Annotated in this window: 54 protein-coding genes and 1 pseudogene (2 of these 55 cut by a window edge); 25 read left to right on the top strand and 30 right to left on the bottom strand. The window is 73.5% G+C overall.

Annotated elements, in window-relative coordinates; translation table 11 throughout:
- Positions 1-601 carry the 5' portion of a M23 family metallopeptidase gene (locus H291_RS0127835; RefSeq protein ID WP_020018318.1) on the bottom strand. It extends 332 nt beyond the left edge of the window, so the window shows 601 of its 933 coding nt (coding positions 1-601); its start codon is at positions 599-601; the stop codon falls past the left edge of the window.
- A 122-nt stretch (positions 602-723) separates the two neighbouring features.
- On the bottom strand, positions 724-1,056 hold the full coding sequence (locus H291_RS34355) for a PEP-utilizing enzyme (protein WP_020018317.1): 333 nt from the start codon (positions 1,054-1,056) through the stop codon (positions 724-726).
- A 63-nt stretch (positions 1,057-1,119) separates the two neighbouring features.
- On the opposite strand from H291_RS34355, the gene H291_RS34350 reads away from it, so the two are divergent.
- From H291_RS34350 to H291_RS32080, 3 genes are read left to right on the top strand one after another with little or no spacing between them, the layout of a single operon-like run.
- Entirely contained in the window at positions 1,120-1,791 is a 672-nt protein-coding gene (locus tag H291_RS34350; RefSeq protein WP_020018316.1) for a hypothetical protein, read from the top strand.
- 44 nt (positions 1,792-1,835) lie between these two features.
- Positions 1,836-2,006, top strand: coding sequence for a hypothetical protein (locus H291_RS34730; RefSeq protein ID WP_232216189.1), 171 nt, complete (start codon positions 1,836-1,838; stop codon positions 2,004-2,006).
- On the top strand, positions 1,922-2,428 hold the full coding sequence (locus tag H291_RS32080) for a histidine phosphatase family protein (protein ID WP_232216195.1): 507 nt from the start codon (positions 1,922-1,924) through the stop codon (positions 2,426-2,428). The genes H291_RS34730 and H291_RS32080 overlap by 85 nt, the downstream gene beginning before the upstream one ends.
- 46 nt (positions 2,429-2,474) lie before the next feature.
- Here the strand turns inward: H291_RS32080 and H291_RS0127815 are convergent, their stop codons facing one another.
- Positions 2,475-2,924 (bottom strand): NUDIX hydrolase, encoded by a 450-nt coding sequence (locus H291_RS0127815; RefSeq protein WP_420038581.1) that lies wholly within the window; start codon positions 2,922-2,924, stop codon positions 2,475-2,477.
- Between H291_RS0127815 and H291_RS32075 the strand changes: the two are divergent.
- A pseudogene (locus tag H291_RS32075) lies at positions 2,899-3,689 on the top strand (dienelactone hydrolase family protein). The gene H291_RS0127815 and the pseudogene H291_RS32075 overlap by 26 nt on opposite strands.
- 12 nt (positions 3,690-3,701) lie before the next feature.
- Here H291_RS32075 and H291_RS0127805 read toward each other — a convergent pair.
- The 4 genes from H291_RS0127805 to H291_RS0127790 form a co-directional block, all read right to left on the bottom strand.
- Entirely contained in the window at positions 3,702-4,565 is an 864-nt protein-coding gene (locus H291_RS0127805; RefSeq protein WP_033328230.1) for a patatin-like phospholipase family protein, read from the bottom strand.
- Between the two features lie 10 nt (positions 4,566-4,575).
- Positions 4,576-4,854, bottom strand: coding sequence for a hypothetical protein (locus H291_RS0127800; protein ID WP_020018310.1), 279 nt, complete (start codon positions 4,852-4,854; stop codon positions 4,576-4,578).
- 100 nt (positions 4,855-4,954) lie between these two features.
- A complete protein-coding gene (locus tag H291_RS0127795; RefSeq protein WP_020018309.1) occupies positions 4,955-5,770 on the bottom strand; it encodes an ABC transporter permease in 816 nt (271 codons plus the stop codon).
- Positions 5,767-6,816, bottom strand: coding sequence for an ATP-binding cassette domain-containing protein (locus tag H291_RS0127790; RefSeq protein ID WP_020018308.1), 1,050 nt, complete (start codon positions 6,814-6,816; stop codon positions 5,767-5,769). Before H291_RS0127790 ends, H291_RS0127795 begins: the two co-directional genes overlap by 4 nt.
- 103 nt (positions 6,817-6,919) lie before the next feature.
- On the opposite strand from H291_RS0127790, the gene H291_RS0127785 reads away from it, so the two are divergent.
- Together H291_RS0127785 and H291_RS0127780 are read left to right on the top strand one after the other, a co-directional pair.
- Positions 6,920-7,909 carry a helix-turn-helix transcriptional regulator gene (locus H291_RS0127785; protein WP_020018307.1) on the top strand — a complete coding sequence of 330 codons (990 nt, stop codon included), beginning with the start codon at positions 6,920-6,922 and terminating at the stop codon, positions 7,907-7,909.
- A gap of 98 nt (positions 7,910-8,007) precedes the next feature.
- Positions 8,008-8,583 carry a hypothetical protein gene (locus H291_RS0127780; protein ID WP_020018306.1) on the top strand — a complete coding sequence of 192 codons (576 nt, stop codon included), beginning with the start codon at positions 8,008-8,010 and terminating at the stop codon, positions 8,581-8,583.
- Between the two features lie 138 nt (positions 8,584-8,721).
- Here H291_RS0127780 and H291_RS0127775 read toward each other — a convergent pair whose 3' ends face one another.
- The gene (locus H291_RS0127775; protein ID WP_020018305.1) at positions 8,722-9,423 is read right to left on the bottom strand and encodes a response regulator; all 702 of its coding nucleotides are present in this window, start codon (positions 9,421-9,423) and stop codon (positions 8,722-8,724) included.
- A complete protein-coding gene (locus H291_RS31930; RefSeq protein ID WP_020018304.1) occupies positions 9,420-11,078 on the bottom strand; it encodes a sensor histidine kinase in 1,659 nt (552 codons plus the stop codon). The genes H291_RS0127775 and H291_RS31930 overlap by 4 nt, the downstream gene beginning before the upstream one ends.
- Before the next feature lie 176 nt (positions 11,079-11,254).
- Here H291_RS31930 and H291_RS0127765 point away from each other — a divergent pair, with 176 nt between their 5' ends.
- The 4 genes from H291_RS0127765 to H291_RS0127750 all read left to right on the top strand — a co-directional run bounded on the left by H291_RS0127765 (position 11,255) and on the right by H291_RS0127750 (position 15,403).
- Positions 11,255-12,658, top strand: a complete 1,404-nt coding sequence (locus H291_RS0127765; RefSeq protein WP_020018303.1) for a C4-dicarboxylate transporter DctA — start codon at positions 11,255-11,257, stop codon at positions 12,656-12,658.
- 308 nt (positions 12,659-12,966) lie between these two features.
- Positions 12,967-13,725: an SDR family oxidoreductase gene (locus tag H291_RS0127760; protein WP_020018302.1), complete on the top strand. Its 759-nt coding sequence runs from the start codon at positions 12,967-12,969 to the stop codon at positions 13,723-13,725.
- A complete protein-coding gene (locus tag H291_RS0127755) occupies positions 13,722-14,660 on the top strand; it encodes an SDR family oxidoreductase (protein ID WP_020018301.1) in 939 nt (312 codons plus the stop codon). Before H291_RS0127760 ends, H291_RS0127755 begins: the two co-directional genes overlap by 4 nt.
- A gap of 110 nt (positions 14,661-14,770) precedes the next feature.
- Positions 14,771-15,403, top strand: coding sequence for a TetR/AcrR family transcriptional regulator (locus tag H291_RS0127750; RefSeq protein ID WP_020018300.1), 633 nt, complete (start codon positions 14,771-14,773; stop codon positions 15,401-15,403).
- Between the two features lie 72 nt (positions 15,404-15,475).
- Here H291_RS0127750 and H291_RS0127745 read toward each other — a convergent pair whose 3' ends face one another.
- The 5 genes from H291_RS0127745 to H291_RS0127725 all read right to left on the bottom strand — a co-directional run bounded on the left by H291_RS0127745 (position 15,476) and on the right by H291_RS0127725 (position 21,462).
- Positions 15,476-16,456, bottom strand: coding sequence for an AEC family transporter (locus H291_RS0127745; RefSeq protein WP_020018299.1), 981 nt, complete (start codon positions 16,454-16,456; stop codon positions 15,476-15,478).
- Between the two features lie 22 nt (positions 16,457-16,478).
- Entirely contained in the window at positions 16,479-17,747 is a 1,269-nt protein-coding gene (locus H291_RS0127740; protein ID WP_051109657.1) for an enolase C-terminal domain-like protein, read from the bottom strand.
- Between the two features lie 53 nt (positions 17,748-17,800).
- Positions 17,801-19,429 carry an aldehyde dehydrogenase (NADP(+)) gene (locus H291_RS31925; protein ID WP_020018297.1) on the bottom strand — a complete coding sequence of 543 codons (1,629 nt, stop codon included), beginning with the start codon at positions 19,427-19,429 and terminating at the stop codon, positions 17,801-17,803.
- Positions 19,430-19,471: 42 nt separating this feature from the next.
- Positions 19,472-20,434, bottom strand: coding sequence for a 5-dehydro-4-deoxyglucarate dehydratase (gene kdgD, locus H291_RS0127730; protein WP_020018296.1), 963 nt, complete (start codon positions 20,432-20,434; stop codon positions 19,472-19,474).
- Between the two features lie 149 nt (positions 20,435-20,583).
- Positions 20,584-21,462: a LysR family transcriptional regulator gene (locus H291_RS0127725; protein ID WP_020018295.1), complete on the bottom strand. Its 879-nt coding sequence runs from the start codon at positions 21,460-21,462 to the stop codon at positions 20,584-20,586.
- Between the two features lie 137 nt (positions 21,463-21,599).
- Between H291_RS0127725 and H291_RS0127720 the strand changes: the two genes are divergently transcribed.
- Genes H291_RS0127720 through H291_RS0127705 form a run of 4 tightly spaced genes read left to right on the top strand, consistent with a single transcriptional unit; the run spans position 21,600 to position 25,218 of the window.
- The gene (locus H291_RS0127720) at positions 21,600-22,619 is read left to right on the top strand and encodes a tripartite tricarboxylate transporter substrate binding protein (protein ID WP_020018294.1); all 1,020 of its coding nucleotides are present in this window, start codon (positions 21,600-21,602) and stop codon (positions 22,617-22,619) included.
- A gap of 33 nt (positions 22,620-22,652) precedes the next feature.
- Positions 22,653-23,225, top strand: a complete 573-nt coding sequence (locus tag H291_RS0127715; RefSeq protein WP_020018293.1) for a tripartite tricarboxylate transporter TctB family protein — start codon at positions 22,653-22,655, stop codon at positions 23,223-23,225.
- Positions 23,226-23,260: 35 nt separating this feature from the next.
- Positions 23,261-24,826, top strand: coding sequence for a tripartite tricarboxylate transporter permease (locus H291_RS0127710; protein WP_020018292.1), 1,566 nt, complete (start codon positions 23,261-23,263; stop codon positions 24,824-24,826).
- On the top strand, positions 24,823-25,218 hold the full coding sequence (locus H291_RS0127705) for a universal stress protein (protein ID WP_020018291.1): 396 nt from the start codon (positions 24,823-24,825) through the stop codon (positions 25,216-25,218). Before H291_RS0127710 ends, H291_RS0127705 begins: the two co-directional genes overlap by 4 nt.
- A 95-nt stretch (positions 25,219-25,313) precedes the next feature.
- On the opposite strand, the gene H291_RS0127700 is transcribed toward H291_RS0127705, so the two are convergent.
- Positions 25,314-26,030: a FadR/GntR family transcriptional regulator gene (locus H291_RS0127700; protein WP_020018290.1), complete on the bottom strand. Its 717-nt coding sequence runs from the start codon at positions 26,028-26,030 to the stop codon at positions 25,314-25,316.
- 87 nt (positions 26,031-26,117) lie between these two features.
- Entirely contained in the window at positions 26,118-27,251 is a 1,134-nt protein-coding gene (locus tag H291_RS0127695) for an L-talarate/galactarate dehydratase (RefSeq protein WP_020018289.1), read from the bottom strand.
- A 94-nt stretch (positions 27,252-27,345) separates the two neighbouring features.
- Here H291_RS0127695 and H291_RS0127690 point away from each other — a divergent pair, with 94 nt between their 5' ends.
- The 3 genes from H291_RS0127690 (at position 27,346) to H291_RS0127680 (ending at position 29,848) form a co-directional block, all read left to right on the top strand.
- On the top strand, positions 27,346-28,287 hold the full coding sequence (locus H291_RS0127690; RefSeq protein WP_020018288.1) for an NAD-dependent epimerase/dehydratase family protein: 942 nt from the start codon (positions 27,346-27,348) through the stop codon (positions 28,285-28,287).
- A gap of 179 nt (positions 28,288-28,466) precedes the next feature.
- Complete coding sequence (locus H291_RS0127685) at positions 28,467-28,913, top strand: ArsR/SmtB family transcription factor (protein ID WP_051109652.1); 447 nt, start codon at positions 28,467-28,469, stop codon at positions 28,911-28,913.
- A complete protein-coding gene (locus H291_RS0127680) occupies positions 28,910-29,848 on the top strand; it encodes a cation diffusion facilitator family transporter (RefSeq protein WP_020018286.1) in 939 nt (312 codons plus the stop codon). The genes H291_RS0127685 and H291_RS0127680 overlap by 4 nt, the downstream gene beginning before the upstream one ends.
- 118 nt (positions 29,849-29,966) lie before the next feature.
- Here the strand turns inward: H291_RS0127680 and H291_RS0127675 are convergent, their stop codons facing one another.
- Positions 29,967-30,578, bottom strand: coding sequence for a TetR/AcrR family transcriptional regulator (locus H291_RS0127675; protein ID WP_026366197.1), 612 nt, complete (start codon positions 30,576-30,578; stop codon positions 29,967-29,969).
- A gap of 85 nt (positions 30,579-30,663) precedes the next feature.
- On the opposite strand from H291_RS0127675, the gene H291_RS0127670 reads away from it, so the two are divergent.
- Positions 30,664-31,095: a nitroreductase/quinone reductase family protein gene (locus H291_RS0127670; RefSeq protein ID WP_026366196.1), complete on the top strand. Its 432-nt coding sequence runs from the start codon at positions 30,664-30,666 to the stop codon at positions 31,093-31,095.
- A gap of 5 nt (positions 31,096-31,100) precedes the next feature.
- On the opposite strand, the gene H291_RS0127665 is transcribed toward H291_RS0127670, so the two are convergent.
- The 12 genes from H291_RS0127665 to H291_RS0127610 form a co-directional block, all read right to left on the bottom strand.
- Positions 31,101-32,219: an epoxide hydrolase family protein gene (locus H291_RS0127665; protein WP_020018283.1), complete on the bottom strand. Its 1,119-nt coding sequence runs from the start codon at positions 32,217-32,219 to the stop codon at positions 31,101-31,103.
- Between the two features lie 81 nt (positions 32,220-32,300).
- Positions 32,301-32,942, bottom strand: coding sequence for a hypothetical protein (locus H291_RS0127660; protein WP_020018282.1), 642 nt, complete (start codon positions 32,940-32,942; stop codon positions 32,301-32,303).
- A gap of 12 nt (positions 32,943-32,954) precedes the next feature.
- Positions 32,955-33,770 (bottom strand): tyrosine-protein phosphatase, encoded by an 816-nt coding sequence (locus tag H291_RS0127655; protein WP_020018281.1) that lies wholly within the window; start codon positions 33,768-33,770, stop codon positions 32,955-32,957.
- Positions 33,771-33,943: 173 nt separating this feature from the next.
- Positions 33,944-35,152, bottom strand: a complete 1,209-nt coding sequence (locus H291_RS31920) for a M6 family metalloprotease domain-containing protein (RefSeq protein ID WP_020018280.1) — start codon at positions 35,150-35,152, stop codon at positions 33,944-33,946.
- Between the two features lie 142 nt (positions 35,153-35,294).
- On the bottom strand, positions 35,295-38,018 hold the full coding sequence (locus H291_RS31915) for a beta-L-arabinofuranosidase domain-containing protein (protein ID WP_020018279.1): 2,724 nt from the start codon (positions 38,016-38,018) through the stop codon (positions 35,295-35,297).
- Positions 38,011-39,453, bottom strand: coding sequence for an aminopeptidase P family protein (locus H291_RS0127640; RefSeq protein ID WP_020018278.1), 1,443 nt, complete (start codon positions 39,451-39,453; stop codon positions 38,011-38,013). Before H291_RS0127640 ends, H291_RS31915 begins: the two co-directional genes overlap by 8 nt.
- A complete protein-coding gene (locus H291_RS0127635; protein WP_020018277.1) occupies positions 39,450-40,742 on the bottom strand; it encodes an alpha/beta fold hydrolase in 1,293 nt (430 codons plus the stop codon). The genes H291_RS0127640 and H291_RS0127635 overlap by 4 nt, the downstream gene beginning before the upstream one ends.
- The gene (locus H291_RS0127630; protein ID WP_020018276.1) at positions 40,739-41,590 is read right to left on the bottom strand and encodes an ATP-binding cassette domain-containing protein; all 852 of its coding nucleotides are present in this window, start codon (positions 41,588-41,590) and stop codon (positions 40,739-40,741) included. The genes H291_RS0127635 and H291_RS0127630 overlap by 4 nt, the downstream gene beginning before the upstream one ends.
- The gene (locus tag H291_RS31910; RefSeq protein ID WP_020018275.1) at positions 41,587-42,456 is read right to left on the bottom strand and encodes an ABC transporter ATP-binding protein; all 870 of its coding nucleotides are present in this window, start codon (positions 42,454-42,456) and stop codon (positions 41,587-41,589) included. The genes H291_RS0127630 and H291_RS31910 overlap by 4 nt, the downstream gene beginning before the upstream one ends.
- Complete coding sequence (locus H291_RS0127620) at positions 42,453-43,445, bottom strand: ABC transporter permease (RefSeq protein WP_020018274.1); 993 nt, start codon at positions 43,443-43,445, stop codon at positions 42,453-42,455. The genes H291_RS31910 and H291_RS0127620 overlap by 4 nt, the downstream gene beginning before the upstream one ends.
- Positions 43,445-44,434: an ABC transporter permease gene (locus H291_RS0127615; RefSeq protein WP_020018273.1), complete on the bottom strand. Its 990-nt coding sequence runs from the start codon at positions 44,432-44,434 to the stop codon at positions 43,445-43,447. The genes H291_RS0127620 and H291_RS0127615 overlap by 1 nt, the downstream gene beginning before the upstream one ends.
- A 3-nt stretch (positions 44,435-44,437) precedes the next feature.
- Positions 44,438-46,150, bottom strand: a complete 1,713-nt coding sequence (locus tag H291_RS0127610) for an ABC transporter substrate-binding protein (protein ID WP_020018272.1) — start codon at positions 46,148-46,150, stop codon at positions 44,438-44,440.
- Positions 46,151-46,450: 300 nt separating this feature from the next.
- On the opposite strand from H291_RS0127610, the gene H291_RS0127605 reads away from it, so the two are divergent.
- The 7 genes from H291_RS0127605 (at position 46,451) to H291_RS0127575 (ending at position 53,812) form a co-directional block, all read left to right on the top strand.
- On the top strand, positions 46,451-47,131 hold the full coding sequence (locus H291_RS0127605; protein WP_026366195.1) for a GntR family transcriptional regulator: 681 nt from the start codon (positions 46,451-46,453) through the stop codon (positions 47,129-47,131).
- Between the two features lie 89 nt (positions 47,132-47,220).
- Positions 47,221-48,480 carry an NAD(P)/FAD-dependent oxidoreductase gene (locus tag H291_RS0127600; protein WP_020018270.1) on the top strand — a complete coding sequence of 420 codons (1,260 nt, stop codon included), beginning with the start codon at positions 47,221-47,223 and terminating at the stop codon, positions 48,478-48,480.
- Positions 48,477-48,797 carry a (2Fe-2S)-binding protein gene (locus H291_RS31905; protein WP_051109651.1) on the top strand — a complete coding sequence of 107 codons (321 nt, stop codon included), beginning with the start codon at positions 48,477-48,479 and terminating at the stop codon, positions 48,795-48,797. Before H291_RS0127600 ends, H291_RS31905 begins: the two co-directional genes overlap by 4 nt.
- On the top strand, positions 48,794-50,320 hold the full coding sequence (locus H291_RS0127590; protein ID WP_020018268.1) for an FAD/NAD(P)-dependent oxidoreductase: 1,527 nt from the start codon (positions 48,794-48,796) through the stop codon (positions 50,318-50,320). Before H291_RS31905 ends, H291_RS0127590 begins: the two co-directional genes overlap by 4 nt.
- 1 nt (position 50,321) lies before the next feature.
- On the top strand, positions 50,322-51,239 hold the full coding sequence (locus H291_RS0127585) for a dihydrodipicolinate synthase family protein (RefSeq protein ID WP_020018267.1): 918 nt from the start codon (positions 50,322-50,324) through the stop codon (positions 51,237-51,239).
- 36 nt (positions 51,240-51,275) lie between these two features.
- On the top strand, positions 51,276-52,277 hold the full coding sequence (locus tag H291_RS0127580) for a proline racemase family protein (protein WP_020018266.1): 1,002 nt from the start codon (positions 51,276-51,278) through the stop codon (positions 52,275-52,277).
- Between the two features lie 41 nt (positions 52,278-52,318).
- Positions 52,319-53,812: an aldehyde dehydrogenase family protein gene (locus H291_RS0127575; protein WP_020018265.1), complete on the top strand. Its 1,494-nt coding sequence runs from the start codon at positions 52,319-52,321 to the stop codon at positions 53,810-53,812.
- A gap of 847 nt (positions 53,813-54,659) precedes the next feature.
- Here the strand turns inward: H291_RS0127575 and H291_RS0127570 are convergent.
- On the bottom strand, positions 54,660-54,888 hold the 3' end of the coding sequence (locus H291_RS0127570; protein WP_020018264.1) for an epoxide hydrolase family protein. The gene runs 929 nt beyond the window's last position; only the last 229 of its 1,158 coding nucleotides appear in the window; its start codon lies off the right edge, out of view; its stop codon occupies positions 54,660-54,662.

Here is a 54,888-nt window from a genome sequence, read left to right as displayed (position 1 = left end):
CGCAGCCGTTGGTGCTGGTCACGGCCTTCTTCTGGCCGACCGAGACGGTCACGCCGTCGACCGTGGGCGAGGTGTCGACCACGCCGGAGGAGCTGCGCTGCTCGTAGTGCAGGTGCGGTGCGCTGGACCCGCCGGTGGAGCCGACGGTGCCGATCACGGTGCCCTGGCTGACCGACATGGTCTGGCCCGGGTTGCGGACCATCGTGGCGAGGTGGGCGTACCGGGTGCGGGTGCCGTCGCCGTGCACGATCTGCACCCACTTGCCGTAGCTGGTGCCGCCTTCGTCGTCGAAGGTGGCGGTGCCGCCGGCCGTGGCGCGGACGGTCTCGCCGTTGATCGCGTCGCTGCCGTAGGTCTGCCAGTCGATGGAGCCGTTGGGGCTGTGGCCGCCGCTCCAGTTGTTGGCGTAGAACGTCTTGCCGCAGCTGAACGGCGACTTGTGGGCGGTCGCCAGCACACCGGCGCCGTCCGAGGCGGACAGGGGGGACAGGGACGACGCCGTGGCCGCGGACGCCGGTGCGGCGACCAGGGCGAGCGCGGTGAGCGCGGCGAGCGCCCACTGCCTGGCGGATCTTCTGCGGAACGGGGAGTTGACTGTCATTGGTGCTCTCCATCCTGGGTCTGACTCTTGGTCTGACGCCGGAAGGCTGACACGCCCCACGCCGCGGTGCCCATGGGTAGGGCTGCCCCTGGACGGCTCCCCGGACGGGTGCTCCGGTGGGGTCAGGCGGCGACCCGCCCGGCCCCGCCGTCGACGGTGACCGGCTGGCCGTCGCGGAGCGTGGTCATGGCGCCGGGCACGGCCAGGACGGCGGGGATGCCGTGCTCGCGGGCCACGATCGCGGCGTGCGACAGGACGCCGCCGGTCTCGGTGACCACGCCGGCCACGACGCCGAACAGGGCGGTCCACGCCGGCTCGGTGAACCGGCACACGAGCACGTCGCCGGGGCGTACGCGGGTGAAATCGTCGGGGCCGTGCACGACGCGCGCCGGACCGGACGCGAGGCCCGGACTGCCGGGCGTACCAGCCAGTTCGGTGGCGGGGTGGTCGGTCATGACTTCCTCCCTGGGCGTATTCGCCCGCGTTGACACCGGCTGCCCCGCGATGCACGGTGCACTATGACCCACATCCCGGTGCTCGGCCGATCCTCTCAGCCGGAGCTCCTCGTGCTCCACTCCGTGCGGATCCAGGGCATGGCCGACGACGACGCCGTCGCCGTGCGGTTCGGGCTCGACCGCGCGGACACCCACGAGGTGCTGCTCGACGACGAGGCGTACGGCTGGGTGCGCCGCGCCGCGTTCGGCACGACGGCGGGCTGGTCGCTGACGGACCGCGGCCGCGCCGAGGACGACAGGCGTCTGGCCGAGGAGCTGGCTGACGCTGACGCGCGGGGTGTCGTCGAGCGGGCGCACGAGGTGTTCGGACCCCTGAACGCCCGCCTGCTGCAGGCGTGCACGGACTGGCAGCTCCTGCCGGAGAAGGACGACCGGCTCACCCCGAACCATCACACCGACCCCGAGTGGGACGCGCGCGTGCTGGACGAGCTCGGGACGCTGCGCGACGAGCTGACGCCCCTGGTCGCCTCGCTCTCCTCGGTGCTGGCGCGGTTCGAGGGGTACGACACGCGGTTCACCGCCGCGCTCGACCGGGCGCGTGCCGGCCAGGGGGAGTGGGTCGCCGGCACCGGCCTGAGCTCATGCCACACCGTGTGGATGGAGCTGCACGAGGACCTTCTCTCGACCCTCGGCATCCCGCGCGCCGAGCAGGGCGCCGAGCAGCGCGGCGAGTAGCGCGCCGCCCCGGGGGCGCGAGCCCCGGCCGGTAGGTTCGTCGCATGGCGACCCGACATCTCTACCTGGCCCGGCACGGCGCGGCGGACGCGTTCGGCGAGCTGACGACGTCGGCCGCACGCAGGCCGGCCTGCTCGGCGAACGGCTCGCGGGGCTCCCCGTCGCCGCCGTCTGGCACTCGCCCCTGCCGCGCGCCGCCGCGAGCGCGCGCGTGATCGGCACGCACCTGCCGGACGTCCCGGTCGCCGAGGCGGCCGAGCTCGTCGACCACGTGCCCTACGTCCCCACCGGCGCGGACCTCGCGCCCGCCTGGGCCGGTTTCTTCGACGGGTACGACGACGCCGAGCGCGTCCAGGGCGAGAGCCTCGCCGCGGCGCTCGTCGAGCGGTTCGCGCGGACCGCCGACGTCGAGACGCACGAGGTGCTGGTGACTCACGCGTTCCAGGTCGCGTGGCTGCTGCGGCACGCGCTCGACGCGCCCCCGGCCCGCTGGATCGGCCTGAACAGCGGCAACACGGGGCTGACCGTGATCCAGTACCGCGACGGCGTGCCGCCCACGGTGGTGCTGTTCAACGACATGGGGCACCTGCCCGCCGACCTGCGCTGGACGGGCTTCCCGCCGTCGCCCCGCCCCTGACGTGTCAGACCGACAGGCCCCTCGGGTGACCTGTCGGTCTGACGCGTCAGGGGAGCAGGCCCGCCCAGCGGCGCGAGAGGTCGACCAGGTCGACCCGGTCGAGCGCGTCGACCTCCGCCGGGGTGTGCCAGGCGACGCCGTCGGTGGAGCCGTCCTCCTCGACCCGCAGGTCGCCGCCGGTGACGCGGGCCCGGTAGACGATGCGCAGGGCCTGCCCCGGGCGGTCCGCCGGGTGCCCGCGGTCCGCGGCGGCGATCACGATGCTGTCGACGCCGAGCAGGCCGTCCAGCTCCACGTGGTAGCCGGTCTCCTCGTAGACCTCCCGGACCGCGGCGTCGGCCGGGTGCTCGCCCGGGTCGATGCCGCCGCCGGGCATCGTCCAGCCCTGGCGGCCGCCCTCGGACCAGTGGGGCAGGAGCAGCCTGCCCGCCTCGTCGGTGACGACCGCGTACGCGGAGACCCGCAGGTCGATGGACCCGTCTGCGCTGGTGAACATGCTGCCCATCATCCACGGGGCATCCACCACGGGGGTCTATGCATCATGCACACGATCCTGGTACGGTCCGACGGTGCACCCCGGACACACCGCCGTCCCCGACGGCGACGGACCGTTCCCCGGCGTCGTCGTCGTGCACGACGCCTACGGGATGACCGCCGAGCTGCGGCGCGTCTGCGACCACCTCGCCGCGAACGGCTTCCTCGTGCACGCCCCGTCCCTCTACCAGCGCGGACGCTGCCTGCGGCAGACCTTCCGCAGCCTGCTCGACGACGCCGGCCCCACCTACGAGCGGCTCGAGGCCGAGCGCGCGGCGCTCGCGGCCCGGCCCGACTGCACCGGCCGCGTGGGCGTCATGGGGTTCTGCCTGGGCGGCCGGTTCGCCCTGGTCGCCGCGGGGCGCGGCCTGTTCGACGCCGCCGCCGTGAACTACGGCCTGCTGCCGCCCGGCAGGCAGGAGCCGGCCGAGCTCGAGCGGATGCTGTCGGCGCCGTGCCCGGTCGTGGCGAGCTACGGCGCCCGCGACAAGGTGGTGGACCTCGGCGAGGTGGACAAGCTCCGCGCCGGGCTGGAGCGCACCGGGTGCCCGTGGACCTCAAGGTGTACCCCGAGGCGACGCACTCGTTCCTGGCCCGGTACACCGGTGCGCTCGGCATGCTGATCCTGATCCAGGGCATGTCGCACGACCCAGCGGCGTCGGCGGACGCGTGGGAGCGCACGTTCGCCTTTCTCACCGAGCACCTGGGCGGGCCCGGCCGGGGGTGACGCGACCCCGGCTCAGGCGAACAGCGCCGCCAGCTCCGCGGCCTGCGCCCGCCCCACCGCGCGGCCCGCGGCGGCCGACGGCGCCCGCGTGGCGGGGGAGAGCGGGTTGATGCCGAACGCCTCCATCGAGGCGTCGTCGGCGCAGATCATCAGCACCTTCGCGGGCGCCAGGGCCGCGACCTGCTCGGTCGCCGAGGGGCCGAACGGCGACGGCGACCCCGGCCGCTGCGGCGTGACGACCAGCACGTGGTCGGCACCGGCGGCCAGGTCGACGTTCGCGACGGACCGGATGCCGCCGTCCACGTAGCGCCGGCCGTCGATGGTCACGGGCGGCCACACCCCCGGCACCGCGCAGCTCGCGGCGATGGCGTCCAGGAGCCGCACGCCCGAGTCGCGGCGGAAGACCCGCAGCTCACCCGACTCGGCGTCGACCGCGGGGATGGCGAGGTCGGTAGCCGGCCACTCGCTGTTCAGCAGGAGCGCCTCGTGCTCCTTGAGCCGGGTTGCCTCGTCCGTGGTGGACGCGGCCAGCGCCATCGCGCCGATCCGGCGTCGGATCTCCAGCGGGTCCGGGGGTGTGCCGTCGGGGGCGGGCTCGAAGGCGGCGGTCCAGCCCGCGAACATCGCGGGCCCGTCGAACTCGACCACGAAGTCGAGGCCGTCGTCGACGAGCTGCGCCTCGTAGAGCGTCTCCAGCGGCGTGCCGCTGGTGATCTGCGCGGCCACGGCCGACCCGGCCGACGTGCCGACCACCAGGTCGGCGCCCAGCAGCCGGGACGCGAGCTCCCGGTCCTTGTCGGCGATGCCCTGCAGCACGCCCAGCTCCCAGGCGACGCCGGCCACGCCGCCACCTCCGAGTACGAGTGCGTCCGTCATGCCTCGCACACTACGACCGGGCACCGGGCCCGGCGAGGTCACGCGGGGTGGCCGCGGGGTGCTCCCGAGGCCGCGGGACGGCCGTCGTCGGGCGGTCCGGAGCGGCGTTCCCGACGAGCCGGTCGACCCCGTCCTCCAGCGCATCCAGCACCTTCGGCAGGGCGGCGGCGACGCCGGCGGGGCCGGCATCCGGCCGGTCGTGGGTGGACCGGACAAGCCGTTCGGCGGCGTCCAAGATCACCCCCTGGCGCTCCGGTTCGGCGAGGCCGGGCAGCACCGAACCGGACATTGCGGTCTGGTTTCCTTTGAGGCCTAGGTTTCTTCGCTTTGACCTCGGGTCAAAGCGAAGAAACCTAGGCCTCAAAGGGAACCGCGCCGCACGACGGCGGTCAGTCCGCCGAGCGGACCATCGCCCGGACCCCGACCGTGAGCCCGACGGCAGCCGTGACCACCGCAGCCACCCAGCCCCACGCGACGGCGGACGACGCCAGGTCGCCCGCGAACGCCGCCCGCCCCGAGTCGACGACGTAGCGCAGCGGGTTCACCGTCGAGACGGCGCGCATCCACGCGGGCCCGGTCTCCAGCGGCAGCAGCATGCCCGACAGCAGCATCACCGGGAACAGCACGGTCTGCTGCACCACCCAGAACATCCACTCCTGCTTGCGCACCGCCAGCGCCAGCGAGTACGACAGGGCGCCGACGCCGATGCCGAGCACGGCGAGCTGCAGCAGGGTGAGCACCGCGCCGAGCGGGTTCGGGCGCAGGCCGAACGGCAGCATGACCAGCAGCACCACCGCGGACTGGGCCAGGACCGGCACCATCTCCTTCAGGGCGCGGCCCACGAGCTGCGCCGACCGGGACAGCGGCGTCACCAGCATCCGCTCGTGCACGCCGGAGGAGATGTCGAGCTGCAGGTTGGAGCCGGTCACCGAGCTGCCGAACAGCGTGGTCATCGCCAGGACGGCGGGCACGAACCACAGCCAGACGTCGGAGCCCAGGGTCGCGCCGGCCGAGCCGACCAGCAGCGGGCCGAACAGCCCGAGGAACACGAGCGGCTGGATGAGGCCGAACAGCAGCGAGAACGGGTCGCGCGCCACGGGGCGCAGCTCGCGCAGCAGCACGATGCGGGTGTCGCGCACGAAGCTGCGGCGGACCTGAGGGCGTGCGGACGTCGGCGTGGCGGGGGTCAGGGTCGCGGCGCTCATGCCGGGACCTCCTTCTTGGTCGGTGCGGCGGTGGCGGTCGGGGTGTCGGCGGGCTCGTCCGGCCCGGCGCCGTCGACGCCGGTCTCGCGGAGGCTGCGGCCGGTCAGGCCGAGGAACACGTCGTCGAGCGTGGGGCGGGCGACGTCCACCCGGCTCACCAGGAGCCCGGCGGCGTCGGCCGCGCGGAGCAGGCCGGGCGTGGCGCCCGGGCCGTCGGCGGTGCGGATCTCGACGGTGCGGACGCCGAAGTCGTCGGCCACGTGCACCGACCGGGTGCCGGGCGCGCGCTCGGCGATCGCCGCGAGGTCCGCGACGTGCTCGGCCGGCACCCGCAGGGTCACGAGGTCGCCGGCCAGCTCGGCCTTCAGGGCGTCGGCGGTGTCGTCGGCGATGACCTGCCCGCCGTCCACCACGATCACCCGCTCGGCGAACGTGTCCGCCTCGTCGAGGTAGTGGGTGGTCAGCACGATGGTGCGCGGCTCGGCGGCCGCGGTGCGCATGCGCAGGATGTGCTCCCACAGGTTGGCCCGGTTGTGCGGGTCCAGGCCGGTCGACGGCTCGTCGAGGAACAGCAGCGACGGCTCGTGGACCAGGCCGACGGCCACGTCCAGGCGGCGCTTCTGCCCGCCGGACAGGCTCTCCACCTTGCGGTCGGCCTGCTCGGTCAGGTCCAGGGCCTCCAGCAGCTCGCCGGCCCGGGCCCGCGCGGTGCGCCGGTCCAGCCCGTAGATCTCGCCCTGCGTGACGAGCTCGTCGCGGACGTGCTGGGCGGCGCCGCCCGCGCCGCCCTGGCCCACGTAGCCGATGGCGGCGCGGACCCGGTCGGGGCGCTCGACGACGTCGTACCCGGCCACCTCGGCGGTGCCGGACGTCGGCTGGATGAGCGTGGTCAGCATGCGCAGCGTCGTGGTCTTGCCGGCGCCGTTGGGGCCGAGCACGGCCACCAGCTCGCCGGGCTCGACGTCGAGCGAGATGCCGCGCACGGCGTGGACGGTGCGGGTGCGGCTCACCACGAAGTCCTTGGTGAGCGCTCGGGTGCGGATCACGATGTCTCCTTCTTGCGGTCCGTGCTTGCTTCGTGCGGTACCCCCTCAGCCTGTCGTCGGTAGCGGTCAGTTCCTGTCCTCTTCCGCGTGCGATCCTGAATCCGTGCTCGAGACCTCCGGACGCCTCCTCGCCCTCCTGTCGCTGCTCCAGGCCCGCCGGGACTGGCCCGGCCCGCTCCTCGCCGAGCGGCTGGACGTCAGCCCCCGCACCGTGCGACGCGACGTCGACCGGCTGCGCGAGCTCGGCTACCCCGTCGCCGCCACCAAGGGGCCCGACGGCGGCTACCGCCTCGACGCCGGCGCCGAGCTGCCCCCGCTGCTGTTCGACGACGAGCAGGCGGTCGCCGTCGCCGTCGCGCTGCGCACCGGCGCCATCCCTGGGGCCGAGGAGGGCGCGCTGCGGGCCCTGGCGACCATCCGCCAGGTCATGCCGGCCCGGCTGCGGGCGCGTCTGGACGCGCTCGAGGTGACCACGGTGCGGCGTCGGACCGGGCCCGCGGAGCCGGAGGTGGACCCCGACCTGCTGCTGTCGCTCGGCTCCGCGTGCCAGGCGCGCGAGGTCGTCCGGTTCGACTACGAGGGCGGCACCATGGCCACGGTCGGCGAGGGCGACGCCGCGTTCCGGCCGCCGCGCCGGGTCGAGCCGCACCACCTGGTCACCTCCGAGGGGCGCTGGTACCTGGTCGCGTTCGACCTGGACCGCGACGACTGGCGGCTGTTCCGGGTGGACCGGCTCACGCTGCGCTCGGGCACCGGACCGCGGTTCGTCGCGCGGGAGGTGCCCGGCGGCGACGTCGCCGGCTTCGTGGGCTCCCGGATCAGCGGCTCGCGCTCGCCGGTGCACGGCGAGGCGGTGCTGCACGCGCGGGCCGCCGACATCGCGCCCTGGGTCGGCACCTACGGGCTGTGCGAGCCGCTGCCGGACGTCGACGGCGAGCCCCGGTGCCGCGTGGTGCTCGGCTCGTGGTCCTGGGCCGGGCTGGCCGGCCGGCTCGGCGTCTTCGGCGTGCCCTTCGAGGTGGTGGGGCCGCCCGAGCTGGTGACCGCCGTCCGCGACCTGGGCGCGCGCTACGCCGCGGCGGTGCCGGACTGAGCTGTTGCCTGGCCTGCGAGAAGGGGGCGCGCCGGCGGGGAACCGCACAGTATGTTGATGCGTTGCCGCAGGACACGACCCCAACAGAGAGCGTGCGCATGACGAACCTGTCCGACTTCAGTGATGACGAGCTCGACCAGATCCTGGACGCGCCGGGCGCCGTGCTGAAGGGCGCGACCCTCGCCGACGGCCAGCCCGGGGCGATCCAGTTCTTCAAGGAGATGGCGTCGGGGGCCAAGGTGTTCCGCGAGGCCCAGGAGCACGAGAACGACTTCGTCCGCGAGGTGGCGGTCGCCATGCGCGCCCGCCTGGGGGAGCAGAACGCGGCCGAGGCGGAGGCCGCCCGCAACCCGGCGTCGCAGGTCGGCGTCGCCTCCGCTGCCGCGGCCACCGACCGCGCGGCCACCGACCGCGCGGCCACCGAGGGTGCGCGGCCCGACCCCGAGGGCGAGACGGCCCGCGCGGTCGAGCTGACCGCCGCCTCGGTCAAGGTGCTCCGCGAGCGCGCGGACGCCGCCGACGTCGAGGCCTACGCCGACTGGATCCTGCGGATCGCCGAGGAGGTCGCCGAGGCCGCCGGCACCAAGGAGGGCGGGTTCTTCAGCAAGCGCGTCATGGTCTCCACGGGCGAGCGCGACTTCATCGACCGGCTCACGGCCGCCGTCGGGCGCTGATCCTTCTCTCTCCTTCGAGGCCTAAGTTTCTTCGCTTTGACCCCGGGTCAAAGCGAAGAAACTTAGGCCTCAAAGGGAATCGGCTCCGACGGGATCGGATTCACGGGAATCGGGCGCCCGGGGAGTCGGGCTCGGGTCTCAGAGCGAGTCCGCGCGTTGTCGCGCGTACTCCAGCTCCGGACGGCCGCGCGTGCCGTACCGGGGTGCGCGGGTCGCGACGCCGCGGTCGGCCAGGAACTCCAGGTACCGCCGGGCCGTGATCCGGGCCAGGTGCAGCTCGTCGGCCACCTCGCTCGCCGACAGCGGCCCAGCCGCCCGGGCCAGCAGGTCGGACACCGTGTCGAGCGTCTCCTGCGACAGGCCCTTCGGCAGCCCCGCGGCGTTGGAGGTGCGCAGCGCCGCGAACGCGGTGTCCACCTCGCGCTGGCTCATCGTCGAGACGGGCGAGCGCATCTGGTCGAAGTACTTGCGGTACGCGCCGAGCTTCTCGGCGAACAGCCCGAACGCGAACGGCTTGATCAGGTACTGCACGACGCCGACGGCGACCGCCTCGCGCACCACCTCCAGCTCGCGGGCCGCGGTCACGGCGATCACGTCGACCACGAGGCCCGCCGCGCGCAGCTGCCGGCACAGCACGAGGCCGTGCCGGTCGGGCAGGTTCATGTCCAGCAGGAGCAGGTGCACCTCCTCGCCGGCGGCCTGGGCGTCGCGCAGCGCGCGCACGGTCTCGCTCGCGGTGTGCACCACCCCGGCCAGCTCGAACCCGTCCACGCGGCGCACGTACTCGCCGTGCGCCTCGGCGGTGTGCGGGTCGTCCTCCACGACCAGCACCCGGATCACGCGGGCACCTCAGCGGGCGGCGCCGCCTGCCCGACGGCGTCGGGCCGGGGGAGCGTGACCGTGAAGACGGCGCCGGTGCCCGCGCCGCGGGAGACCTCGATGTCGCCGCCGAAGCTCTCCACCACCTGCCGCACGAGCGCGAGACCGTAGCCGCGCCCGCCCGCGACGGCGTCCTTGGTGCTCCAGCCCTGGTCGAAGATGCGGTCCAGGTCGGTGTCCGCGATGCCGGCGCCGCTGTCGGAGACCTGGAACACCAGGGAGCCGTCGTCGCCGTTGGCGAGGTAGATCTCCACCCACGCCTCCGGGACCTGCCCGGCCGCGTCCGGGCCGGTGTCCTGACGGGCGACGTCCAGGGCGTGCCCGGCGGCGGCGTCGATCCCGTTGTCGATCAGGTTGCCCAGGATCGTCACCACGTCCACCGGCTCCAGCCAGTGCGTCCCCGGCGTCAGGTGGGTCTCGAAGTGCATCTCGACGGCGCGCTCGCGGGCCTGGGCGGCCTTGCCCAGCACGAGCGCGGCGATCACCGGCTCCTCGATCGCCTGGACTACGCGGTCGGTGAGGCGCTGGCCCAGGTCGCGCTCGCCGGCCACGAACCGCAGCGCCTCGTCGCTGCGCCCCAGCTCGATGAGCGTGGCGATGGTGTGCAGGCGGTTGCTGAAGTCGTGGGTCTGCGCGCGCAGCGCCTCGGAGATGGTGCGCACCGACGACAGCTCGCCCGTGACGCGCTGCAGCTCGGTCCGGTCGCGCAGCGAGACCACCTCGCCGACGTTCCGCCCGGCCGCCGCCGCGGTGTCGCGGCCCACGAGCAGCACCCGGTCGCCCACCCGGACCGGCCCCTCCGGCGCGGCGCCGCCCAGCAGGTCGCGGACGGCGGGGGACAGGCGCGGGTCGGCCACGGCGAACGGGGCGGTCAGGTCCGGGACGTCGAGCAGCCGCAGCGCCTCGTCGTTGGCCAGCACCACCGTGCCGTCCTCGACCAGGAGCATGCCCTCCTCGACCGAGTGCAGCACCGCCTCGTGCGCGGTGAACAGGTGGGCCAGCTCGTCGGGGCCCTTGCTCTCCGTGATCCGGTCCAGCCGGCGGGCCAGCAGCGTCGCGGCGACGGCGCCCGTGCCGAACGCCAGGAGCGTGCCGACGCCGACGATCACCAGGCGCGGCACGATGCTGTCCCACAGCCGGTCGAGCGTGACCCCGGCGGAGACCATGCCGACCACCTCGCCGTCGTCGGTCACCACGGGCACGACGGCGCGCACCGACGGGCCGAGCGTGCCGTCGTAGACCTCCGTGAACGTCTCGCCCCGCAGCGCCGGCGCCGTGGTGCCCACGAACTCGCGGCCGATCTGCCAGGTGTTGCGGTGCGTGTACCGGGTGCGGTCGGTGTCCATCACGGTCAGGTAGTCGATCTCCGTGGTCGCCATGACGCGCTCGGCGTACGGCTGCAGCAGGGCCGAGACCTCGGCGACCGTGCCGTCCCGGTCCGTGCCGGCGGCGGCGTGCGCCTTCGCGACCGTGTCGATCACCAGCGACTCCGCCGCGACCGTGGCCGCCAGGTCGGTGCTCTCCTTCGCGGCGTGCGACTCCGCCGACGACCGGGCGTCCAGCGCCAGGAGCCCGAACACGATGACCGCGCCCGCGAACAGGAGTGCCGTGTGCACGGCGAGGAACCACCTCGCGATACTCGCACCCCGTCGCTGCGCCACGGGACCCATTGTGACCCGCCCGCGCCGTGCCAGGGACCACGTCGAGAACACTATGTACGCAATGGTGGGGTTCGCGGCCTCCACCAGCACTCTTGTCGCTGACCACACAGCGTTGTGAGAGGAACACACCCATGGCGGAAACACAGTCCGCCGGTGCCGGGACCACCCCGCGCCGCCGGCTCGACAAGAGTCACTACCTGTACATCGCGGTGATCGTCGCCGTCGTCGCCGGCGTCATCGTGGGCCTGGCCTCCCCGGAGACCGGAGTGGCACTGAAGCCGCTCGGTACCGGGTTCGTGGCCCTGATCAAGATGATGATCTCGCCGGTCATCTTCTGCACCATCGTGCTGGGCATCGGCTCCATCGCCAAGGCCGCCACCGTAGGCCGGGTCGGCGGGCTGGCGCTGCTCTACTTCATCGTGATGTCCACGTTCGCGCTGTTCATCGGCCTGGTCGTCGGCAACGTGCTGCACCCGGGCGAGGGCCTGAACATCGCGGGGGCCAGCTACGAGGCGGAGGGCGAGGCCGAGGGCCTGGTCGACTTCGTGCTCGGCATCATCCCCACCACGCTCGTCTCGCCGCTCACCGGCGAGTCCGTGCTGCAGACCCTGTTCGTGGCGCTGCTCGTCGGGTTCGCCATCCAGCAGCTCGGCGCGCGCGGCAAGCCCGCACTCGACGCCATCCGCATGATCCAGGCGATCGTGTTCCGCGTCCTCACGATGATCCTCTGGGTCGCCCCCGTGGGTGCGTTCGGCGCCATCGCGGGCGTCGTCGGCGAGACCGGCTGGGGCGCCGTCGTCGCGCTCGGCACCCTGATGGTCGGGTTCTACCTCACCTGCGTCGTGTTCATCGCGGTGGTGCTCGGCCTCGTGCTGAAGCTGGTGTCGGGCGTGAACATCTTCCTGCTCATGAAGTACCTGGCGCGCGAGTACCTGCTGATCGTCAGCACCTCGTCGTCCGAGGCGGCCCTGCCGCGCCTGATCGCCAAGATGGAGCACCTGGGCGTGTCCAAGCCGGTGGTGGGCATCACCGTGCCGACCGGCTACTCGTTCAACCTGGACGGCACCGCGATCTACCTGACCATGGCGTCGCTGTTCATCGCCTCCGCGATGGGCACGCCGCTGTCCGTGCCGGAGCAGATCGGCATGCTCGCCTTCATGATCATCGCGTCCAAGGGCGCCGCCGGCGTCACCGGCGCCGGCCTGGCCACCCTCGCGGGCGGCCTGCAGACCTACCGCCCCGACCTGGTCGACGGCGTGGGCATCGTGGTGGGCATCGACCGGTTCATGTCCGAGGCCCGCGCGCTGACCAACTTCACGGGCAACGCCGTGGCCACGGTGATCATCGGCACCTGGACCAAGGAGATCGACCGCGCCCGCGTCGACGAGGTGCTCTCGGGCCGCCTCCCGTTCGACGAGACCGCCGCGGACGACCTGCACGGCCCCGACGATGCCGCTGAGCCGGCCGACGAGGCCGACACCGTCGACGACACCGAGGACCGGCGCACCAGGACGGCCGAGCCCAGCTCGGTCTGACCCACGACCTGATCGAGGTCCGGCCGGCCGCCGTACGGCCGGACGGACGCCGCCCCGCCGCCGTCCGGCGGGGCGGCCCATGACCGACGACGGCCGGGCTGCTCTGGGGGCGCCCGGCCGTCGTCCGCGAAGGTCCGCCTCCAGCAGGTGATCCTGCACGTGCTCCGGCCCCGGAGCCCGCGCGATCACCTGCTGGAGGCGGACCACTTTCGTGTGGCGCGGGACCAGTTTCTCCGAAGATATGGACGTGGCGTACACATCCGTGGTTATATGAACGCACAGTCCACATCGAGACCAGGGAGCACCCCGTGAGCACCACAACCGAGACCAGCAGCACCGGCACCACCCGAGTCGCGCTCGTCACCGGCGGGTCCGGCGGCATCGGCCGCGCCGTCGTCACCCGCCTCGCCGCGGACGGCTACGCCGTCGCCGTCCACTACGCGGGCAACCAGGCCCGGGCCGACGAGGTCGTGGCCGAGGTCCAGGCCTCGGGCGGCCAGGCGATCACCGTCGGCGGCGACGTCGCGGACGAGACCGCGATGGCGGCCGCGTTCGACGCGACCGAGGCGGCGTTCGGCGGCGTCGACGTCGTCGTCAACACGGCCGGCATCATGATCCTGGGCCCGGTCGCGAGCTTCGACCTCGACGACCTCGACCGCATGCACCGCACCAACATCCGCGGCACGTTCGTCGTGGCGCAGCTCGCCGCGAACCGCCTGCGTGCCGGGGGCGCGCTGATCAACTTCTCGACGTCGGTGGCCCGGACCCAGTTCCCGAGCTATGCCCCGTACGTGGCCAGCAAGGCCGCCGTCGAGGGCATGACGCTGATCCTGGCCCGCGAGCTGCGCGGCAAGGACATCACCGTCAATGTGGTGGCGCCCGGCCCCACGGCCACCCCGCTGTTCCTGAACGGCAAGGACGAGCAGACCGTCCAGAACCTGGCGAACGCCGTGCCGCTCGAGCGCCTCGGCCAGCCCGAGGACATCGCCGAGTCCGTCGCCTTCCTGGCCGGCCCCGCGCGCTGGGTCAACGGCCAGGTCATCTACACCAACGGGGGCCTGGCATGAGCGCCGTCGTCGTCATCACCGGGGCGTCGAGCGGGTTCGGTGCGCTGACGGCGCGCGCCCTGGCCGCCGCGGGCAACACCGTGTACGCGGGCATGCGGCAGACCGAGGGGCGCAACGCGCCGCAGGTCGACGCCGCCGCGGCCTGGGCCGCCGAGCACCACGCGGACCTGCGCGCGATCGAGCTCGACGTGAGCTCGCAGGAGTCGGTCGACCGCGCCGTCGGGCGGATCGAGGCCGAGCACGGGAAAGTGGACGTGCTGATCCACAACGCCGGGCACATGGTGGTCGGCCCGGCCGAGGCGTTCACGCCGGAGCAGCTCGCACAGCTCTACGACGTCAACGTGCTGTCCACCCAGCGCGTGAACCGGGCGGTCCTGCCCGGTATGCGGCGGCGGGGTGCGGGGCTCGTGATCTGGGTGTCCAGCTCCAGCGTCAAGGGCGGCACCCCGCCGTACCTCGCGCCGTACTTCGCGGCCAAGGCGGGCATGGACTCCCTCGCGGTCTCGTACGCCGCTGAGCTGGCCCGCTGGGGCGTGGAGACGTCGATCGTGGTGCCCGGCTCGTTCACGAGCGGCACCAACCACTTCGCGCATGCGGGCCACCCGGCCGACGCCGCGGTGGAGGCCGAGTACGAGACCCGGTACGCCGGGCTGATGGGCCAGGTCGCGGAGAAGCTCGCGGCCCTGGCGCCCGACGCCGACGTGTCGCTCGTCTCCGACGAGATCGCCCGCATCGTCGCGCTGCCCGCCGGGCAGCGGCCCTACCGGGTGCACATCGACCCGGCCGACGACGGCTCCGAGGCGGTCTCCGACCTCGCCGACGAGACCCGGCGCGAGTTCCTGACCCGGGTGGGCCTCCCGGACCTGCTGCCGGGCGCGGCAGCGAGCGCGGCCCCGGCGGCCGCGACCCCGGACGGTCGGCAGGATGTCAGGTGATCGGCAACCCGGGCGACCGATCACCTGACATCCTGCCGACCGAGCGGATCGCCGACCGCCCCGCATCTACACTGGCGCGCAGCCCTGGCAGGGGAACTGGAGGAGGGCACATGACCGAGCAGGCGACGGCGTCCGGCGCCGAGCAGGCACCCGCCCGCAGTCGGGGCCGCGGTCGGCGGCCCGCCGACGAGGTGCGCGCCGACGTGCTGCGCACCGCCGGCGAGGTGCTGCTGGGCGAGGGCATCGCCGACCTGACGTTCGAGCGGATTGCGCGCCTGTCCGGCGTCAGCAAGACGACCCTGTACAAGTGGTGGCCCTCCAAGGGGGCGCTGGCCCTGGACGGCTACTTCCACGCGGTGCAGCACACCCTCGCGTTCCCCGACACCGGCGACATCCGGGCCGACCTGCGCGACCAGCTCCGCGCGTTCGTGCACCTGATGACCACGACGCCCGCGGGCCGCATCCTCGCGGAGCTCATCGGCCAGTCGCAGACCGACCCGGACCTCGCCGTCGCCTACCGCACGCTGTACTCGTCCGAGCGGCGCCGCCTCGCGGCCGAACGGCTGCGGGCGGCGCAGGAGGCGGGGCAGGTGCGCGACGACGTCGACGTGCAGGTGGTGGTCGACCAGCTCTGGGGCGCGGTCTACCACCGCCTCCTGGTCCCGGACGAGCCGGTCACGGAGCCGTTCGCCGATGCGCTGGTCGACAACGTGCTGACGGGTATCACCCACCCCCGGCGTTGACCACAGCAGTTCCTGCCACACGGCCGCCCTTCCTGGCAGCAACCGCTGTGCTCAACGCCGTGGGGTGGGTCGTCAGCCTAGGAGCAGGGTGAGCAGGAGGGAGGTCGGGAGCGCCAGGAGCATGCTCAGCAGCGTGATGTCGCGGACCGACGTCGTCGCCAGGCGGAAGTGGCCCGCGAACAGGAACACGTTCTGCGCTGTGGGCAGCGCCGCCATCAGCACCACACCGAGCAGGTCCAGGCCGTCCAGCCCGAACAGGAACCGGCCGACCACCCAGGCCAGCACCGGCATGACCAGCGACTTCAGGACCGTGCCCAGCACCACCTCGGCCCGGGCGTCGCGGCCGAGCGGCCGCTGACCGCGCAGCGACATGCCGAACAGCAGCAGGAGCAGCGGCACCGACGCCGCGCCCAGCATCTCGACGGGCTGCGCCAGCACCACCGGCAGGTCCAGGGAGAACGCCGCGGCCAGCAGGCCCAGCCCCGTCGCGACCGTCACCGGGTTGGCCAGCGACCGGCCCAGGGTCGCGCCCAGGGACCGGGAGGTCCCTTCGGGGACGACGCCGTCCGCGTCGGCCTCCGCGAACCGGGCCGCCCGCGCCGCCCGGTGCCGGCACCAGGCGAACACCGACAGGTACACCGGCGCGACCACCAGCAGCTGCGCGATCAGCACGGAGACCACCGGGGCCGCCGTCCCCACCGCGTAGAGCGCGATCGGCACGCCGATGTTGCCCGCGTTCACGTAGGAGCTCGCCATCGCCCCGGCCGCGACCGGGCCGGCGGGCCGCCGCAGCAGCCCGCCGGCGACCAGCGCGTACAGCAGCCCCGTGGCCGCCGCGGTGATCAGCGCGATCGGGGTGTAGGTGCGCAGCACGGCCCCCAGGTCGGCGTCCGACATGAGCTGGAACATCAGCGCCGGGTTGGTGATGTAGTACACCAGCGGTGCGATGCCGCGCTGCATGGCGTGGGCCTCGCCCGGCAGCAGCCACGCCGCGACGAGACCCACGCCCACCAGCACCAGCACGATCGCGAACCCGAGCAGCACCCCCGTCACGGGCAGGTTCCCAGCGGGCGCCTCATCGCACGAGGCACGGGCGCTTCGGGTCGAACTCCCACTCCGGCACCAGGTACTGCATCGCGATCGCGTCGTCGCGGGCGCCGAGCCCGTGCTCCAGGTACAGCTCGTGCGCGGCGGCCAGGCGCTCGCGGTCGAGCTCGACACCCAGCCCGGGCGTCGTCGGCACCTGGATCTCGCCGCCGGCGATCTGCGGCGGGGCCGTGGTCAGGCCCTGCCCGTCCTGCCAGATCCAGTGCGTGTCGAGCGCCGTGATCTCGCCCGGCGCGGCGGCGCCGACGTGCGTGAACATGGCCAGCGAGATGTCGAAGTGGTTGTTCGAGTGCGACCCCCACGTGAGACCGAACTCGTGGCAGAGCTGGGCCACGCGCACCGAGCCCGCCATGGTCCAGAAGTGCGGGTCGGCCAGCGGGATGTCGACCGCGCCCGCGCGCACTGCGTGCGCCATCTCCCGCCAGTCGGTGGCGATCATGTTGGTCGCCGTGGGCAGCCCGGTCGCCCGCTTGAACTCGGCCATGACCTCGCGGCCGGAGAACCGGCCCTCGGCCCCGCACGGGTCCTCCGCGTAGGCGACGACGCCGCGCATGCGCCGGCCCAGCCGGATCGCGTCCTCCAGCAGCCACCCGCCGTTGGGGTCGAGGGTGATCCGGGCGTCCGGGAACCGCTCCTTGAGCGCCACCACCGTGTCGACCTCGAGGTCGCCGGCCTGCACGCCGCCCTTGAGCTTGAAGTCGGTGAACCCGTAGCGCGCGGCGGCCGCCTCGGCGAGCCGTACCACGGCGTCGGGCGTCATGGCCTCCTCGCGGCGCAGCCGCCCCCACGCGTCGGACTCGTCGTCCCCGCGCAGGTACGGCAGGTCGGTCACGCCCGGGTCGCCCACGTAGAACAGGTACCCGAGCATCGGCACGGCGGTGCGCTGCACGCCGTCGCCGAGCAGCTCGGCGACGGGCACACCCAGGTCCTGGCCGTGCAGGTCGAGCAGCGCGGACTCCAGGGCCGTGACCGCGTGCACCGTGGTGCGCAGGTCGAAGGTCTGCAGCCCGCGCCCGCCCGCGTCGCGGTCGGCGAAGGTGCGGGCGACGTCGCGCAGCAGGGAGCGGTACCGCGCCACCGGCTGCCCGACGACGACCCGCCCGGCCTCCTCGATCGTGGCCCGGATCTTCTCCCCGCCGGGCACCTCGCCCAGCCCGGTGCGGCCGTCGGAGTCGGTGACGATCGCGACGTTCCGCGTGAAGAACGGGGCGTGCGCGCCGGACAGGTTCAGCAGCATCGAGTCGTGGCCCGCGACGGGCACGACCTCGACGGCGGCGATCGTGGGGTGGCTCACCGGGCGGCCTCGGTCTTGTCGGCCGCGGTCTCGGACGCGCCCAGCACCACGTCGAGCACGCCGTCCACCCGCCGCGTCAGGTGCCACGGGTTGTCCGACCGCAGCGGCTCCGGCAGCAGGTACTCCGGCAGGTTCTGGTAGGCCACCGGGCGCAGGAACCGCTCGATCGCGAGCGTGCCCACCGAGGTGGTGCGCCCGTCCGACGTCGCCGGGAACGGCCCGCCGTGCACCATCGCGTGCCCCACCTCGACCCCGGTGGGCCAGCCGTTGGCCAGGATGCGGCCCGCCTTGCGCTCCAGCACGGGCAGCAGGGTGGTCGCGGTCGCCGCGTCGTCCTCGGTGAGGTGCAGCGTCACGGTGAGCTGCCCCTCGAGCCGCTCGACGGCGGCCAGCAGCTCGGCGGGGCCGGAGTACCGGACCACGAGCGAGGCCGCGCCGAAGATCTCGGCCTGCAGCACGGGGTTGCTCAGCAGGGTCGGCACCGCGCTGGCGAACACCGCGGGGGCCGGGGCGTTCTTCGTCGCGCCGGGTGCCCCGGCGCCCACGAGCGTCACGCCGTCCTGCGCGGCCAGCGTGTCCACGCCGTCCTGCCAGGCGCGGGCGATGCCGTCGGTGAGCATGGTCTGCCCGGCGGCGGCGGCCGCGGCGCGCCCGGCGGCGGCCACGAACGCGTCGCCGCGCTCGCCGTCCGGCACGAAGACGAGGCCCGGGGCGGTGCAGAGCTGGCCCGACGAGCCGGTCACCGACGTGAGGTACGCGGTGGCGAGCGCGTCGACGTCGCCGGCCAGGGCGCCGTCGAGCAGGATCGTGGGGTTGATCGAGCTCATCTCGGCGTAGACGGGGATCGGCACGGGGCGGGCCGCGGCCGCCCCGACGAGCGCGAGGCCGCCGCCGCGGGAGCCGGTGAAGCCGACGGCCTGGATCACCGGGTCGGACACCAGGGCCTGGCCCACGACCTTGCCCGGCCCGTAGACCAGGGAGAACACGCCGGGGTGCAGGCCGCACGAGGCGACGGCGTCGGCCACCGCGCGGCCCACGAGCTCGGCCGTGCCGGGGTGCGCGTTGTGCGCCTTGACGACGACGGGGCAGCCCGCCGCCAGCGCGGAGGCGGTGTCGCCGCCCGCGGTGGAGAAGGCGAGCGGGAAGTTGCTGGCGCCGAACACGGCCACGGGGCCCACGGGCACCTTGCGCTGGCGGATGTCGGCGCGGGGCAGGGGAGCGCGGTCGGGCAGGGCGGGGTCGATCCGCACGCCGCGGTGGTCGCCCTGGCGCACGACCTGCGCGAACAGGCGGAGCTGGTTCGTGGTGCGGGCGACCTCGCCCGTGAGGCGGGCCGCTGGGAGGCCGGTCTCCCGCATGGCCCGCGCGACGACGTCGGGCGCGATCGCCTCGATGTTGGCCGCGACCTGCTCCAGGAAGCGGGCGTGGGGCTCGGGGGCGAGCGCGGAGAAGGAGGCGAAGGCCTCCTGCGCGGCGGCGGTGGCCTGGGCGACCTGCGCCTCGTCGAGCAGGGAGTAGGCGGGTTCGAGCCTCTGGGCGGTGGCCGGGTCCTGCCCGGCGAAGGTGCCGGCGGTGCCCTGCAGGGGCGCGCCGGCGACGATCGAGTGGCCGGTGAGCTGGGTCATGGAGTGTCTCCTAGGACGTTCGGGTCAGCCGAGGACGTTCGGTCAGCCGGCCAGCGTGTCGACGGCGGCGGTCGCGGCCGCGGCGGGGCGCACCCCGGCGGCGTCGATCAGGGCGCCGAGGTCCGCGAGGTCCTGGTCGGTGAGGTCCTGCAGGGGCGCGCGCACGCTGCCCATGTCGCGGCCGATCGCCTTCATGCCGCCCTTGACGATCGAGACGCCGTACCCCTTGGTGCGGTCGCGGATGTCGAGGTAGGGCAGCACGAACCGGCGCAGCTTCTCCGTGACCGCCGCGTGGTCCTGCGCCCGCACGTCGTGGTAGAACTCCAGGGCGAACTCGGGCACGAAGTTGTACATGGCCGACGAGTACGTGCTCATGCCGAGCTGCAGCAGCGGCAGGGCGTAGGTCTCGGCGGTGGGCAGCCCGCCCAGGTAGAACAGGCGGTCGCCGTTGGCGGCGTAGACGCGCGTGAGGTGCTCGATGTCGCCGATCGCGTCCTTGAACCCGATGAAGTTGGGGTGGCGCTCGGCCAGCCGCGCCACGGTCCGCGCGGAGTAGATCGCGTTGCCGCGGTTGTAGACGATGACGCCGAGGTCGGTCGCGGCGCAGACGGCGGAGGCGTGCTCCAGCAGGCCGTCCTGGTCGGCCTCGGTGAGGTACGGCGGCAGGAGCAGCAGCCCCTCGGCGCCGGCGTCCTGCGCGGCGCGCGCGTTCTGGATCGCCTGGGCGGTGTTGCCGCCCGCGCTGCCGAGCACCGGCGTGCGGCCGGCGGCGGTCTCGACGGCGAGCCGCACCACCTCGGCGGACTCCTGCGGCGTCAGGCTGAAGCCCTCGCCCGTGCCGCCGGCGGCGAACAGGCCGCCGATCCGGAAGCTCGACTGCCAGTCGATGTGGTCGCGGTAGCGCTCCTCGTCGATCCGCCCGTCCGCGGTGAACGGCGTGACGGGGAACGACAGCAGCCCGTCCTTGAGGGCGACGGCGAGCTCCTGGGGTGCATACGTGGCCAAGGGTGGCCCCCTCCTGTGACAGACGTCGGCGATGACATGCTGATCGGCTAGGTTCTCGCGGCCACGGTAAGAACCGTCCACGATGCCTGTCCAAGCCCAAAACGGCATCAACTCATGCCGCAACTGCATCGCTCAGCTATCGCATGGGGTCAGGACGAGGGGTGGAGGTAGCGCAGGAACTCGTGCAGGGCCGGGTTCTTCGAGCTCCGGTCCCAGATGGCGTGCAGCTCGACGACGCCGTGCGGCACGTCGAGCTCCACGAACGTCACGCCCGGCAGCCCCAGCAGGCGCGCCGACTCCGGGACGAACGCCACGCCGCGCCCGGCGGCGACCAGCGAGCACATCGTCAGGATCTGGCTGACGACGTGCACCACGTTGCCGTGCTCGACGGCGATGTACCGCACCACCATGTCGTAGAAGTACCGCGCCTTGGTGGGATGGTGGCCGACGACGGGCTGGTCGCGCAGGTCGGCGGCGGTCACGGGACGGTCCAGGCGGGTCAGCGCGTGGCCGGGCGGCACGGCGAGCACGAGGTCCTCGGACAGCAGGAGCCGGGAGTCGAAGCTCTCCTGGTCGAACGGTGGCCGGCCGAGCGCCAGGTCGAGCTCGCCGCGGCGGATCGCCTCGATCTGCTCGATCGTCACCAGCTCCTGGAGGTCCAGGTCGACGTCGGGCATGAAGTCGGTGATCTCCTGCACCAGCGTGCCCAGCAGGCTGAACCCCGAGGCGGCGGTGAACCCGAGGCGCAGCACGCCCGCGCGGCCCGCGGCGATCTTGCGGGCCAGGGCGGGGGCGGCGTCGGCGGCGGTCAGCAGGCGCCGGGCCTCCTCGAGGAACACGGTGCCGGCCGTCGTCAGCTCGACGTGCCGGTTGTCGCGCTCCAGCAGGGGGACGCCGACGGCGCGTTCCAGCTTCTGGACCTGGCGGCTCAGGGGCGGCTGGGTCATGTTGAGTCGTTCCGCCGCGCGGCCGAAGTGGAGCTCTTCCGCGACGGCGAGGAAGCAGCGGACCTGATCGAGGGTGTACACGATGGCCTTTCCGGGAACTGATGCATTCCGAGTATCAAGCAATGCAGTAAGAGGCTTAGACAGGCATCGTATGGGCTTCCTATGCTCAACGCCCGACCGGCAGATGCCCGTCGAAGATCTCAACGAGGAGAGCTGTGATGACAACTCCTGACCGCCGTAGCCCCCGCCTCCGCCGTGTCGCCCTGGGTGCCACCGCCGCGGCCGCGGCCCTGACGCTCGCCGCCTGCGGCGGCAACGTGGGCGCCGCCGGGGGCGGCGAGGGCGAGGACTTCCCGTCCGGCCCGGTGACCATCACCGTGGGGCAGGACGCCGGCGGTTCGACCGACCTCATCGCCCGCGCCGTGGCCGAGGGCATGGCCGAGGACCTCGGCGTCGCGGTCCCCGTCGTCAACCGGGCCGGGGCCAACGGCGCCGTCGCGACCGAGGAGGTCGCGGGCAAGCCGGCCGACGGGTACGAGCTGGTGCTGCTGAACGCCTCCCTCATCACGATCACGCCGCTCGCGGTGTCCGAGGACGAGGCCGTGGACCTGGCCGACCTCGACGTGATCAAGGGCCTCTCGCAGGACGACTACGTGCTGCTGGCCAGCGTGGACTCCGGGTTCGAGAACCTGGACGACCTCAAGGGCGCGTCCGGCGACATCAAGTACGGCACCACGGGCGTGGGCACCGGCTCGCAGCTCGCGCAGGCCGCGCTGTTCGCGCAGGCCGAGATCGACGGCACGCCCGTCCCGTTCGACTCGGGCTCGCCCGCGCTGACCGCCGTCGTCGGCGACCAGGTGCAGGTGGCCACGGTGCAGCTCGGCGAGGCCAAGCCGCAGATCGACGCCGGCAAGGTGGTGCCGCTGCTGGCCTTCTCGGCCGAGCGCAACCAGTTCCTGCCCGACGTGCCGACGGCCGTCGAGGAGGGCTACGACGTCCCGGTCTCGCAGTACCGCGCGCTGGCCGCGCCCAAGGGGCTGCCCGAGGACGTCAAGGCCCGGCTCGTCGAGTCGATCGACGCCGCCATCGCCTCGGACACCTACACCTCGTTCAACGAGAACAACCTGCTGACGCCGCACGAGATCTCGGGCGAAGAGGTCACCACCGAGTGGACCGAGCTCGCCGACAAGTACAAGGCGCTCACCGAGGAGTACGACATCAGCCTCGCAGAGGGCTGATCCCTCGTGGCAACGGCAACCAAGGAGGCACGCGTGGACGGCAGCTCGAACGGCAGGCCGGACGGCTCGGACGGCGCGGGTGCCGGCGGGGCGGACGGCGCCGCGGCCGTCGCGCCCGCCGACCCGGCCCAGGCGCTGGCCGAGGAGTGGGCCGAGGACGCCCCGCCGCCCGCCGGCCCGGTCGCGAACCTCGCGGCCGGCCTGGTGACGGCCGGCATCGGCGTCCTCGGGGCGGTGACGGCGCTCGGCCTGGGCCTCGGCACCCTGAACCAGCCGGGCGCGGGCCTGTGGCCGCTGGCGATCAGCGTCGCCGTGATCGTCCTGTCGCTGGCCCAGGTGTTCATCGGACGCCGGGGTGGCGACGGCGAGAAGTTCTCCCGGTACTCGTGGCTCTCCCTGGTGGGACTCGCGACCCTGCTGGGGCTCGTGGCGCTGCTGCCGGTGATCGGCTTCGAGATCCCCGCCCTGGTGCTGAGCCTCGTCTGGATGAAGTTCCTCGGCGGCGAGTCCTGGCGCTCCGCCGTCCTGTACTCGGTGCTCGTGGTCGGGGTGCTGTACGGGGTCTTCGTCGGGGCGCTCGGCACCAACGTCCCGCACCTCTTCTGACCGCACCGCAGGTCTGATCCGCAAGGGAAACGCACGTGGAATCACTGCAGAACGTAGCCGCCGGGTTCGCCGTCGTGCTCGAACCGACGAACCTGCTGTACTGCCTCGTCGGGGTGGTCATCGGCATGCTCATCGGGGTGCTGCCGGGTCTCGGCCCGGCGGCCACCATCGCCATCCTGCTCCCGCTCACCTACGGCGTGGAGCCGGTCACCGCCATCATCATGCTCGCCGGGATCTTCTACGGCGCCCAGTACGGCGGCACCATCACGTCCGTGCTGCTGCGCCTTCCGGGCGAGGCCAGCTCGGTGGTCACGGTCCTGGACGGGCATGCGCTCGCCAGGAAGGGCAAGGCCGGCACGGCGCTCGGCGTCGCCGCCGTCGGGTCGTTCATCGGTGGCACCGTCGCCATCGTCGGACTGACGTTCCTGGCCCCGGTCGTGGCGGGCTTCGCCCTCGACTTCGGGCCGCCCGAGTACGCCGCCCTGGCCCTGCTCGGCATCCTGCTGGTCTCGACCATCGCGTCCGGCGCCAAGGTCAAGGCGCTCATCGCCGCGGCGATCGGCCTGCTGCTGGCCACCGTCGGGCGCGACGCCTTCACGGGCGCCGAACGCTTCACGTTCGACAGCCTGAGCCTGGCCGACGGCATCGACTTCGTGCCCGTCGCGATGGGCCTGTTCGGCCTCGGCGAGATCCTCTACAACCTGGAGGAGCGGCACCGCGCCGTGCACGCGCCCGGCAAGGTCGCCAACGTCTGGCCGTCGCGCAAGGACCTCAAGGAGTCGTCGGGCGCCGTCACCCGCGGGTCGGTGCTCGGGTTCTTCCTCGGCATCCTGCCCGGCGGTGGCGCGACCATCGCCTCCATGGCCGCCTACGCGGCCGAGAAGAAGCGCGCCAAGGACCCGAGCCGGTTCGGCAAGGGCGCCATCGAGGGCGTGGCCGGGCCGGAGACGGCGAACAACGCCGCCGCCACCAGCTCGTTCATCCCGCTGCTCACGCTCGGCATCCCCGCCAACGCGACGATGGCGCTCATGTTCGGCGCGCTGCTCATCCAGGGCATCACGCCCGGCCCGCAGCTCGTGTCCGAGCACCCCGAGCTGTTCTGGGGCGTCGTCAACTCGATGTACATCGGCAACGTGCTGCTGCTGATCATGTCGATCCCGCTGGTCGGAGTGTTCGTCCGCATCCTGCGGGTGCGCGCGGCCATCCTGGCGCCGGTCACGGCCCTGATCACCATGATCGGCGCGTACACCATCAACAACTCCGTGTTCGACGTCCTGCTGGTCGTCGTCTTCGGGGCCGTCGGGTACCTGATGAAGAAGTTCGGCTTCGAGCCGGGGCCGCTCGTCCTGGCGTTCGTGCTGGGCTCGCTCCTGGAGTCCAGTCTGCGGCGCTCGCTGCTGATGTTCGACGGGTCGGCCGCCGGGTTCTTCACCCGGCCCATCTCCGCGACGCTGCTGGTGGTGTTCGTGGTGGTGGCCGTGCTGCCCCTGATCCGTGCCGTCCGTGAGCGGCGGGCGGCGGTGCCGGCCGGTGCCACGGCAGCGGCTGATGGGTCGTCCGACGGTGCGTCGGCGAAGAACCGAGAGGAAGAGTCCGTATGAGCATCGTCGTCGGCTACGTGCCCACGCCCGCGGGGGAGGCCGCCGTCCAGGCGGCGGTCGCCGAGGCCGGGCTGAGGGGCGAGGACCTCCTGGTCGTCAACTCGGCACGCGAGGGCGCGGTGGTCGAGACCACCGTGGCCGCCGAGGAGGACCTGGACCGGGTGGTCGAGCTGGCCGCCGCGGCGGGCGTGGCGGCCAAGGTGGTGCGCGGCACGCACCGGGACGACTTCACCGACGAGATCCTGGACCTCGCCGACCAGCACGACGCCTCGCTGATCGTGATCGGCCTGCGCCGCCGCAGCACGGTCGGCAAGTTCATCATGGGCTCGGTGGCGCAGCGCATCCTGCTCCAGGCCGACCGCCCGGTGCTGGCGGTCAAGCCGCCGCGCTGACGGCCGCCGTCGGCCGCCCTGCCGCCCGGCGGGCGCGGTGTTGACCACAGCAGCTGCTGCCAGGAGGCCGTCCCGCCTGGCAGCAGCTGCTGTGGTCAACGACTTCCCGACTCCGTCTCCAGGCGGCGGCGGGACGACGTCAGGTGGACCCGCATGGCCGCAGCCGCGGCCTGCGGGTCCTTCGCGTCGAGGGCGTCCAGGATGGCCTGGTGCTCCTGGACGACGGCGGTGAAGCGGCCGGCGTCGCGGTGCCCGTCGGTCGGCAGCGCCTCGTCGTCGGTGTGGCGGTCGAGGCGGCCGCGGGGCATCGCGATCATCTGCGGGCCCAGCCGGTCCAGCGCCTCCAGGAGGAACCTGTTGCCCGCGGCCTCCGCGACGAGGCGGTGGAACGCGAAGTCGTGCTGCATCGCGGTGGCAGGGTGCCCGTCGGACGACGCGAGCGCGCCCAGCCGGTCGGCGAGCGCCGCGAGCTGCGCGGGCGTGCGCCGGACGGCGGCCAGCGCCGCGGCCTCGGTCTCCAGCGCGATGCGGTACTCCACCAGCGCGAGCCGGTCGGCGAGGGACCGGGCGACGGGCGCGCCGTCGTCGTCCTCGGTGGGCGGGGTCAGGGCGTAGCTGCCGCTGCCGCGCCGGGTGTGGACCAGGCCCTCCAGGTTGAGGCGCGCGATGGCCTCCCGGACCACGGTGCGGCTGACCTGGTGCTCGACGGCGAGGCGCGGCTCGCTCGGCAGCTTCTCGCCGGGGGCGATGTCGCCGTTGACGATGCGCGCGCGCAGCGTCTCCACGAGGGTGCCGCTCAGGGTCTGGGCCATGGGCTCATGCTCCCATCTGACCCAACGTGTCAGACGTACAGATCCCTCGGGGGTCCTGTACGTCTGACACGTCGAGGGTGCGGTCGGTCAGGCCGGGCCGAAGGTGGCGCTGTCCGTGGTCCAGGCGCGGGCCTGCTCGCTGAACGTGACGCCCAGGCCGGGGCGGTCGGGGACGAGCATGCGGCCGTCCTTGGTCTCCAGCCGCTCGTTGAACAGCGGGTCGAGCCAGTCGAAGTGCTCCACCCAGGGCTCGCGCGGGTAGGTGGCCGCCAGGTGCAGGTGGATCTCCATCGCGAAGTGCGGCGCGAGGTCCAGGCCGGCCTGGTCGGCGAGCGTGAGCAGGCGCAGGAACTGCGTGATCCCGCCGACGCGCGGGGCGTCCGGCTGGATGATGTCGCACGCGCGGGTCGCGATGAGCCGCTCGTGCTCGGCCACGGAGGCCAGCATCTCGCCGGTGGCGATCGGCGTGTCCAGGGCGGCGGCGAGCGCGGCGTGGCCCTCGGCGTCGTACGCGTCCAGCGGCTCCTCGATCCAGACGAGGTCGAACTCCTCCAGGCGCCGGCCCATGCGCAGCGCGGTGGTGCGGTCCCACTGCTGGTTGGCGTCGACCATGAGCGGCACGTCGGCGCCGATGTGCTCGCGGACGGCGGCGACGCGCTCCAGGTCGCGCCGGTTGTCCGGCAGGCCGACCTTGATCTTGATGCCGCCGATGCCCTCGGCGATCGACCGGCTCGCGCGCTCCTTGACCTCCTCGATGCTCGCGTTGAGGAACCCGCCCGAGGTGTTGTACGTGCGCACCGAGTCGCGGTGCGCGCCGAGCAGCTTGGCGAGCGGCAGGCCCGCGCGCTTGGCCTTGAGGTCGTACAGGGCGATGTCGATGGCGGCCAGGGCCTGGGTCGCGACGCCGGAGCGGCCGACCGACGCGCCCGCCCACAGCAGCTTCGTGTACAGCTTGGCGATGTCGTTCGGGTCCTCGCCGATCGCGGCTTGCGCCACCTCCTTGGCGTGCGCGTACTGCGCGGGGCCGCCGGCGCGCTTGGAGTAGGAGAAGCCGAGGCCCTCGAACCCCTGCTCGGTGGTGATCTCCGCGAACAGGAAGACGACCTCGGTCATCGGCTTCTGCCGGCCGGTGAAGACCTTGGCGTCGGAGATCGCGGTGGCCAGCGGCAGCGTGACAGTCGAGAGCTGCACGGTCCGGATGGCGTCGGGCTGGTACGTCATGGCGCTCCTTTGCGGCGGGATGTTCGCTTGCAATCATACAAGTCCGAAACCTGTATGACTACATCGCGGCGCGTGCCGATGGCACGCTGGGCGCATGGCAACCCACCTCGTCGTCGGCGCCGGGCCCGTCGGCACCGCGCTCGCCCTCCGCCTCGCCCGCGCCGGGCGCACCGTGGCCGTGGTGACCCGCTCGGGCCGCGGCCCCGAGCACCCCCGCGTCGAGCGGGTAGCCCTGGACGCCACGGACGCGACGGCGCTCGCGGACGCCGCGCGGGGTGCCGGCGTGCTCTACAACTGCGCCAACCCCGGCTCCTACCAGGCGTGGAAGCGCGGCTGGCCCCCGCTGGCCGCGGCGGCGCTGCACGCCGCCGAGACCTCCGGCGCGGTGCTCGTGACGCTGAGCAACCTCTACGGCTACGGTCCGGTCGACGGCGTCATGACCCGGGACCTGCCGCCGGCGGCGTCCGACCACAAGGGCCGGCTCCGGGCGAGGCTCTGGCAGGAGGCGCTCGCCGCGCACCGCGCCGGGCGGGTGCGGGTCACCGAGGCGCGCGCGTCGGACTACATCGGGCCCACGGTGCCGGCGTCGCACGGCCTGCTGCCCATGTACGCGGCCGCGACGCTCGCCGGGAAGACCGCCTCGGTCATGGCCGATCCGGACCAGCCGCACACCTGGACCGCCGTCGACGACGTCGCCGCGACCCTCGTGGCGCTCGGCGCCGACGACCGCGCCTGGGGGTCGCCGTGGATCGTGCCCTCCAACCCGCCGGCGACCGTCCGCGAGGTGCTGCGGCAGCTCGGCGTGCGGGCCGGGACGGGGGAGCCGCGGCTGCGCAGGGTGCCGCGCGGCGTGCTCCGGGCCGGCGGGCTGGTGGTGCCGCTGCTGCGCGAGGCGCTCGGCGTGCTCTACCAGTTCGACCGGCCGTTCGTCGCGGACGGGTCGGCGACGACGGAGGTGTTCGGCGTCCGCCTGACGCCGTGGGCCGAGGTGCTGGACGCGACGGCGGAGGCCTGGCGAGCGCGGGCGGAGAACTGAGGCGGCGGGCTGAGGCGGCGGGCTGAGGTCGAGCGCGGAGTGCTGCCGCGGTCGGCGCGCGGGGCCGCCGCCGTCGGGCCCGTCCCCTTTGAGGCCTAAGTATCTTCGCTTAGGGGCGGCTCAAAGACAAGAAACTTAGGCCTCGAAGGAGAGAGGGGGGCGGCTGCTAGCATCGTCGCATGGCGATGACAAAGGTTCCGGACGATGTGAAGCCCGCCGAGTCCGAGGCGATGGCCGTCGCCTCGTACCTGTTCCACGGGTTCTCCGACCCGTCGCGGCTGGCGATCCTGCAGCACCTGGCCCTCGGTGAGCACCGGGTCGTGGACCTGACCGGGCACCTCGGACTGGCGCAGTCCACGGTGTCCAAGCACCTGGCGTGCCTGCGCGACTGCGGGCTCGTCGAGTCCCGGCCGGAGGGCCGGGCGTCGGTGTTCTCGCTGACCCACCCCGAGGCGACGCTCCAGGTGCTCGCCGCCGCGGAGCAGCTCCTGGCGCTGACCGGCGACGCCGTCGCGCTGTGCCCGGTCTACGGCGCGGACGGCTCGGCGGCGCACACGCCGGACGCGGTCGCGCACCCGTCCGGGGCGGCTTCGCACGCGGGCGGGACGACGGGGGCTACGTCATGAGCCACGGCCACGGACCCGGCGGCCACACGCACGGCGACGCGGGAGCGGCCGCGGGCGGGCGGCGGCGCCTGGCCGTCGCGTTCGGCATCACGGCGTCCGTCTTCGTGGCCCAGGCCGTCGGCGCCCTGCTCACCGGCAGCCTCGCGCTGCTGGTCGACACCGCGCACATGCTGACCGACGTCGCGGGCCTCGCCATCGCGCTCGGCGCGGCGTCGCTCGCGCTGCGGCCGCCGTCGCCGCGCCGCACCTGGGGGTTCCGGCGGGCGGAGATCCTGGCCGCGCTGGCGCAGGCCGCGGTGCTGCTCGCCGTCGGCGTCTACGCGCTGATAGAGGGTGTGAGCCGCCTGTTCGGACCGGCGGAGGCGCCCGGGCCGGGCCTGCTGGTGTTCGGCATCGTCGGCCTGGTGGGCAACGTCGTGGCGCTGCTCGTGCTCGCGGGCGGACGCTCGTCGTCGTTCAACCTGCGCGCCGCGTTCCTGGAGGTGGTCAACGACGCGCTGGGCTCCGTCGCGGTGATCGTGGCCGCCGTCGTCATCGCGACGACGGGCTGGCAGCGCGCCGACGCCGTCGCCGGCCTGGTCATCGCCGTGCTGATCCTGCCGCGGGCCGCCCGGCTGCTGGCCGACTCGGCGAGCGTGCTGCTCGAGTCGACCCCGCCCGGCATGGACCTGGACGAGGTCCGGGCCCGGCTGCTGGAGGTGGAGCACGTCGAGGAGGTCCACGACCTGCACGCGTCGCTCGTCGCCACCGGCCTGCCGACCATCAGCGCGCACGTCGTGGTGCGCGACGTGTGCTTCCGCGACGGGCAGGCGCCACCCGTGCTCGACGCCCTGCAGAAGTGCGTGGCCACCCAGTTCGACGTGCGCGTGGAGCACTCGACGTTCCAGCTCGAGCCCGCCGAGCACGCCCGGCACGAGGCGCCTACGCACGCCTGAGGCGCCGCTGGTCGAGCTTGTCGAGACCTGGGTCGCGAAGCGGGGTCTCGACAGGCTCGACCAACGAAAGCCGGGTCTCGACAGGCTCGACCAGCGGTGCGCCCGACCAGCGGGTTTGCTACCTCCCCGAGACCCCGCACACCCGCTCGACCAGGTCGCGCCAGCCCGCCTCGAACCGAGCCGTCGGCTCCGGCCCGGCCAGCTCCGGGCCGGCGAAGAGCTGGAGCAGCAGCGGGCCGTCCAGCGCGTACGCGAGCTGGCCCGCGAGCACCTCGATGTCGGCGCCCGGCAGGTCGACCTCGCGCAGCAGCACGCGCAGGTGGATCTCGGACAGCGGCCGACGCCGCCCGGCGGCGTGGCGCCCGTCGAGCGTGGCGCGCGCGACGGCGTGGTGCTCGGCGAGGAACCGGACCCGGGCCGTGCCGTAGGCGACGATCCGGTCGACCGGCGGCGCCCCGGGCCCGAGCGGCGGCGGACCGCTGAGCACCTGCTGCTGCAGGTCGCGCTCGGCGTCGTCGAGCAGCGCCTGGAAGATCCCCGCCCGCGACCCGAACCGCCGGAAGACCGTGCCCTTGCCGAGCCCGGAGCGCTCGGCCAGGAGGTCCATCGTGAGGCACTCGGGCCCCGACTCGGCCAGAAGCTCGCGCGCGCTGGCGAGCAGCAGCTCCCGGTTGCGCGCGGCGTCGGCCCGCTCCGGCCGCGGTGTGCCCCACGTCATCGGCGTGCTCATGTCCGGATGCTATCCGGCGGAGCTTAACCGGGGTAAAGTCCGGTTAGGCCGGCCAGGGGGTCGGCGCAGGCAGGAGGAGGACCAGATGTCAGACATGAACACCGAGATCATCGAGGCGTTCCGCGCCAACGCGGGCATCGTCGAGTCGCCCGTCGCGGGCGGGCACTTCGACGGCAAGCGGCTGGTGCTGCTGCACCACGTGGGCCGCGTGAGCGGCAAGCAGTACGTGACGCCGCTGGTGGCCGCGACCGACGGCGACGCCTACCTGGTCGTCGGCTCGATGGGCGGCGCGCCCAAGGACCCGGTCTGGGTGGCCAACGTGGAGGACGGCGCCGGCGAGACCACCATCGAGGTGGGCGACCAGACGCTGCGGGCGACCACCACGGTGGTGCGCCCGACGTCGCCCGAGTGGGAGCGGCTCTACGGGATCTGGGCCGCGTACTGGCCCGACGCCAAGGTGTACGAGACCCACACCGACCGCAAGTTCCCGGTGATCCGGCTCGAGCCCAAGGCCTGACCCGTTCAGCCCGGGCTGACCGACCGGACGAACTCCCGCACGCGCGCCGCCATCTCCTCGGGCACCTCGCCCACCGTGAAGTGACCGCCCTGTTCCAGGCGGTCGAACACGCGCAGGTCGAGGTAGTGGCGGCGCGCGAGCGACTCGGGGTAGCCGGCTTCGTGCCGCTGGACGAGCACCGCCGCCGGCACCGTCGTCGGCGCGATCGGGTCGGGCTGGTCGGCGCCCTCGTAGTAGGGCCGGAACGACGACGCGATGGTCTGGGTGGCCCAGTAGATCGTCGCCTCCGTGAGCAGGCGGTCGCGCGAGATGCGCTGCTCCACGGCGCTCGGGTCGCCGGGCGGGGTGTCGCTCCACTCGACGAGCTTCTCGGTGAGCCACGCCAGCAGGCCGGCGGGGGAGTCGTTGAGCGCCGTCGCGAGCGTGTCCGGCCGGGTGGCCTGGACGTGTCCGTAGGCGCCGTCGGTCTGGTGCTGCGCGGCGATGCCGTCGAAGAACTCCTTGGCCTCGGGGTCGTCGAGCTCCGCCCGCTCCGCGGTGGTCGGGAAGTGCGCGTGCGTGGCGACGATGCCCGCGACGTGCTCCGGGTACCGCGCCGCGATCAGGTCGCTGACGTTGGCCGTGACGTCCTCGCCGTACGTGAAGTACCGCCCGTGGCCGAGCACGTCGGTCATCAGCGCGTGCATGGTGGCGGCCAGCCGCTTCTCGGACATCTCGCCGTCCGAGTACGGCGTCGAGAACGCGAAGCCGGGCAGGCTCGCCACCACGACGTGGAAGTCGGGCAGCAGGTCCGCGAAGTCGAGCTGCAGGGCGAACGTGTGCGGCCACCCGTGCAGCACCAGCAGCGCGGGCGCGTCCGGCTGCTCGGAACGCAGGTGCGCGAAGTGCACGTCCGCGCCGTCGATCGTGGCGAGGAACTGCGGGTGCGTGTTCAGCCACGCCTCCCGCGCGCGCCAGTCCCAGCTGATCCAGTGGTCCACGAGCTCGTGCAGGTAGGCCGCCGTCATACCGGACGGCGGGCGCCGGGGCGAGTCGGCGGGGATCCGGCTGCGCGCCAGGCGGTCGCGCAGGTCGGTGAGAACCTGGTCGGGGACATGCACCGTGAAGGGCCGGGGCTCGCTCATCCCACGACGGTAGACGCCGCCACTGACATCGGCCGGGCGCCCGGCCCCGGGTACTTGGTACCCGGCGCCTGCCCGACGCCGTCAGGCCGTCCAGCTCCGCAGCCGCCGGGCGGCCGTGCCGTTGTTGCCGAGCTGGTAGACGCTGAGGCCCACGGGGGAGAAGGTGAACTCCTCGAACGGTCCGGCCTCCAGGGCGCTCATGTCGTCGAGCGTGGCCAGCCCGACGGTGACGTGCCCGACGTAGCTCGCACCGCTGTGCTCGGGGACGTAGTGCTCGATGTAGTCGATCGTGTCCTGGTTGATCTCGGGCTCGGCGTCGGTGCGCACGTACGCGTCAGCGGTGCCCCCGTCCTCGCTGAACGGCGCCACGGCCGCGATCAGCCGGGCCTGGAACTCCAGGACCTCGGGTGACGGCCGCACCACGATGCCGGCCAGGCCCACACCCCTGTCCTTCGCCAGCGCGATGTGCCGGATCCCGGTCGCGGTGAGCGCGAGGTCCCCCAGCTCCACCGAGTCGAGCACGGAGCCCACGGCGTCGTACACCTCGGTGAGGTCGGCACTGCGGACGTATCGCTGCAGGGTCGTGACGTGCGGCTGATGGTGCTCGTCGAGAGCGAACCCGACGGGCAGGCTCTCCCGCATCGCGGCGTTGACGGCCTTGGCCCGGGTCATCATCGTCTGGTCCGGGTCGATCAGGACGTCGATCGCGGTCAGGTCGGTCATGTCGTGCACCTCCTACGGTTCGACGAGCGCCTCGCGGCTCCGCCGCTGCTCGTCCGGGCCGATGCCCAGGCCATCGGCGAAGTAGCTCTCGATCGACCCGAACCGCTGGTCCATCTCGTCCAGGGCCGAGCGCAGGTAGGCCGGCTGGACCCCGAAGACCGGCTCCAGCAGCACCGGGTCGCCGCCGGCGGCCCGGAACTGCTCGAAGAGCGGTTTGAGCGCCGGCAGCAGGTCACGGTTGGTCAGCTCGTAGTCGTGGAACACGTCGGCCTCGGACACCCCGAGCAGCAGCAGCGTCGCCGCCGCGGCCCAGCCGGTGCGGTCCTTGCCGGTCGTGCAGTGGAACAGCGCCGGCCGGCTCACGTCCTCGGCCATCGTGGTGAAGAAGGCGCGGTAGGCACCGAGCGCGCTGGGCAGGCTCACGATCTCCCGGTAGCCGCCCTCGAACAGCTGGGCCGACCGGCCGTCGCCGAAAAGCCGTTCCGCCGCCGCGGGGTCGCCCAGCGCCTGGAGCACCAGCGCCGGTGCGGCGCCGGTCCGGTCCTGCAGGACGTCGCACACGACGACCTCGGTGCCCTCGGGGACGACGTCGGGCTCGGCCGCCCGTTCGTCCGCCGTCCGCAGGTCGAACACGACGCGGACACCGAGGTCGGCGAACCGCTCCAGGTCCGCGCCCTGGAGGTGCGTGAGGTCGGTGGACCGGTACAGCTGGCCCCGGCGCACCCGCCCGCCCGTCGCCGTCGGGTAGCCACCGATGTCCCGGAGATTGGGGACGGCGGGGATGTCGATCCGCTGTCCTGGGTCTGGTGTCCGCTGCGCGCTGCTCATGCCGGTCCTCCTGCGGCGGGTGTGCGGCCCCCGAGCAACACGATGCCTCCGCCACGGGCCCACCGCATCCGCTGCGGCGGGCCACCACGCCCCGCCGTCGGCCCGCCCGCCGCGCCCCACGTGTCAGACGTACAGGTCACCCGGGTGACCTGTACGTCTGACACGGGAGGTGGTCAGGGCTGGACCGTCACCTTGAGCGTGCCCGCCGGGCCGGCCCGGAACGTGAGCTCGGCACCCGTCGTCGGCTCGGTCCAGGACGAGCCCGCCGCGAACGGGGCGTCGTCCAGGCCGTCCGCCGAACCCGGCGTCGAGTCGACCACCCGGACCGGGCCCTCGCCCGACGGCACGGACGTGTCCACCGTGTACACCAGGGCGCCGCGCGCCTCGATGCCCTCGTCGTAGCCCACCGGCTGCCGGTTCTCGACGACGACGGCGCGCGTCTCCGACACCGGGTAGACCACCATGGCGGCCTGCCCCGGGAGCGCCTCACCCGAACGAGCCACCGGCGCCAGCCGCGCCGACGTCGTCCGGTCGTCGCCCGCGCACACCACCTGGGCGTCGTCGAGCCAGCCGAGCTGCCAGCGGTGCCAGGCGAAGTACTCCGGGCCGGCGCCCGAGATCAGGCCCATCAGGTCCCAGCCGCCGACCGCGGCGTGGTAGTTGCCCGGGTCCTCCGGCGGCGCCTCGAACAGGTAGAGGTCGGGCAGGCCCAGCGTGTGCCCCGACTCGTGGGCCAGGACCAGCCCGCCCCAGCGCCACTGGTCGTAGCCGAACGTCACGGCGTGCGTCAGGTGGTTGCCGTCGGCCGTGACGTCCAGGAAGTTCGTCGTGGGCGAGTACGTGATGTTCGGCGCCTCCCTGGTGGCCGTCACCCACACGACGTCCACGTCGGAGAAGTCGAACGTGTCGTCGGCGGCCGCGATCGCGTCGCCGATGTACCGCACGTGGTCCTCGTAGCTCAGGCCCCGCTCGAACGGGTACGACGTCGACGGCTCCGGCATCCGCACCCAGCCGTCCGACGTCGTCGTGGTCACGTCCAGCCGGCCGCCCGAGACCCGCTCCAGGTACTCCACGCCCGACGCGAGGTTGGCCTCCGCCTCGTCCGCGGAGGCGGCGGAAGCCGGGTGGTCGTCGAAGTCCACGAGCAGCAGCGCCGCCTTGAGGTCGCCGACGGCGGGGAGCGCCTGGTCGTCGACCGGGAACCCCGAGCCGAGGCCGCCGACGGCGGCGGGCAGGCGGCAGGCGTCGGACGCCGGGGCGGCGACCGCGGAGGACGGCGGGGCGGCCGCCGCGCCCGCGGGCACGGCGCCGAGGGCAAGGGCGCTCGCGGCGATCGCCGCGAGCGGTAGAGCCAGGGACTTCCGGACGGCTCGCTGGTTCATGCGTGCTCTCCTGTTCGCTGGTCTGACGGTTCGCTGGTCGTGCGTCGGTGGAACCTTGCCTGCCCCACGGGGTGCGCGCCCGCCCACCCGGCGGAGCTGTCAGACGTACAGGTCACCCGGGTGACCTATACGCCTGACACGGTTAGTCGGCTTCGGCGGGCGGGAGCACCAGGGTGCGCACGGGCTCCTGGTTGCCCGCCCGGTCGGTCGCCGCGTACTCGATCACCTGGGGCACGTCGGACAGCGCCCGGCTGAACGGCTCGGCGAACGTGGCCCAGAACGTGTCCGGCCCCTTCCACCGGATGCTGTCCACGCCCGAGACGTCGTCGGCGGCGGCGAGGTTGATCTCGACTCCCCGCGGGCCCAGGCGCTTGGTCGTCACCTTGGTCCGCGGCGGCCGGGTGTCCACGCTGACCTCGCGGACGACGCGCCGCTCCCGCCCCGCCACGTCGACGGCGCGCGCGGTGACCGTGTGCACGCCGTCGGACAGCACCAGCGGTTCCCGCCCGGCGGGCGTCCACGGCCCGTCGTCGACGCGGACCTCGACGACCGGCTCGCCGACGTCGGCCCGTGCGGTGACGGTGAGCTCCGCCGGCCGGAGGTACCAGCCGCTGACGCCGGGCGCGTCGGCCGCGACGATCTCGACGCGCGGAGCGGAGCCCTCGTGCGTGGTGGTCGGCGCCCGCGACAGGAGCGCGGCCTCCTCCGCGGCCCGGACGTCGGACCCGGGCCCGCCGTCGGCCTCGGGCGGCCGCCCGACGCCGGAGCGCGCCGCCGCCACCAGCACCCCGCGCCCCTCCGCGGCGCTGAGCAGGCCGAGGTCCACGAACTCGTGCGTCGTGCGCAGCACGGCCTCGACGAACGCGGAACGGTCGGCGAACCCGCCGTCCGACCACAGCACGTCGAGGAACGTGCGACCGTCCGCGCGCGCCGCGTTCGGCACGCCCGAGTCCGCCGCGGGGCCGGTCCCCGCGAACGCGATCCGCGCGTCGGACCGGCGCAGGTACATGTGGTACCTGGCGTCGGACCCGGACCACGTGGGCTCCAGGACGAGGTCGCCGAGGCGCCACGTGCCGTCGTCGGCGGAGGTCAGCGGGGCCGCCAGCGTGCCGCCGAGCCGCCGCCAGGTCGCGGCCTCCAGGGGCAGCCAGGTCGTGGCGGCGCTGCGGGCCAGCAGCACCGTCGGTCCGAGCTCCAGGGTGACCACCGACGTGTCGTCGGGGGCCGGGACCTCGCGCAGGGTGAGCGGCATGTCGATCTCGACGACGGTGCCGGGGCGCCAGTCGCGCCGCAGGGCGACGTACCCGCCGTCGGCCCGGACGGACTGAACCTCCCCGTCCACCGTCACGGTGAAGGCGCCGCCCGCGACCCAGGCCGGCACCCGCAGGCGCAGCTCCAGGTCGCCGGTCGCGTCGACCTCGATCCGGCTGCTGCCCTCCAGCGGGTAGTCCGTGCGCTGCACCAGCCGGACGTCCTGCTCCGCCCACACGGCCGTCGAGGCCACGTAGAGGTTGACCCAGACGACGCGCGCGGCACCGGCGAACGACCGGAAGTACACCGAGTCCTGGTACTTGACGTGGTTCTCCAGCCCCGTCCCACCGCAGCACGTGCCCACGTTGTCCCACTCGCGCAGCGCTCCCGGGTGCACGGGGAACATGTACGTCACCTCGGGCGAGTCGTCCGAGTCGGCGTCGCGCCGCGAGCCCAGGATCTGGTTGGTCACGGCCCGCTCGTAGTAGTCCGCGAACCGGGCCTCGCCCGTGCGCTCGAACAGGGCGCGGGCGATCTTGAGCATGTTGTAGGTCACGCACGTCTCGGCGTTCCGGTTGCCGATGTCGCCCGCGACGGCGCCCGCCGGCCCCCACAGCTCGTTCTCGCCGGAGCCCCCGTGCGCGTAGGTGCGCCCGGGCACGAGCATGTCCCACAGGTGGACGACGGCGTCCGTGTACCGCGCCTCGCCGGTCAGGTCGCCCAGGGCGAGGTAGCCGAGCAGCGTCGCGGCGTGCTGGTTGGCGTGCATGCCGTCCAGCTCGTCGCGGCCCGCCGCCGCGAACTCCAGCAGGGTGTCGAGGTCGAACAGGCGCGCCGTCTCGACGAACGTGCGGTCCCCGGTGAGCACGGTGAGGTCGCACAGCACCTCGTTCATGCCGCCGGCCTCGCCTGCGATGTACAGGGCCCACATGGCCGCGCGCTGCTCCGCGGGCAGCGCGGACAGCCGCCCGTGCACCCACCGGCCCATCCCGGCGGCGACCTCCAGCGCCACGGCCGAGCCCGTGTGGCGGTGGGCGTCCAGCAGCCCGGCCATGATCTTGTGGCACGTGTAGTACGGCGCCCAGATCTCGCCGTAGGGCGCCAGGCCCTCCAGGCGGGAGAACTGCCACTCGCCGTAGGCGGCCAGGAACCCGGGGTGGCTGTACCGGCCGGTCGCGGCCAGCGTCTCCTGGACCTCCCGCAGCCCCTCGACCATGTCGTCGACCTTGGCCTTGAGCTCGGCCCGCTCCGCGGCGTCGCCCGGGCCGCCGGCCGCGAGCGCCAGCATGGACAGGAAGTGTCCCGCGTAGTGGCCGCGCAGCAGGTTGGCGGTGGGCGCGGCCTCGCGGCCGGGGTAGTCGTCCGGGCCCCAGGCGTCCTCGTCGGGGTGGCCGAAGTCCTCCCAGCCGCCCGGCGGCAGCGCGCCGCGCGTGTCCAGCCCGGCGTTCGCGCGGAAGACGGCGAGCAGCCGGTCGACGGGGTAGACGCGGGCCAGGTGCAGCATCTGGTCGCGGGCGCGCGTGAAGACGCCGCCCGTGACCTCGACGTCGGCCAGCGGGAACGGCTCGGCCACCCGGGTCCCCACGCCCGGCGAGGAGAGCAGGGCCTCAGGCATCGCCGATCCGCTCCGCGGTCCAGCGCTCGATACCGGCGGCGTCGATGGGCAGCGCGTCCGAGAGCACCTCGGCGCCGTCGGCGGTGACCAGCAGGTCGTCCTCCAGACGCACGCCGATGCCGCGCAGCTCGGGCGGCACGGTCTCGTCGTGGGCGTGGAAGTACAGGCCGGGCTCGACCGTCATCACGACGCCGGGGGCCAGGGGCGCGGCCTGGTACGCCTGGTAGTCGGAGTGGGCGCAGTCGTGCACGTCCAGCCCCAGGTGGTGGCCGATACCGCAGACCAGCCAGCGCCGGTGCTGCTGCCCGCCGGGGGAGAGCGCCTCGTCGACGGAGACGTCGAGCAGCCCCCAGTCGTGCAGCCCCTGGGCGATGACCTCCATGGCCGCGAAGTGGAAGTCCAGGTATTCCACGCCGGGCCGGATCTGTGCCATGCCGGCGCGGTGCGACTTCTCCACCAGGTCGTGCACCTGCCGCTGGATCGGGCTGAAGGTGCCCGACGGCGGGATGGTGCGGGTCACGTCGGCCGTGTACAGGGAGTTGGCCTCGACGCCCATGTCGAGCAGCAGCGGCATGTCGGGCAGGATCGGGCCGTCGCACCGCACCCAGTGCAGGGTCGGGGCGTGCGGTCCGGAGCCGACGATCGTCGAGTAGCCCGGCCCGTTGCCGAACGTGCGCGCGTGCCGGTCGAACGTGCCCTGCAGCCAGCGCTCGCCGAGCCCGCCGACGGCGCGCGGCACCTCGCGGGCCACGGCGTCGAACCCGGTCACGGTGTGGTCGATCGCCTCGCGGAGCTGGCCGATCTCCCAGTCGTCCTTGATCATCCGCAGGTCGGACAGCGCACGGACCAGGTCCTCGGACGGTTTGAGGCCGAACCGGCGCACCAGGTCCTCGTCGACCGACGGCGAGGCGAGCGCGCCGTCCAGCTTCTCCAGCACGCCGTCCAGCGCGGCCCGCGGCTCGACCGCGATGCCGAACGCCTCGGCCCACGCGGCCAGGTCGGGGGAGGGCCCCACCCAGAGCTCGCCGTAGGCCGCGTTGCCGAAGAACGCGCTCTCGCCCGGCTTGGCGGGCGGCGGCAGGTACAGCGTCGCGTCGTGCCCGCCGTCGGCCGCCCGCAGCACCAGGACGCCGTCCTCGGCCTGCACGCCCGTGAGCCACACGAAGTCGCTGTCGGCGCGGAACCCGTACATCGCGTCGCCGTTGCGCAGCGGCGCGCGCCCGGCGCCGACCACGGCGTCGCGCGCGCCGATGCGCTCGGACAGGCGGCGGCGGTGGTCGGCTGCGGCCTCCGGCGCGCCGGGGATCACCGGGACGACGACGTCCGGCGCGCCCCAGCCGCGGGCCATGTGGGCGTTGAACGCGTCGCTCTCGGCCAGCCGGGGCGCGCGGGTGCCGGCGTACGGGGGCCGGCCAGGGGTGTGGTGCGTGCTCATCGAATCTCTCCTCCTCGGTCGCGGACCAGCTCGCGCAGGCGCTCCAGCACGCGTGCGTCACCGATCCCGTCGTGCTCGTACTCGTTGGTGACCCAGGCCTGCGCCGACCCGACCCGCGAGAGCGTGTCGAGCTGCAGGCCGGAGTCCACGAACATGTCGTCGTGGTAGACGATCGCCGCCAGGGGCACCTCGTTGGCGGCCAGGCGGTCCAGGTCGTACAGCGGCGACCACTGCTCGCGCGCCGCCAGCTCGTGCACCGCCCCGGCGAAGGGCCGCAGCAGCCGGATCTCGTCGAACATCCACGGGAACGCCATCTCGCCCGTGAACAGCAGCGGACGGCGGTCCGCGTCGAACTCCGGGCGCCGGTCCCGCTCGGCCTGCGCCGCCCAGCCCGTGGGGCCGTTTCCGCCGTGCCCGTAGATCGACTCCTGCAGCGTCCAGAACAGCGGCCCGTCCGCCTGCGCGGTGCGGACCATCGCCTCCTGCAGGAACCCCGTCGACAGCCGGCCCGGCGCCGCGAACGCCTTCTCGACGAACCAGTGCAGGCGCTCCGGCCCCGGCTTCATGCCCAGGTCGATGCCCATGGACTGGAACCGGTGCACCGTCAGCACGTCGCCGTCCGGCAGCAGGACGTCGCCCTCGGCCAGCCGGTCCGCGATCGCCGCCACCGCGTCGACGTCGGCCGGGTAACGCCGGTAGAACGCCGCCGTCTTGCTCGCCACCCGGCCGAACGTGCGGCGGTAGACCTCCGCGGCGTCCGGCGGCGTGCCCGGGATGCCGCCCGCCACGTAGCAGGCGCGCAGCGCCTCGGGCGCGAACGACAGGTACGTCAGCGTGATCCACCCGCCGAAGCTCTGCGCCAGCGTCGTCCACGGCCGCCCGCCGTACACCTGACGGCGCACGTCCTCCAGGTCCGCGACGATCGAGTCGGCCCGGTAGCACGCCAGCAGGTCGGCGCCCTCGCGCGCGCCCAGCCCCGCCAGCGCCTCCCCGTCCAGCGGCGAGCTGCCGCCCGTGCCGCGCTGGTCCACGAACACCACGCGGTGGTCACGCAGCGCCACGTCCAGCCAGCCGTCCCGCCGCAGCGGCCGCGGGTTGGCCCCGCCCGGCCCGCCCTGCAGGTACACCAGCAGCGGCAGGTCCTCGTCGGCGCGCGTCGGGTCCACCAGCTCGCGGACCAGCAGCGTCACCTCGCCCGCCAGCCGGCCCGACCGGTCCAGCGGCACCGCCAGGCGGCGCTCGCGGACGCCGATGCCCGGCAGCAGGTAGGTGGTCCAGCCCGCGCTCATGCCGAAGCTCCCGCCGCGAGGGCCGCGTTGCGCCGTCGTTCCCGCTCCCACTCGGGGCGGATGCGGGGCACGGCGTCGAGCAGCTTGCGCGTGTACTCGTGCTGTGGCGCGTCGAAGACGGCGTCCCGGTCGCCCTCCTCGACGATCCGGCCCTGCGTCATCACCGCGACGCGCGTGGCGATCTGCCGCACCACGGCCAGGTCGTGCGCGATGAACAGGTACGTCAGGCCCTCCTCGCGCTGCAGCTCGCGCAGCAGGTTGATCACCTGGGCCTGGACGGAGACGTCCAGGGCGGAGACGGCCTCGTCGCACACCACCACGCGCGGCCCGACGGCGAGCGCGCGGGCGATGCCGATGCGCTGCGCCTGGCCGCCGGAGAACTGCGCCGGGTACTTCTGCGAGTGGTCCGGGTCCAGCCCGACCCGCTCCATGAGCGACCGGGTGAACGCGCGGGCGCCGCCCGGGATGCTCCGCTGCTGGTAGAGCAGGGGCGCGGTGACGATGCGCTCGACGGTGTGCCGCGGGTTGAGCGAGGAGTAGGGGTCCTGGAAGACCACCTGGACCTCGCTGCGGAACCGGCGCAGGTCGGCGCGGCCGAGCCCGGTGACGTCCTCGCCGTCGAGCTCGACGGTGCCCGAGGTGACGTCGAGCAGGCGAGCGGCCAGGCGCGCCGTCGTCGACTTGCCGGAGCCCGACTCACCGACCAGGGCGAGGGTGTCGCCCGCGTTGATCTCGAAGCTCACGTCGTCCACGGCCCGGAACGTGTCCGGACGGCGCAGCAGGCCGCCGGTGCCCAGCACCGGGAACTCCTTGACGAGGTTCGTGGCTCTCAGGAGCGGCGTGCTCATGCGGGGCCTCCGTCCTTCTTGTCGTTCGCCGCGGCGTCGCCGGCGCCGCCGGCCGTGACCGCGCGCAGCGCGCCGATCTCGTCGTCGATGCGCGGCACCGCGTCGAGCAGCGCCTGGGTGTACGCGTGCCGTGGGTCGGTGAAGATCTGCTCGACGGGCCCGCGCTCGACGCACACGCCGTCCTTCATGACGACGATGTGGTCGGTGACCTCGCTGACCACGGCCAGGTCGTGCGTGATCAGCACCAGGCCGGTGCCGGTCTCGCGCCGGATCTCCTGCAGCAGGTCGAGGATCTGCGCCTGCACGGTGACGTCGAGCGCCGTGGTGGGCTCGTCGGCGATGAGCAGCTCGGGCTCGGTGCTCAGGGCCATGGCGATCATGACGCGCTGGCGCATGCCGCCGGAGAACTGGTGCGGGTAGTGGTCCACGCGCCGCGCGGCGTCGCGGATGTGCACCCGCTCCAGCGCCTCGATCGCGACCCGGCGGGCCACGCGGCGCGTGGTGCCGGGCCGGTGGGCGCGGTACGCCTCCTCGATCTGGAGCCCGACCGTGTAGTACGGGTTCAGCGAGGACAGCGGGTCCTGGAAGACCATCGCGATGCGGTCGCCGCGCACACGGCGCAGCTCGGCCTCGGACAGCCCGACCAGCTCCTGGTCGCGCAGGCGCACACTGCCGGTGCGCTGCGCGGCCCGCGGCTGCAGGCCCATGATCGCCAGGCTGGTCATGGACTTGCCGGAGCCGGACTCGCCCACGATGCCCAGCGCGCCGCCGGGCTCCAGGTCGAGGTCGAGCGAGCGGACGGCGTCGAGCGGACCGCGCGGGGTGGGGAAGGTGACGGTGAGGTCGCGTACCTGCAGGAGCGTCATGCGTTCACCCGCACTCTCGGGTCGATGGCGGTGTAGACGACGTCGACCACGATGTTGCCGACGACGACGAGGAACCCGGCCAGCAGGGTGACGCCCATGATCACCGGCTGGTCGTTGCGGGCGATGGAGTCGGCGGCCATCTTGCCCACGCCGTTGATGCCGAACACGGTCTCGGTGATCAGGGCGCCGCCGAGCAGGCCGGCGAAGTCCATCCCGAAGATCGTCACGATCGGCGTCAGGGCCGGCCGCAGGGCGTGCCGGCGCCAGACCAGCGGCTGGGCCAGGCCTTTCGCGTAGGCGGTGCGCACGTAGTTCTCGCGCAGCACGTCGAGCACGTTGGCCCGGGTCAGCCTCGTGTAGGCGGCCGCGTAGCCGACGGCGAGCACGATCCACGGCATGACGAAGTTCGCGAACCACTGCCCGGGGTCGTCGGCGAACGCGACGGCCTGCGGGAACGGCAGCCACTGCAGCTTGACCACCAGCACGTACTGGAGCACGAGCGCCAGCACGTAGTTGGGGATGGACATGCTGGTCAGCGTCAGGCCGGTGGTGAACCGGTCGAGGAACGTACCCTCCTTGACGGCGCTGAGCAGGCCGCCGGCGAGACCGGCGAGCAGCCACAGCACGGCGGCGCCCACCGCGATCGTCGCGGAGACCGGCAGGCGCTGGATGATCATGTCCCAGACGGCCTGGCTGGACTGGAAGGAGTAGCCGAGGCAGGGCGCCGCGCACTCGACGGCGCCGACCCCCTCGCCGTACGTGCGACCCGCGAAGATGCCGACGACGAAGTGGAAGAACTGCGTCCAGAACGGCTGGTCCAGCCCGAGGTTGCCGCGGATCTGGTCGATGACCTCCGGCGTGCAGTTCTTGCCGCAGATCTGCACCGCCGGGTCCGGCGACAGCGCGAAGAAGACCAGGTACGTGAACAGGCAGACCAGCAGCAGCACGCCGAGGCCGGAGGCGACTCGGGTGATCAGGAACCGGGGCATCAGCGGCCCTCCTGGGCGTCGACGACGGCGCGCAGTCGGTCGCCGAGCACGGTGAACGAGAGCACGAGCAGGAACAGGAAGACGCCGGGGAAGACGAAGTACGCGGGGTCGACGGCGTACCACTTCACGGACGCGGCGATCATCTGGCCCCAGCTCGGCTCGGGCGGTACGACGCCGACGCCGAGGAAGGACAGGCCGGCCTCGGTGCCGACGTAGCCGGGCACGGCGAGGGTGGCCATCACGATGATCGTGGAGCGCAGGTTGGGCAGGATCTCGCGGAACACGATGCGCGTGCCGCTCGCCCCGGCAGCCCGGGCGGCCTCGACGAACTCCCGCTGCGCGAGCGACATGGTCTGCCCGCGCACGATGCGCGCCAGGTAGGGCCAGCCGAACACGGAGATCACGACCACCAGCAGCGTGGACCGGTTGCCCGCGGGCAGCGCCGAGAGCACCGCGATCATGAAGATGAGCGCGGGGAACGCCATGAGGAAGTCCATGACTCGCGAGATCACGAGGTCGACGCGGCCGCCGAAGTAGCCGGCCACGAGCCCGAGCGAGACGCCCAGCACGGTGGTCAGCGCGGTGGCGGACAGCGCGATGCTCATGGAGACCCGCGCGCCGTAGACGATGCGCGCGAAGATGTCGCGGCCGCTGCCCGGTTCGACGCCGAACCAGTGCTCGGCGCTGACGCCGCCCCACGGGCCGATCGGCATGCCGCCGAGGTTGGGGTCGATCGCGGTCTGGTCGAACTCGTACGGGGTCCAGCCGCTGATGGCGGTCAGGACGGGCGCGAAGATCGCGACGAGCGTGACGAGCACGATGTAGCCGAGGCCGAGCATCGCGCCGACGTCGCGGCGCAGGGCCTGCCAGGTACCGCCGGCACCCGCCCGGAGGGCGCCGGCGGCTGGTGCCGCCGGCGCCTCGGGGGTGTCGCCGGACCCGGCTGCCACGGCCTGGGCGGCCGTGAGGTCAGTCGGGGTGGACGTCATGGATCAGCCCTTCTCTGGGTCCTTGAGGCCGACACCGACGTAGTCGATGCCGCCGCTCGCGGCGTTCGCCGAGGAGTACAGCCCGGTGACGTTCTCACCCGGCAGCAGCACCGTCTTGGCGACCATCAGCGGGACGATCGGCGCCAGCTCGAGGATCTCCTCGTCGAGGGCGCCCCACTGCTCGTTCGCCGCGGCGATGTCGGTCATGGCCCCGATCTCGTCGATCCGGGCGTTGACGTCGTCGTCGTTCAGCTGGGCGAGGTTGTTGTTGCCCTTCTCGTAGATGTTGCGGCCGTCGAACAGCGGCGGGATGAAGGTGGCCGCCGACGAGGCCCAGTCCGGGCACCAGCCGGTGATGGCGGCGTCGTGCTGCTGCGACGGGGTGCCGATGGTCTCGTAGTACGTGGAGGTGTCGATCAGGTTGAGCTCGACGGTGATGCCGATGCGCTCGAGCGACTGCTGGACCGACTCGGCCTGGGCCTGCATCGACTCCTGCGAGCGGATGTCGAGGGTCAGGGTGAACCCGTCGGACAGGCCGGCCTCGTCGAGCAGCTTCTTCGCGGCCTCGACGTCGCCCGTGCCGCCCTCCGACGGGTACAGGTCGAAGTCCTTGTGACCGGCGACCGCCGGCGGGATGATCGTCGTGGACTGGGCGCCGAGCTGCGTGCCGCCGCTCGCGTTCACGATGGCGCTACGGTCGATGGCGTAGCTGATCGCCTGGCGCACCCGTACGTCGTCGAGCGGCTTCTTGGTGGTGTTCAGGCCCATGTAGGTGGTGCAGATGCCGTCGAACTGCAGCACGCGCTCCTGGAGCCGCGGCGTCTGCAGGCGGGGGAGCGTGGCCGGCTGGATGATGCCGGCGATCGCGTTGACGTCAGTGCCCTGCCCGGCGATGAGGCGCTCGTCGATGGTGGCCGGGTCGAGGCCGATGGTGAACTCCCAGCCGTCCGGCTTGGCGGCGCGCACCTCGTCGGTCGCGGCGTCCCAGCTCTCGTTGCGTGTCAGCTTGATGGTGCTGCCCGGCACGTACTCGGCCAGCTTGTAGGGGCCGGAGGCGACGATCTCGTGGATGAACTCGTCGCCGGCGCCGCTGCCCTCGGGGAACGGGGTCGCGTTGACCTGGGAGACGACGGCGTCGAACTCGGGGAACGGCTTCTTCAGGTGGAAGACGATCGTCTTCTCGTCCGGGGTCTCGATGGTCGGCAGGTCACCGGTCTTGTAGGGACCCTCGTAGTCCTCGGGGGCGTCGATCACCTGCTTGAGGTACGGGGAGCCGATGCCGACCTCCGGGTCCCAGGCCCGCGAGACGCCGAACTTGACCTCGGCGGACGTGATCGGGTCGCCGTTCTCGAACTTCAGCCCGTCCTTGAGCGTGTAGGTCCAGGTCAGGCCGTCGTCGGACACCTCGCCCAGGGACTCGGCCAGGTCCGGCACGATCGCGGTCGGGTCGTCGGCCGAGCCCGGCGCGGACGTCGTGAGCTGGCGGTAGACGAGCCGGTAGAAGTTGTTCACGCCGCCGTCCCAGCCGCGGGCCGGGTCCAGGTAGGAGAAGTCGGCGTTCTGCAGCACGTGGACGGTGCCGCCCTCGGCGGGCTCTGCGTCGAACCCGCCGGCCCCCGAGGAGGCGGAGGGGTTCTGGCCGCCGCCGCCGCACGCGGCGAGCGCGAACGTCGTGGCGACGGCGATGACTGCCGTCGTTATCCGGTGGTGCTTCACGGTGTGGCCTCTCGGTCGGTGACTTGCGTCTTTGGTCGTACGGGTAGGGCCCCGGCGCGGCCGTGGTCGTCGTCGACGCGGCCCGCCTTCGATATGTGATGCGTGATATGTTACTGAGACGGTACCGCAGTGTCGATGGGATGAATGTAAACGTCGCGTTTCGGCGGGATAACGCCAGTTCCGGCGGGCGAAAGTCCGGCGAACCAGGCCACGCTCAGGTACCCTCTGGCGGCATTGACGACGGGTTTCCTGTCGTGTGTAATATTCTACTGTCAGAGCCTGACCCCACTGGAGAGCACCATGAGCTCAGCATCATCGACCCCGTCGGTCCGTCGCCTGGCGCCGGTCGCGAGCCTGCGCGAGCAGGTTCACCGCGCCCTCGTGGCCGCGATCGTCGCCGGCGAGCTGGAACCCGGCGAGCTCGTCTCGGTGCCGACGCTGGCCGCGCGCTTCGACGTGTCCGCGACCCCCGTGCGCGAGGCCGTGCTGGACCTGGAGCGGCGCGGGTTCCTCGAGGCGGTACGCAACAAGGGCTTCCGCGTCACCCGCGTGAGCGACCAGACGCTGCGGCACGTCGCCGCCGTCCGCATGGTCATCGAGCCCGTGTGGATGGAGCGGCTGGCCAAGTCGTTCCCCGTGGGGCAGCTCGGGGAGTTCCGGGCGCTCGCCGACGAGATCGTCGAGGGTGCGCGCACCGGGGACCTCATCGCCTACCTGCAGGCGGACCAGGCGTTCCACCTGCGGCTCATGGGCCTGCTGGGCAACCCGGTGGCCGGTGAGATCGTGGCCGACCTGCGCGACCGCGCGCGGCTGCTCGGCCTGTCCACGATGGTCGCGGGCGGCACCCTGGCCAGCTCCGCCCAGGAGCACCACGAGCTGCTCGACCTGCTCGCGGCCGGCGACGGCCCCGGCGCCAAGGCGCTCATGGAGCGGCACATCGGGCACTCGCTGGGCACGTGGGCGGGCAAGCCCGAGGACTGAGCGGTAGCGCCGGGTCAGTCCGGCGGCCGGGCCGCGGGCCCGGGAGAGACACAGAGACAAGAGACAGCGGAGCGATGGAGGGGGTGGAAGTGGCTGCGGACGTCGTCATCGTCGGCGCCGGGATCGTGGGCGCCGCGTGCGCGCGCTCCCTGGCGCTCGCGGGTGCCTCGGTGGTGGTGCTCGACCGCGGGGCCGCGGCCGCCGGCACCAGCGCCCACGGCGAGGGCAACCTGCTGGTCTCGGACAAGGGTCCGGGGCCCGAGCTGGTGCTCGCCCAGGAGTCGCTGCGCCGGTGGGCAGAGCTCTCCGGCGAGCTGGCGGACGAGCTGGGCCCCCGGTTCCCGTCGATCGAGCACGACGCCAAGGGCGGCCTTGTCGTGGTGGCCTCGGCCGCGGGCCTGACCGGCCTGCGCGAGTTCGCCGCCGCGCAGCGCGCCGTCGGCGTCGACGCGGTCGAGGTGACCGGCGACCAGGCCAGGGAGCTGGAGCCCGACCTCGCGCCCGGCGTCCTGGGCGGCGTGCACTACCCGCAGGACGCCCAGGTGCAGCCGGTCGCGGCCGCCGAGGCGCTGCTCGCCTCCGCGCGCCGCGCGGGCGCCGTCGTCCGCACCGGGGTGGAGGTGACCGGGCCGCTGCTCGGCGCCGACGGCCGGCTGACGGGCGTCGCCACCACGGGTGGCGACGTCGCGGCCGGGGCCGTGGTCGTGGCGGCCGGGCCCTGGTCCGGGGAGGTCGCCGAGCGGCTCGGCGCGTGGCTGCCGGTGCGGCCGCGGCGCGGCACGGTGCTGGTGACCATCCCGATGCGCGAGCGCATCCACCACAAGGTGTACGACGGCGACTACTTCGCCGCGACCCAGTCCGCGGGCGCCGAGCTGCAGACCTCCGCCGTGATCGAGTCGACGCGCGGCGGGACCGTGCTGATCGGGTCGAGCCGGGAGCAGGTCGGGTTCGACGAGCGCTTCCGCGCCGAGGTGCTCCGGCAGATGGCGCGCCGGGCCGTGGCCGTGTTCCCGTTCCTCGCCGGCACGAACGTGATGCGCTCCTACCTGGGCTTCCGGCCGTACATGCCGGACCACCTGCCCGTGGTCGGCGCCGACCCGGCGCTGGACGGGCTGTGGTTCGCGACCGGGCACGAGGGCGCGGGCGTCGGCCTGGCCCCCGCGACCGGCGACCTGCTGGCCGCCGGGCTGCTGGGGCTGGACCCGGCGGTCGACCCGGCGCCCTACGCCGCCGACCGGCCCACGCTCCAGGCGCTGCGGCCCACCCCCGACGTGTCGGACGCACAGGTCACCTTAGGGAACCGTGCGTCTGACACGTCGGAGAACGCTCACGAGGGGGCACGACCATGACTTCGCACCGCATGCCCGCCGGCTCGGACCCGGCGCGGCCGGGCCCCGACCACCCGCTGACCATCTGGGTCGACGGCGAGCCCGTGCCCGGTACGGCCGGGCAGACCATCGCGGGCGTCCTGCTGGGTGCCGGACGGCGCCAGTGGCGCACCACCAGCCAGGACGGCGCCCCGCGCGGCGTGTTCTGCGGCATCGGCGTCTGCTTCGACTGCGTCGTGGAGGTCAACGGCCTGCGCGACGTGCGGGCGTGCCTGCGGCGCGCGCAGGACGGCGACGTGGTGGCCCGGCAGGGCGCCGGGCCAGAGGCGACCCCGTGAGCGGCGCGCCGTCCCGGCACGTCGTCGTCGTGGGCGCGGGTCCCGCGGGGCTCGCCGCCGCGCACGCCGCCGCCCGCGCCGGGGCGCGGGTCACGGTGCTCGACTCCGCCGACGTGCTCGGCGGCCAGTACTGGCGGCACCTGCCCGCGTCGCGGCCGGCCGCGAACGAGCGCGTGCTGCACCACAAGTGGGGCACCTACCGCGAGCTGGCCCGCGCCCTGCACGCGCACCCCGCCGTCACGGTCGTCCCGTCCGCGCAGGTGTGGTCCCTCGAACGGCTCGACGACGGCGTGCGCCTCAACGTGCTCGTGGGGGAGCCCGACGCCGCCGGCCGCGAGGCCCGCACCTTCGAGCCCGACGCCCTCGTGCTCGCGCCCGGCGCCCACGACCGGACCCTCCCGTTCCCCGGCTGGCAGCTCCCCGGCGTCTACTCCGCCGGGGCGGCGCAGGCGCTCGCCAAGGGGGAGCGGGTCGCCGTCGGACGCCGCGTCGTCGTCGCCGGGGCCGGGCCGTTCCTGCTGCCCGTCGCGTCCTCGCTGCTGCGCACGGGCGCCGCCGTCGTCGGCGTGCACGAGGCGAACGGGCTCGGTTCGCTCGCACGCGGCTGGCTGGACCGGCCCTGGGAGCTGGTCGGCGCGGCCGGCAAGGCCGGCGAGCTGGCGGGCTACGTCCGCGAGCTGGTGCGCCACCGCGTGCCGTGGCGACCCGGCGAGGCCGTGGTCGCCGCGCACGGCGACGGCCAGGTCGAGGCGGTCACCATCGCGCGGCTCGACCCGCGCTGGACGCCCGTGCCCGGCACCGAGCGCCAGGTCGAGGCCGACGCCGTGGCCGTGAGCCACGGGTTCACGCCGCGGCTGGAGCTGGCGATCGCCGCCGGGTGCGCGCTGACCCCGGCCCGGTTCGTGGTGGTCGACGCCGCGCAGGCCACCTCCGTGCCGGGCGTGTGGGCCGCGGGCGAGCTCACCGGCATCGGCGGGGCCGACGCCGCGCTCGCAGAGGGCGCCGTCGCCGGCACCGCCGCGGCCGGGGGCGACCTCCGGGCCGCCGGGGCCGCCCGGACGGCCCGCGCCCGGGACCGGTCCCGCGGGTTCGCGGCCCGGATCGAGGCCGCCCACGGCATCCGCGGCGGGTGGGTGCACTGGCTGCGCGACGACACCGTCGTCTGCCGGTGCGAGGAGACCACCTACGGGCGGCTGCGCGAGGTGGTCGACCTGACCGGCTCGCGCGAGACCCGCTCCGTGAAGCTCACCAGCCGCGCCGGGCTCGGCCCGTGCCAGGCCCGCATGTGCGGCCGCACGCTCCAGGAGCTGCTGGACGACGGCGGGTCCGGTGCCGGTGCGCCCGGACCTGCGTGCGAGGGCCCGGCGCCCGGCGTCGACCGCCGTCCGGTCGTCGTGCCGGTGCGGCTCGGCGACCTGGCCGCGCTGCCCGCGCCGTCCGCCTCCCCGCTCGATCCTTCTTCCTCCATGACATCCCTTCCCACGACTTCTCTTTCCGCAGCATCGCAACCACAGGAGACCTGACATGAACCAGCGATTCGACCTCGGCGGCGTCATCGTCGCCACCACGCTCGCCTTCAAGCCCGACGAGTCCGCGCCGGCCGGCCTGGCCGTCGACTACGAGAAGTTCGCCGCGCACTGCGAGTTCCTCATCGACAACGGCTGCCGCGGCGTCGGCCCGAACGGGTCGCTGGGCGAGTACTCGTCGCTCACCGACGACGAGCGCCGCAAGGTCATCCAGACCGCCGTCAAGGCGGTGGACGGCCGCGGCCTGGTCGTCGCCGGCGTGCACGGCGTGGGCTCGCACCAGGCCAAGCACTGGGCCGAGCTCGCCAAGGAGGACGGCGCCGACGGCGTGCTGCTGCTGCCGCCCACGATCTACCGCGCCAACCGCTCCGAGGTGATCGCCCACTACGCCGCCGTCAACGAGGTCGGCCTGCCGATCATGATCTACAACAACCCGATCGACACCAAGGTCGACCTGACGCCCAGCATCCTGGCCGAGCTCGCCCAGCTCGAGAACGTCGTGGCCGTCAAGGAGTTCTCCGGGGACGTGCGCCGCGTGCTGGAGATCAAGGAGCTCGCCCCGGACCTCGACGTCATCGCGGGCGCCGACGACCTGCTGTTCGAGTCGCTGGTCGCGGGCGCCGTCGGCTGGTTCGCCGGCTACCCGAACGCGTTCCCGCGCGAGGCCGTCGAGATCTACACCCTGGTCTCCGAGGGCAAGATCGACGAGGCCCGCGAGCTGTACCGCCACCTCGTGGCCGTGTTCCGCTGGGACTCGCGCACCGAGTTCGTTCAGGCGATCAAGCTCTCGATCGACATGGCCGGGCAGAGCTACGGTGGGCCCACCCGCCCGCCGCGCGGCCCGCTGTCCGCGGAGCACGAGGCACAGGTGCGCAAGGACACCGAGGCCGCGCTCAGCTACATCGCCTCGCGCTGACCCAACCGGCCCCCACGGAACGAGCACAGGAGCGACATGCGCAGCAGCAGGACCATCACGGCCGTCGACTCGCACACCGAGGGCATGCCCACCCGCGTCGTCACCGGCGGGGTGGGCCCCATCCCGGGCGAGACCATGAACGACCGGCGGCTGTACTTCATGGAGCACATGGACGAGCTGCGGCACTTCCTGATGAACGAGCCGCGGGGGCACGGCGCGATGAGCGGCGCCATCCTGCAGCCGCCCACCCGGTCCGACTGCGACTGGGGCGTCGTCTACATCGAGGTGTCCGGCTGTCTGCCCATGTGCGGGCACGGCACCATCGGTGTGGCCACCGTGCTGGTCGAGACCGGCATGGTGGACGTCGTCGAGCCGGTCACCGAGATCCGGCTCGACACGCCCGCCGGGCTGGTCGTGGCCAAGGTCGCCGTCAGCGACGGCCACGCCGACTCCGTGACCATCGAGAACGTGCCCAGCTTCGTCACGGCGCTCGACCAGACGGTCGAGGTGCCGGGCTACGGCACCGTGCCGTACTCCATGGCGTTCGGCGGCAACTTCTACGCGCTGGTCGACCTCGACGACCTCAAGCTCCCGTTCGACCGCGAGCGCCAGCAGGACCTGCTGTCCGCCGGGCTGGCGATCATGGACGCCATCAACGAGACGGCCATGCCGAAGCACCCGGAGCTCGACGGCGTCGAGGGCTGCCACCACGTCGAGCTCATCGCCCCCGGCTCGGACGCGAAGCTGTCCCGGCACGCGATGGCCATCTACCCGGGCTGGTTCGACCGGTCGCCGTGCGGCACCGGCACGTCCGCCCGCATGGCCGAGCTCTGGGCGCGGGGCGAGCTGGCGCTGGAGACCGACTTCGTCAACGAGTCGTTCATCGGCAGCCGGTTCGTCGGGCGCCTGGTGGGGGAGACCACGGTCGCCGGCGTGCCCGCCGTGCTGCCCACCATCACCGGGCGGGCCTGGGTGACCGGCACCGCCAACTACCTGCTCGACCCCAGCGACCCGTTCCCCACGGGTTTCGTCTTCTGATCCTGTTCTCTGATCCCGGCCTTTTCTTGAGGAGCCCAGACATGACCGCCACCGCGGCGTCCGCACCCGACCGCACCGTCGACGACGTGGCCCGCACGGCCGCGGCGGCCTTCGCCGGGCTGGCCCAGGTCGCCCCCGCGGCCCGGGCCGCCGCCCTGCGCCGCGCCGCCGCGGCCCTCGGGGAGCACGCCGACGAGCTCGTGGCCACGGCCCAGGTCGAGACCGGCCTCGCCGAGGCCCGCCTGCGCGGCGAGCTCAAGCGCACGCAGGTGCAGCTCCGGCTCTTCGCCCACGTCGTGGCCGACGGCGCCTACCTCGACGTCCGCCTCGACGAGGCCGACCCCGAGTTCGTGCTGGGGCCCCGTCCCGACCTGCGCCGCGCCCTGTGGCCCGTGGGCCCCGTGCTCAACTTCGCGGCCAGCAACTTCCCGTTCGCGTTCTCCGTGGCCGGCGGCGACACCGCCGCGGCGCTGGCGGCGGGCTGCCCCGTGATCGTCAAGGGGCACCCGGGGCATCCGTGGCTGTCCGAGCGGACGGCGCAGATCGTGTCCGGCGCGCTGGTCGAGGCGGGCCTGCCCGAGGGCACGCTCCAGCTCGTCACGGACCAGGACGCCGGCGTGGCGCTGCTGGAGCACCCGTCCGTGCGGGCGGCGGCCTTCACCGGCTCGCAGCGCGTGGGCCAGCTCCTGGCCGCCCGGGCGGCCGCGCGGCCCGACCCGGTCCCGTTCTTCGGCGAGCTGGGCAGCGTCAACCCGGTGCTGGTCTCGGCTGCGGCTGTGGCGGAGCGTGGCGGCGAGCTGTTGGGGGGCTACGTCGCGAGCGTGTCCGGCTCGGCCGGGCAGCTCTGCACCAAGCCGGGCTTCCTGCTCGTCCCGGAGGGCACGGCGTACGACGACGCCGTGGTCGCCGCCGCGGCCGACGTGCCCGAGCACCGGCTGCTCAACCCGTCGATCGCCGACGGCTACGAGCGGCGCGTCTCGGCGGTCCTGGGGGCGGACGGCGTGCGCGTGGTGCGCCCCGGCGGGTTCCGCCGCGACGCCGACGGCCAGGCCTGGGTGACGCCGACGTTCGTGTCGGTGCCGCTGGACGTGCTCCGGGGCGCCGGGGAGGCGGTGCTCGACGAGGTGTTCGGGCCGTTCTCCGTGATCGTGGAGTACCCGCGCGGTACCGACCTGGCCGCCGTCGTCGGCGAGCTGTTCCCCGGAAACCTGACGCTCACCCTGCACCTCGGGGGAGGGGAGACGGGCGCGGAGCAGGGCGCGCTCGTGGCGGCGCTGGGGCGCTTCGCGGGGCGCGTGCTGCTGGGCGGCTGGCCCACGGGCGTCGCGGTCACGCCCGCGATGCAGCACGGTGGGCCGTCGCCCGCGACGACGACGGACGGCACGTCGGTGGGCACGGCCGCGATCGGCCGGTTCCTGCGCGGGGTGACGTTCCAGGACGCGCCGCAGGAGCTGCTGCCGGCGCCGCTGCGCGACGACAACCCGTGGGACGTGCCGCGCACGGTCTCGCCGCGGGGCGCGTCGGCGGAGTGGTGAGCTGAGCGGGCTGCGGCGTTCGGCGGGTTGCTGAGCGCGTCCGGTCTGTTCGGCGGTTGGCTGGGTCGTGTTCCGTCGTCGGACGCTGGGCTGGGTGCGTCCGGTCTGTTCGGCAGTGGGCTTGGGCGCGCCCCGTCATCCGACACCGGGCTGGGCGCGCCGTCGTTCGGCAGTTGGATAGGCCGCGCGGTTCGGCGGTTGGCTGGGGCGCGCCGTCGTTCGGCAGTTGGATATGGCGCGCTTCGCCGTCCGACGCTGGGCTGGGCGGGTTCCGTCGTTCGGCACTTGGCTGACCACGGCGTCGTCCGGTACTCGGCTGGGCGAGTTCCGTCGTCCGACGCTGGGATGAGCGCGCACCCTCGTTCGGCACTTGGCTGGGGCGTGTTCCGCGGTTCGGCACTTGGCATCGAGATCGGCCCAGGCCTGAGCCGATCTCGATGCCAACTACCGAGTCTGTGGGGCAAACTGCCGACCAGTGGTGCCGACTGCCGAGTCCGCCGTGCAAACTGCCGAGTCTGTGGGGCAAACTGCCGAGTGGCGGGGTAGAGCGCCGAGCCTGCCGGACAGTGTGCAGCGCAACTGCTGACCCGCGCTGCAGAGCGCCGGGTCTGCCGGGCAAACTGCCGACTTGCGGGGCAGCGCGCCGAGGCTGCCGGGCAAACTGCCGAGTGGCGGGGTAGAGCGCCGAGCCTGCCGGGCAATCTATTGGGCAAACTGCCGACCCGCAGTGCCGACTGCCGAGTCCGCCGGGCAAACCGCCGAGTCCGCCGGGCAAACTGCCGACCCGCAGCGCCGACTGCCAAGTCTGCCGGGCAAACTGCCGGGTCCGCCGGACAAACCGCCGCCGTCAGGCTCCGCGGTATGGGCGGAAGAAGTCCCTGAGCTCCTGGGCGTACAGCTCCGGCTCCTCGAACGCCGCGAAGTGGCCGCCCCGTTCCGGTTCGGTGACGCGCACGGTGTTGGCCGTCCGCTCCAGCCAGGCCCGCGGCGGGCGCACGATGTCGCCCGGGAACAGCGAGAACCCGGACGGCACCTCGACCCGTCGCGTGACCTGCCGGGCCGGGATCGCGCCGTTG

This window comes from Promicromonospora sukumoe 327MFSha3.1, assembly GCF_000385135.1.
Lineage (GTDB): Bacteria > Actinomycetota > Actinomycetes > Actinomycetales > Cellulomonadaceae > Promicromonospora > Promicromonospora sukumoe_B.
The sequence above is the reverse complement of the archived record's forward strand: the minus strand, read 5'-3'. Positions and strand labels throughout refer to the sequence as shown.

Excerpts from the sequence above, each read along its gene's own strand:
- H291_RS34355 (WP_020018317.1), bottom strand. The coding sequence starts at position 1,056 with ATGACCGACCACCCCGCCACCGAACTGGCTGGTACGCCCGGCAGTCCG.
- H291_RS34350 (WP_020018316.1), top strand. The coding sequence starts at position 1,120 with ATGACCCACATCCCGGTGCTCGGCCGATCCTCTCAGCCGGAGCTCCTC.
- H291_RS34730 (WP_232216189.1), top strand. The coding sequence starts at position 1,836 with ATGGCGACCCGACATCTCTACCTGGCCCGGCACGGCGCGGCGGACGCG.
- H291_RS0127815 (WP_420038581.1), bottom strand. The coding sequence starts at position 2,924 with ATGTTCACCAGCGCAGACGGGTCCATCGACCTGCGGGTCTCCGCGTAC.
- H291_RS0127805 (WP_033328230.1), bottom strand. The coding sequence starts at position 4,565 with ATGACGGACGCACTCGTACTCGGAGGTGGCGGCGTGGCCGGCGTCGCC.
- H291_RS0127800 (WP_020018310.1), bottom strand. The coding sequence starts at position 4,854 with ATGTCCGGTTCGGTGCTGCCCGGCCTCGCCGAACCGGAGCGCCAGGGG.
- H291_RS0127795 (WP_020018309.1), bottom strand. The coding sequence starts at position 5,770 with ATGAGCGCCGCGACCCTGACCCCCGCCACGCCGACGTCCGCACGCCCT.
- H291_RS0127780 (WP_020018306.1), top strand. The coding sequence starts at position 8,008 with ATGACGAACCTGTCCGACTTCAGTGATGACGAGCTCGACCAGATCCTG.
- H291_RS0127765 (WP_020018303.1), top strand. The coding sequence starts at position 11,255 with ATGGCGGAAACACAGTCCGCCGGTGCCGGGACCACCCCGCGCCGCCGG.
- H291_RS0127755 (WP_020018301.1), top strand. The coding sequence starts at position 13,722 with ATGAGCGCCGTCGTCGTCATCACCGGGGCGTCGAGCGGGTTCGGTGCG.
- H291_RS0127750 (WP_020018300.1), top strand. The coding sequence starts at position 14,771 with ATGACCGAGCAGGCGACGGCGTCCGGCGCCGAGCAGGCACCCGCCCGC.
- H291_RS0127740 (WP_051109657.1), bottom strand. The coding sequence starts at position 17,747 with ATGCTGCTGAACCTGTCCGGCGCGCACGCCCCGTTCTTCACGCGGAAC.
- H291_RS31925 (WP_020018297.1), bottom strand. The coding sequence starts at position 19,429 with ATGACCCAGCTCACCGGCCACTCGATCGTCGCCGGCGCGCCCCTGCAG.
- H291_RS0127720 (WP_020018294.1), top strand. The coding sequence starts at position 21,600 with ATGACAACTCCTGACCGCCGTAGCCCCCGCCTCCGCCGTGTCGCCCTG.
- H291_RS0127705 (WP_020018291.1), top strand. The coding sequence starts at position 24,823 with ATGAGCATCGTCGTCGGCTACGTGCCCACGCCCGCGGGGGAGGCCGCC.
- H291_RS0127700 (WP_020018290.1), bottom strand. The coding sequence starts at position 26,030 with ATGGCCCAGACCCTGAGCGGCACCCTCGTGGAGACGCTGCGCGCGCGC.
- H291_RS0127695 (WP_020018289.1), bottom strand. The coding sequence starts at position 27,251 with ATGACGTACCAGCCCGACGCCATCCGGACCGTGCAGCTCTCGACTGTC.
- H291_RS0127690 (WP_020018288.1), top strand. The coding sequence starts at position 27,346 with ATGGCAACCCACCTCGTCGTCGGCGCCGGGCCCGTCGGCACCGCGCTC.
- H291_RS0127685 (WP_051109652.1), top strand. The coding sequence starts at position 28,467 with ATGGCGATGACAAAGGTTCCGGACGATGTGAAGCCCGCCGAGTCCGAG.
- H291_RS0127680 (WP_020018286.1), top strand. The coding sequence starts at position 28,910 with ATGAGCCACGGCCACGGACCCGGCGGCCACACGCACGGCGACGCGGGA.
- H291_RS0127675 (WP_026366197.1), bottom strand. The coding sequence starts at position 30,578 with ATGAGCACGCCGATGACGTGGGGCACACCGCGGCCGGAGCGGGCCGAC.
- H291_RS0127670 (WP_026366196.1), top strand. The coding sequence starts at position 30,664 with ATGTCAGACATGAACACCGAGATCATCGAGGCGTTCCGCGCCAACGCG.
- H291_RS0127665 (WP_020018283.1), bottom strand. The coding sequence starts at position 32,219 with ATGAGCGAGCCCCGGCCCTTCACGGTGCATGTCCCCGACCAGGTTCTC.
- H291_RS0127660 (WP_020018282.1), bottom strand. The coding sequence starts at position 32,942 with ATGACCGACCTGACCGCGATCGACGTCCTGATCGACCCGGACCAGACG.
- H291_RS0127655 (WP_020018281.1), bottom strand. The coding sequence starts at position 33,770 with ATGAGCAGCGCGCAGCGGACACCAGACCCAGGACAGCGGATCGACATC.
- H291_RS31920 (WP_020018280.1), bottom strand. The coding sequence starts at position 35,152 with ATGAACCAGCGAGCCGTCCGGAAGTCCCTGGCTCTACCGCTCGCGGCG.
- H291_RS31915 (WP_020018279.1), bottom strand. The coding sequence starts at position 38,018 with ATGCCTGAGGCCCTGCTCTCCTCGCCGGGCGTGGGGACCCGGGTGGCC.
- H291_RS0127640 (WP_020018278.1), bottom strand. The coding sequence starts at position 39,453 with ATGAGCACGCACCACACCCCTGGCCGGCCCCCGTACGCCGGCACCCGC.
- H291_RS0127635 (WP_020018277.1), bottom strand. The coding sequence starts at position 40,742 with ATGAGCGCGGGCTGGACCACCTACCTGCTGCCGGGCATCGGCGTCCGC.
- H291_RS0127630 (WP_020018276.1), bottom strand. The coding sequence starts at position 41,590 with ATGAGCACGCCGCTCCTGAGAGCCACGAACCTCGTCAAGGAGTTCCCG.
- H291_RS31910 (WP_020018275.1), bottom strand. The coding sequence starts at position 42,456 with ATGACGCTCCTGCAGGTACGCGACCTCACCGTCACCTTCCCCACCCCG.
- H291_RS0127620 (WP_020018274.1), bottom strand. The coding sequence starts at position 43,445 with ATGCCCCGGTTCCTGATCACCCGAGTCGCCTCCGGCCTCGGCGTGCTG.
- H291_RS0127615 (WP_020018273.1), bottom strand. The coding sequence starts at position 44,434 with ATGACGTCCACCCCGACTGACCTCACGGCCGCCCAGGCCGTGGCAGCC.
- H291_RS0127605 (WP_026366195.1), top strand. The coding sequence starts at position 46,451 with ATGAGCTCAGCATCATCGACCCCGTCGGTCCGTCGCCTGGCGCCGGTC.
- H291_RS31905 (WP_051109651.1), top strand. The coding sequence starts at position 48,477 with ATGACTTCGCACCGCATGCCCGCCGGCTCGGACCCGGCGCGGCCGGGC.
- H291_RS0127585 (WP_020018267.1), top strand. The coding sequence starts at position 50,322 with ATGAACCAGCGATTCGACCTCGGCGGCGTCATCGTCGCCACCACGCTC.
- H291_RS0127580 (WP_020018266.1), top strand. The coding sequence starts at position 51,276 with ATGCGCAGCAGCAGGACCATCACGGCCGTCGACTCGCACACCGAGGGC.
- H291_RS0127575 (WP_020018265.1), top strand. The coding sequence starts at position 52,319 with ATGACCGCCACCGCGGCGTCCGCACCCGACCGCACCGTCGACGACGTG.